General features: G+C 62.5%; 55 protein-coding genes (2 of these 55 cut by a window edge). 10 read left to right on the top strand and 45 right to left on the bottom strand.

The window, feature by feature from the left end; all coding sequences use genetic code 11:
• Positions 1-454: the 5' portion of a GDSL-type esterase/lipase family protein gene (locus AC1Q6C_RS13670; protein ID WP_492666661.1), read on the bottom strand. Its footprint begins 728 nt before the window's first position; 454 of the gene's 1,182 nt are visible here — the first part of the coding sequence; the start codon lies at positions 452-454; its stop codon lies off the left edge, out of view.
• A gap of 108 nt (positions 455-562) precedes the next feature.
• On the opposite strand from AC1Q6C_RS13670, the gene AC1Q6C_RS13665 reads away from it, so the two are divergent.
• Positions 563-1,138, top strand: coding sequence for a TetR/AcrR family transcriptional regulator (locus tag AC1Q6C_RS13665; protein ID WP_030535586.1), 576 nt, complete (start codon positions 563-565; stop codon positions 1,136-1,138).
• A 174-nt stretch (positions 1,139-1,312) separates the two neighbouring features.
• Here AC1Q6C_RS13665 and AC1Q6C_RS13660 read toward each other — a convergent pair whose 3' ends face one another.
• Both AC1Q6C_RS13660 and AC1Q6C_RS13655 read right to left on the bottom strand, forming a co-directional pair.
• Entirely contained in the window at positions 1,313-2,227 is a 915-nt protein-coding gene (locus AC1Q6C_RS13660) for a tyrosine-protein phosphatase (RefSeq protein WP_492666660.1), read from the bottom strand.
• A gap of 220 nt (positions 2,228-2,447) precedes the next feature.
• On the bottom strand, positions 2,448-3,368 hold the full coding sequence (locus AC1Q6C_RS13655) for an alpha/beta hydrolase (RefSeq protein ID WP_492666659.1): 921 nt from the start codon (positions 3,366-3,368) through the stop codon (positions 2,448-2,450).
• 176 nt (positions 3,369-3,544) lie between these two features.
• Here AC1Q6C_RS13655 and AC1Q6C_RS13650 point away from each other — a divergent pair, with 176 nt between their 5' ends.
• Complete coding sequence (locus AC1Q6C_RS13650) at positions 3,545-5,008, top strand: glycoside hydrolase family 5 protein (protein ID WP_065455650.1); 1,464 nt, start codon at positions 3,545-3,547, stop codon at positions 5,006-5,008.
• Between the two features lie 51 nt (positions 5,009-5,059).
• On the opposite strand, the gene AC1Q6C_RS13645 is transcribed toward AC1Q6C_RS13650, so the two are convergent.
• The 3 genes from AC1Q6C_RS13645 to AC1Q6C_RS13635 form a co-directional block, all read right to left on the bottom strand.
• The gene (locus tag AC1Q6C_RS13645; RefSeq protein WP_042922581.1) at positions 5,060-5,722 is read right to left on the bottom strand and encodes a GAP family protein; all 663 of its coding nucleotides are present in this window, start codon (positions 5,720-5,722) and stop codon (positions 5,060-5,062) included.
• A gap of 313 nt (positions 5,723-6,035) precedes the next feature.
• On the bottom strand, positions 6,036-7,463 hold the full coding sequence (locus AC1Q6C_RS13640) for a hypothetical protein (RefSeq protein WP_492666658.1): 1,428 nt from the start codon (positions 7,461-7,463) through the stop codon (positions 6,036-6,038).
• A 103-nt stretch (positions 7,464-7,566) separates the two neighbouring features.
• A complete protein-coding gene (locus AC1Q6C_RS13635) occupies positions 7,567-9,231 on the bottom strand; it encodes an alpha/beta hydrolase (RefSeq protein ID WP_063316543.1) in 1,665 nt (554 codons plus the stop codon).
• A 153-nt stretch (positions 9,232-9,384) separates the two neighbouring features.
• On the opposite strand from AC1Q6C_RS13635, the gene AC1Q6C_RS13630 reads away from it, so the two are divergent.
• Complete coding sequence (locus tag AC1Q6C_RS13630; RefSeq protein ID WP_492666657.1) at positions 9,385-11,790, top strand: ATP-binding protein; 2,406 nt, start codon at positions 9,385-9,387, stop codon at positions 11,788-11,790.
• Between the two features lie 82 nt (positions 11,791-11,872).
• On the opposite strand, the gene AC1Q6C_RS13625 is transcribed toward AC1Q6C_RS13630, so the two are convergent.
• The 23 genes from AC1Q6C_RS13625 to AC1Q6C_RS13515 form a co-directional block, all read right to left on the bottom strand.
• Entirely contained in the window at positions 11,873-13,690 is a 1,818-nt protein-coding gene (locus AC1Q6C_RS13625; protein ID WP_492666656.1) for an ABC transporter ATP-binding protein/permease, read from the bottom strand.
• 31 nt (positions 13,691-13,721) lie between these two features.
• On the bottom strand, positions 13,722-14,471 hold the full coding sequence (locus tag AC1Q6C_RS13620) for a DUF6390 family protein (RefSeq protein WP_492666655.1): 750 nt from the start codon (positions 14,469-14,471) through the stop codon (positions 13,722-13,724).
• Positions 14,471-15,541: a hydrogenase expression/formation protein HypE gene (gene hypE, locus AC1Q6C_RS13615; RefSeq protein WP_007735089.1), complete on the bottom strand. Its 1,071-nt coding sequence runs from the start codon at positions 15,539-15,541 to the stop codon at positions 14,471-14,473. The genes AC1Q6C_RS13620 and hypE overlap by 1 nt, the downstream gene beginning before the upstream one ends.
• A complete protein-coding gene (gene hypD / locus AC1Q6C_RS13610) occupies positions 15,531-16,643 on the bottom strand; it encodes a hydrogenase formation protein HypD (protein WP_007735088.1) in 1,113 nt (370 codons plus the stop codon). Before hypD ends, hypE begins: the two co-directional genes overlap by 11 nt.
• On the bottom strand, positions 16,640-16,939 hold the full coding sequence (locus tag AC1Q6C_RS13605) for a HypC/HybG/HupF family hydrogenase formation chaperone (RefSeq protein ID WP_003942168.1): 300 nt from the start codon (positions 16,937-16,939) through the stop codon (positions 16,640-16,642). Before AC1Q6C_RS13605 ends, hypD begins: the two co-directional genes overlap by 4 nt.
• A gap of 16 nt (positions 16,940-16,955) precedes the next feature.
• The gene (gene hypF / locus AC1Q6C_RS13600; RefSeq protein WP_050655148.1) at positions 16,956-19,244 is read right to left on the bottom strand and encodes a carbamoyltransferase HypF; all 2,289 of its coding nucleotides are present in this window, start codon (positions 19,242-19,244) and stop codon (positions 16,956-16,958) included.
• A complete protein-coding gene (locus AC1Q6C_RS13595; protein WP_007735086.1) occupies positions 19,241-19,528 on the bottom strand; it encodes a HypC/HybG/HupF family hydrogenase formation chaperone in 288 nt (95 codons plus the stop codon). Before AC1Q6C_RS13595 ends, hypF begins: the two co-directional genes overlap by 4 nt.
• A 3-nt stretch (positions 19,529-19,531) precedes the next feature.
• Positions 19,532-20,026 (bottom strand): hydrogenase maturation protease, encoded by a 495-nt coding sequence (locus tag AC1Q6C_RS13590; protein WP_047271381.1) that lies wholly within the window; start codon positions 20,024-20,026, stop codon positions 19,532-19,534.
• A gap of 6 nt (positions 20,027-20,032) precedes the next feature.
• Complete coding sequence (locus AC1Q6C_RS13585; RefSeq protein WP_003942178.1) at positions 20,033-20,152, bottom strand: DUF6893 family small protein; 120 nt, start codon at positions 20,150-20,152, stop codon at positions 20,033-20,035.
• A 48-nt stretch (positions 20,153-20,200) separates the two neighbouring features.
• Positions 20,201-21,562, bottom strand: a complete 1,362-nt coding sequence (locus AC1Q6C_RS13580; RefSeq protein WP_007735083.1) for a hypothetical protein — start codon at positions 21,560-21,562, stop codon at positions 20,201-20,203.
• Positions 21,559-22,197 (bottom strand): DUF6084 family protein, encoded by a 639-nt coding sequence (locus AC1Q6C_RS13575; RefSeq protein ID WP_007735081.1) that lies wholly within the window; start codon positions 22,195-22,197, stop codon positions 21,559-21,561. The genes AC1Q6C_RS13580 and AC1Q6C_RS13575 overlap by 4 nt, the downstream gene beginning before the upstream one ends.
• Positions 22,194-22,814: a DUF5947 family protein gene (locus AC1Q6C_RS13570; RefSeq protein WP_168798986.1), complete on the bottom strand. Its 621-nt coding sequence runs from the start codon at positions 22,812-22,814 to the stop codon at positions 22,194-22,196. Before AC1Q6C_RS13570 ends, AC1Q6C_RS13575 begins: the two co-directional genes overlap by 4 nt.
• 19 nt (positions 22,815-22,833) lie before the next feature.
• Positions 22,834-23,736: a NifU family protein gene (locus AC1Q6C_RS13565; protein WP_030535602.1), complete on the bottom strand. Its 903-nt coding sequence runs from the start codon at positions 23,734-23,736 to the stop codon at positions 22,834-22,836.
• Positions 23,737-23,739: 3 nt separating this feature from the next.
• Positions 23,740-25,533, bottom strand: a complete 1,794-nt coding sequence (locus tag AC1Q6C_RS13560; protein ID WP_007735075.1) for a nickel-dependent hydrogenase large subunit — start codon at positions 25,531-25,533, stop codon at positions 23,740-23,742.
• Between the two features lie 54 nt (positions 25,534-25,587).
• Positions 25,588-26,703, bottom strand: a complete 1,116-nt coding sequence (locus AC1Q6C_RS13555) for an NADH-quinone oxidoreductase subunit B family protein (protein WP_042922651.1) — start codon at positions 26,701-26,703, stop codon at positions 25,588-25,590.
• A gap of 181 nt (positions 26,704-26,884) precedes the next feature.
• Entirely contained in the window at positions 26,885-27,685 is an 801-nt protein-coding gene (gene hypB, locus AC1Q6C_RS13550; RefSeq protein ID WP_047271374.1) for a hydrogenase nickel incorporation protein HypB, read from the bottom strand.
• A 2-nt stretch (positions 27,686-27,687) separates the two neighbouring features.
• Positions 27,688-28,017 (bottom strand): hydrogenase maturation nickel metallochaperone HypA, encoded by a 330-nt coding sequence (gene hypA / locus AC1Q6C_RS13545; protein WP_073512368.1) that lies wholly within the window; start codon positions 28,015-28,017, stop codon positions 27,688-27,690.
• Between the two features lie 160 nt (positions 28,018-28,177).
• Positions 28,178-29,872, bottom strand: coding sequence for a cutinase family protein (locus AC1Q6C_RS13540; RefSeq protein WP_007735070.1), 1,695 nt, complete (start codon positions 29,870-29,872; stop codon positions 28,178-28,180).
• A gap of 181 nt (positions 29,873-30,053) precedes the next feature.
• On the bottom strand, positions 30,054-31,166 hold the full coding sequence (locus tag AC1Q6C_RS13535; RefSeq protein WP_492666709.1) for an alcohol dehydrogenase catalytic domain-containing protein: 1,113 nt from the start codon (positions 31,164-31,166) through the stop codon (positions 30,054-30,056).
• Positions 31,167-31,194: 28 nt separating this feature from the next.
• On the bottom strand, positions 31,195-32,553 hold the full coding sequence (locus tag AC1Q6C_RS13530) for a M16 family metallopeptidase (protein ID WP_003942169.1): 1,359 nt from the start codon (positions 32,551-32,553) through the stop codon (positions 31,195-31,197).
• 127 nt (positions 32,554-32,680) lie between these two features.
• Positions 32,681-34,951 (bottom strand): polyribonucleotide nucleotidyltransferase, encoded by a 2,271-nt coding sequence (locus tag AC1Q6C_RS13525; RefSeq protein ID WP_003942275.1) that lies wholly within the window; start codon positions 34,949-34,951, stop codon positions 32,681-32,683.
• A 452-nt stretch (positions 34,952-35,403) separates the two neighbouring features.
• Positions 35,404-35,673, bottom strand: a complete 270-nt coding sequence (gene rpsO, locus AC1Q6C_RS13520) for a 30S ribosomal protein S15 (protein ID WP_007735061.1) — start codon at positions 35,671-35,673, stop codon at positions 35,404-35,406.
• A gap of 158 nt (positions 35,674-35,831) precedes the next feature.
• Positions 35,832-36,812 carry a bifunctional riboflavin kinase/FAD synthetase gene (locus AC1Q6C_RS13515; RefSeq protein WP_003942148.1) on the bottom strand — a complete coding sequence of 327 codons (981 nt, stop codon included), beginning with the start codon at positions 36,810-36,812 and terminating at the stop codon, positions 35,832-35,834.
• Positions 36,813-36,929: 117 nt separating this feature from the next.
• Here AC1Q6C_RS13515 and AC1Q6C_RS13510 point away from each other — a divergent pair, with 117 nt between their 5' ends.
• A complete protein-coding gene (locus AC1Q6C_RS13510; protein WP_030535607.1) occupies positions 36,930-37,676 on the top strand; it encodes a metal-dependent transcriptional regulator in 747 nt (248 codons plus the stop codon).
• Positions 37,677-37,685: 9 nt separating this feature from the next.
• Here the strand turns inward: AC1Q6C_RS13510 and AC1Q6C_RS13505 are convergent, their stop codons facing one another.
• The 12 genes from AC1Q6C_RS13505 to rimP all read right to left on the bottom strand — a co-directional run bounded on the left by AC1Q6C_RS13505 (position 37,686) and on the right by rimP (position 49,894).
• On the bottom strand, positions 37,686-38,162 hold the full coding sequence (locus tag AC1Q6C_RS13505) for a GNAT family N-acetyltransferase (protein WP_492666654.1): 477 nt from the start codon (positions 38,160-38,162) through the stop codon (positions 37,686-37,688).
• Complete coding sequence (gene truB / locus AC1Q6C_RS13500; protein WP_020907442.1) at positions 38,159-39,079, bottom strand: tRNA pseudouridine(55) synthase TruB; 921 nt, start codon at positions 39,077-39,079, stop codon at positions 38,159-38,161. Before truB ends, AC1Q6C_RS13505 begins: the two co-directional genes overlap by 4 nt.
• A gap of 24 nt (positions 39,080-39,103) precedes the next feature.
• Entirely contained in the window at positions 39,104-39,763 is a 660-nt protein-coding gene (locus tag AC1Q6C_RS13495) for a 4'-phosphopantetheinyl transferase family protein (RefSeq protein WP_003942126.1), read from the bottom strand.
• A 13-nt stretch (positions 39,764-39,776) separates the two neighbouring features.
• Positions 39,777-40,700, bottom strand: coding sequence for a metallophosphoesterase family protein (locus AC1Q6C_RS13490; protein ID WP_007735051.1), 924 nt, complete (start codon positions 40,698-40,700; stop codon positions 39,777-39,779).
• Positions 40,685-42,088, bottom strand: a complete 1,404-nt coding sequence (locus AC1Q6C_RS13485) for an MATE family efflux transporter (protein WP_492666653.1) — start codon at positions 42,086-42,088, stop codon at positions 40,685-40,687. The genes AC1Q6C_RS13490 and AC1Q6C_RS13485 overlap by 16 nt, the downstream gene beginning before the upstream one ends.
• A gap of 10 nt (positions 42,089-42,098) precedes the next feature.
• The gene (locus AC1Q6C_RS13480) at positions 42,099-43,091 is read right to left on the bottom strand and encodes a DHH family phosphoesterase (protein ID WP_165638321.1); all 993 of its coding nucleotides are present in this window, start codon (positions 43,089-43,091) and stop codon (positions 42,099-42,101) included.
• 12 nt (positions 43,092-43,103) lie between these two features.
• Positions 43,104-43,583, bottom strand: a complete 480-nt coding sequence (gene rbfA, locus AC1Q6C_RS13475; protein ID WP_003942248.1) for a 30S ribosome-binding factor RbfA — start codon at positions 43,581-43,583, stop codon at positions 43,104-43,106.
• 809 nt (positions 43,584-44,392) lie between these two features.
• Positions 44,393-44,683, bottom strand: a complete 291-nt coding sequence (locus AC1Q6C_RS13470) for a DUF503 domain-containing protein (protein WP_042450732.1) — start codon at positions 44,681-44,683, stop codon at positions 44,393-44,395.
• A gap of 113 nt (positions 44,684-44,796) precedes the next feature.
• Complete coding sequence (gene infB / locus AC1Q6C_RS13465; protein WP_030535614.1) at positions 44,797-47,742, bottom strand: translation initiation factor IF-2; 2,946 nt, start codon at positions 47,740-47,742, stop codon at positions 44,797-44,799.
• A gap of 108 nt (positions 47,743-47,850) precedes the next feature.
• On the bottom strand, positions 47,851-48,201 hold the full coding sequence (locus AC1Q6C_RS13460; RefSeq protein ID WP_019748063.1) for a YlxR family protein: 351 nt from the start codon (positions 48,199-48,201) through the stop codon (positions 47,851-47,853).
• A gap of 44 nt (positions 48,202-48,245) precedes the next feature.
• Positions 48,246-49,277: a transcription termination factor NusA gene (gene nusA / locus AC1Q6C_RS13455; protein ID WP_003942738.1), complete on the bottom strand. Its 1,032-nt coding sequence runs from the start codon at positions 49,275-49,277 to the stop codon at positions 48,246-48,248.
• Complete coding sequence (gene rimP, locus AC1Q6C_RS13450; RefSeq protein ID WP_050655155.1) at positions 49,274-49,894, bottom strand: ribosome maturation factor RimP; 621 nt, start codon at positions 49,892-49,894, stop codon at positions 49,274-49,276. The genes nusA and rimP overlap by 4 nt, the downstream gene beginning before the upstream one ends.
• A gap of 271 nt (positions 49,895-50,165) precedes the next feature.
• Between rimP and AC1Q6C_RS13445 the strand changes: the two genes are divergently transcribed.
• Together AC1Q6C_RS13445 and AC1Q6C_RS13440 are read left to right on the top strand one after the other, a co-directional pair.
• Positions 50,166-50,618: a hypothetical protein gene (locus AC1Q6C_RS13445; protein WP_007735037.1), complete on the top strand. Its 453-nt coding sequence runs from the start codon at positions 50,166-50,168 to the stop codon at positions 50,616-50,618.
• Positions 50,618-51,070: a ferritin-like domain-containing protein gene (locus AC1Q6C_RS13440; RefSeq protein ID WP_042450880.1), complete on the top strand. Its 453-nt coding sequence runs from the start codon at positions 50,618-50,620 to the stop codon at positions 51,068-51,070. Before AC1Q6C_RS13445 ends, AC1Q6C_RS13440 begins: the two co-directional genes overlap by 1 nt.
• 51 nt (positions 51,071-51,121) lie before the next feature.
• Here AC1Q6C_RS13440 and AC1Q6C_RS13435 read toward each other — a convergent pair whose 3' ends face one another.
• Positions 51,122-52,546 (bottom strand): MFS transporter, encoded by a 1,425-nt coding sequence (locus AC1Q6C_RS13435; RefSeq protein WP_492666652.1) that lies wholly within the window; start codon positions 52,544-52,546, stop codon positions 51,122-51,124.
• Between the two features lie 83 nt (positions 52,547-52,629).
• On the opposite strand from AC1Q6C_RS13435, the gene AC1Q6C_RS13430 reads away from it, so the two are divergent.
• From AC1Q6C_RS13430 to AC1Q6C_RS13420, 3 genes are all read left to right on the top strand, one after another.
• Entirely contained in the window at positions 52,630-53,265 is a 636-nt protein-coding gene (locus AC1Q6C_RS13430) for a TetR/AcrR family transcriptional regulator (protein WP_003942694.1), read from the top strand.
• Between the two features lie 93 nt (positions 53,266-53,358).
• A complete protein-coding gene (locus tag AC1Q6C_RS13425) occupies positions 53,359-53,856 on the top strand; it encodes a nuclear transport factor 2 family protein (RefSeq protein WP_007735030.1) in 498 nt (165 codons plus the stop codon).
• The gene (locus AC1Q6C_RS13420) at positions 53,853-54,686 is read left to right on the top strand and encodes an SDR family NAD(P)-dependent oxidoreductase (RefSeq protein ID WP_230359779.1); all 834 of its coding nucleotides are present in this window, start codon (positions 53,853-53,855) and stop codon (positions 54,684-54,686) included. Before AC1Q6C_RS13425 ends, AC1Q6C_RS13420 begins: the two co-directional genes overlap by 4 nt.
• Here the strand turns inward: AC1Q6C_RS13420 and AC1Q6C_RS13415 are convergent.
• Both AC1Q6C_RS13415 and AC1Q6C_RS13410 read right to left on the bottom strand, forming a co-directional pair.
• The gene (locus tag AC1Q6C_RS13415; RefSeq protein WP_007735024.1) at positions 54,648-55,604 is read right to left on the bottom strand and encodes a DMT family transporter; all 957 of its coding nucleotides are present in this window, start codon (positions 55,602-55,604) and stop codon (positions 54,648-54,650) included. The genes AC1Q6C_RS13420 and AC1Q6C_RS13415 overlap by 39 nt on opposite strands.
• Before the next feature lie 91 nt (positions 55,605-55,695).
• Complete coding sequence (locus AC1Q6C_RS13410) at positions 55,696-56,988, bottom strand: MFS transporter (RefSeq protein WP_042450882.1); 1,293 nt, start codon at positions 56,986-56,988, stop codon at positions 55,696-55,698.
• A 159-nt stretch (positions 56,989-57,147) separates the two neighbouring features.
• On the opposite strand from AC1Q6C_RS13410, the gene AC1Q6C_RS13405 reads away from it, so the two are divergent.
• Entirely contained in the window at positions 57,148-57,573 is a 426-nt protein-coding gene (locus AC1Q6C_RS13405; protein ID WP_003942732.1) for a pyridoxamine 5'-phosphate oxidase family protein, read from the top strand.
• A gap of 75 nt (positions 57,574-57,648) precedes the next feature.
• On the opposite strand, the gene AC1Q6C_RS13400 is transcribed toward AC1Q6C_RS13405, so the two are convergent.
• A protein-coding gene (locus AC1Q6C_RS13400) for a nuclear transport factor 2 family protein (protein WP_030535621.1) crosses the window boundary here: on the bottom strand, positions 57,649-57,671 show its final stretch. Its footprint extends 757 nt past the window's final position; the window shows 23 of its 780 coding nt (coding positions 758-780); its start codon lies beyond the right edge, outside the window; its stop codon occupies positions 57,649-57,651.

Genomic DNA, 57,671 nt, shown 5'->3' with positions numbered 1-57,671 from the left:
TGGTTTCGTTGTGCGGCAACCAGATCTCGACGGTCTTGGATCGCGCGGGCAAGTCCGCGAAGCGGATGGTGCTGACGGGTCCGGATTGTCTCTGAGCGGTACCGGTCGCCATGTCGATCGTCACCGTGTTGCCACCCTCAGCGATTGCGTGCCCGGTTGGTTCGCCGTCGACGATCAGGTCGTACACCCCTTGCGGCCTCGGCGGAGCACCGATGTAGATCATTTTCGTGGGCAGAGTGTCGAGTTCGATGGCCGTAGCGCTGGTTCGGAACACCAGCCGCACTCCGGACGGTTGTGATTGCGCCATTGCCATCTGCCCGTCAGCGAATTGCGTGCGAGCTCTGGCAGGCAGACGGTGTGTCAGCACACCGCGTTCGGTCCGCTCGAGCTCGAGGGCTCCGCGCACGATGTCGTCGGAAATTGCGGTGGTAATCCAGCTGCTCTGGCTGTTCATCTCATTCACCTGTAGATAAGTTGCGAAGGTTTTAACTACAGCACACAGTAATTTGCCTATACTATTTAGGCAAGCGGTTTCACTTCTCGACGAACAGGACCAACGGACATGCCTCGCGCAGGACTGACACCCGAACGCCTCGCCGTGGCGGGCGCCGAATTGGCCGACGAGGTGGGCTTCGAGCAGGTGACCGTATCGGCGGTCGCCAGAGCGTTCGACGTCAAGGTCGCAAGCCTGTACTCGCACGTGAAAAGTTCGAACGACCTCAAAACCAGAATCGCGCTGCTTGCCTTGGAAGAGATGGCCGACCAGGCTGCCGACGCCGTGGCCGGTCGGTCCGGCCGCGACGCCTTGACCGCCTTCGCGAACGTGTACCGCAACTACGCGAGGTCACACCCTGGTCGGTACGCCGCGTCACAGATGCGCCTCACCCCGGAGGCCGCGGCCGCGAGCGCGGGTTTCAGACACTCGCAGATGATGCGATCGATTCTGCGCGGGTACAACCTCACCGATCTCGATCAGACCCACGCAGTTCGGTTGCTCGGCAGCGTTTTTCATGGGTACGCCAGCCTCGAGCTGGGTGGATCGTTCAGCCACAGTGCACCGGACAGCGCCGAAAGCTGGGCAAGAATCCTCGAGGCTCTCGATTCGATGCTGACCAATTGGCCAGCGTCGAGTCCATGACCAGGCGTGATTCTTGCGCGCCAAGTTCTTGCGCCACTTGGTGATCGCACACGGCCAAGAAACCTCGGGCCCACCCCAGGAGCGGCGCCACACAATCGCGCGCTCCCGCAACCACAGGTCGCACTGGGACAGAAGAAGGTCCGAGTAGGCAAGAAGCCGGGCGTGGAGCTCCGCTTAGAGGAGAAGCTTGGCGCGCAGAGAGTCGACAGTGCCCTGGTCGACGCCGAGGCCCTCCCGTACGTAAGTATCCATACCGCCGTAGAGCCGGTCCACCTGTGCATACGCCGCATCGAGCCACGACAGGTCCACCGCGTCGTCCCGGCCCAGGTACGTGTTCGACGCCATGAAATCGGCACTGATGAACTCCCGCGGGACACCCAGAATGGTCAGCAGGATCGCGGTACCCCAACCGGTGCGGTCCTTCCCTGCACTGCAGTGGTAGACGGTTGCGCCGTCGGAGTTGTTCGCGATCGCAGTCAGCAGGTCGCGGAAGGCGACATCGGAACCACGGTAGTTGACCATGAACGGGTAGCCGATGCTCTGGCCGATGTTCGAGGTTCCCTTGACTGCGCCGTCGATCAACGCGCGACCGAGGGTCAGGGGAACGAACTCGTGGAACGCGATGCCGTGTTCGATACTGACGACGTCGGCGACCTGGTAGGTGACCCCGGCTGGGATCCGATCGGGATCCTCCGCACGTTCGGAGGCGTTGCGCAGGTCGACGTCGAGGGTCAGGTTCGCGGCGGTGAGTTTTGCCAGATCAGTCTCATTGAGCGAGCTGAGCTTGTTGGAACGGAACACCAGGCCTGTCCGGACGGTCCTGCCGTCGATAGTCCGATAGCCGCCGATGTCGCGGAAGTTCCGCGCCTCGTCGAGCCTGATCTCGGCCGCGGACGGCGGTGGGATCTCCGGCAGCGGCGGTTGCTCCCCGGACGATCCGAACTGACTCGAACCCAATTGCAGGTCGCCGCTCGAAGCGGAGGCGAGTGTGGGGCCTGTCAGGGCCGCACCCATGGCGACCAGCGCAGCGAGGGCGATTCCGAAAGGGCGCTCCCCTCGGCGGCGCGTGTAGACAGTTGTCACCTTCATCCTCTCATTCGCTGTGCGGGATACCCCGCGCCCCGCAAACTCCCGTGCGAGATTACAAGGGTGGCGCGCTCCTCGTCCCGACTTTGCTCCAGAAACCGGACATGTGTTCAGGTGCCCGGCCAGCCGTCATCCGGCAGGAAGAAACTCTTGCCCGTCACTGCGTCGCCATCGACCACGCCGGGCCCGTTCGAACGACAGACCGCGGCCGCATCCGCGCTTGTCACGCCAACTCGGCGTCGAGACATTGCCCAAGCCAGGCACCCATATCCGACGCAGCGCGGCGGGCAACAGGCGTTGGATGGTTTGTAAATCCATGCGGGACATCAGGATAGAGACGCAAGTCGACGTCGTTTCCGGCCGCCGACAGTCGCGCCACCATGGCAAGGTTCTCTGCCAGGACCACGTCTTCTGATCCAACGACAACGAGGGTCGGCGGCAGGCCGCTGAGGTCGCCGAATGTCGGAGAAATATCCGGGAGAGTGCGATCATCGACATGGCCGACGTAGGCTTCGATGAAGTATTCGTCGCTGATGGTGCGGCCCGCGGGAGTCTGGGCACTGACGTCGTACGTGCCCGCTTCCAGCACCGCACCCGAAAATGCCTTGGCCAGACCTCGATCACGAAGGCGCAGCAACGTCGTCGTCACCAAGGTTGCTCCCGCCGACATGCCACCGATGGCGAGCCTGGTCGTCCCGAACCGTCCGGCAGCGACATCAAGCAGCCACAAGGCGACTGCCTCACAATCGTCCGGCGCTGCCGGCCAAGGGAATTCCGGTGCAAGCCGGTAATCGACGGTAACCACTACCACCCCGACCTCGTCGGCAAGTCTCATGCTTCGGGCGTCAGCGCTGGCCGCTGAACTCATGTAGAAACCCCCACCCGGAAGATACAGATAGACCCCGTTGACATCGCCGTCTTTCGGAGTGACTACGCGCACCGAAACGGATCGGCCCTCGATGTCGAGTGTGTGTTCAACAGCCCGGCTCGCCGTGGGATCAACCACCCTGGATGCTCGCACCACAAGCAGTTCTTGCAGGGAACTCGGACCGACACCGGCAGGCCGCGACGCATAGAACGCTCGCGTACTCGCCAAATCGTCACGAGGCATTTGTTCGATCAGATCAGTCAATGCAAGCTTCACCAGGGCTCCCTCGGGTCGAGACTTGTCGACAATGATGACACCTCCAGCAGGAGCACGTGTCCGACGTGTTCTCGGCAACGCGGGGCCGTGACAGGTATGAGCAAACCGCGCCGGAAACGGGTCTTCTCACGCTAGCCTCGACTCGGAATTGGACGTTTGTCTAGAAAGGTCGATGGATGCGTGCGCTGTTGCTTGCCACCCTCGCAATCCTGGTCCTCCAGATTGCAACTCCGGCGGCGAACGCTGCACCACCGGATCCGGGCTGGACTCTCCCCCAACTGACCGTCGCAGATCGAACGATCAAGGACGTCGACGGACGAACGGTGTTGCTCCGCGGCGCGAACGCCAACGGTCTCAATGACTACGCAACCAACGGCACCGGTCTACCCACCGTTACGCCGCTGGGAAGAACGGACTTCGCGCAGATGGCAGCGCTGGGCTTCAACGTCGTCCGGCTCAACGTCGCGTGGTCCCTCCTGGAACCGACCCGCGGTGCATTCGACACTGCGTACGTCGACCGCGTTCGAGTAGCGGTCGAGGATGCAAAAGACCACGGCATCTACACCGTTCTCGACATGCATCAGGATGCATGGGGCCCGTACGTCGGCACTCCGAGCGACCAGTCGTGCCCGTCATTCATGCGGCCGGGAGTCGGCTGGGACGGCGCACCCGAGTGGGCAACCCTGACCGGCGGATGGACAACCTGCAACATCGGTGGACTCAGGGAAGCCGCACCCGCGATCGCCCATGCCTTCCAGGCGTTCTACGACGACGAGCAAGGAATCCAGAGTCGCCTCGTCGCGACGTGGGCGCGGTTGGCTGCCGAGTTCAAAGACGAACCAGCTGTAGCCGGATACGACCTGTTGAACGAACCGAACCCCGGCCTGCGCGATCCATTCACGGCAGCTGATCAGATCGGGCAGTTCTACAAGCGGGCCACCGACGCCATCAGACAGGCCGAAGCAGGAGGATTTCCACACCTCGTGTTCTTCGAGCCCAGCGCGATCTGGTCGGCTTTCGGCCTCGACGCGCTGCCTCCACGCCATTACCTGACCGATCCCCTGGTGGTCTTCTCGCCCCATCTCTACAGCGAATCGATAACGGTCAGTAGCGAATTTCCCGGAATCGAAGACGGATTCAAGATCGCCGACCTCGCTGCCGCCTGGTACGACGCACCGTTGTGGACAGGTGAATGGGGTTGGTTCGGCGACGCCGACGAGCAGAGAGCAGACGTCGACCGCTTCGTCGATGCCACCGACAGGTACCGGATGGGCGGCGCGTGGTGGTCGTGGACACAAGCGTGCGGTGACCCCCACCCGGTTCGCGACGGCAATACCCACCAGCCGCAGGGAAATCTGAATCGCATCGACTGCCCGTCCGGTGAATCACTCGGGCTCGTAGAGGGATTCGCCGCGCCACTCTCGCGAGCGTATCCGCGGGCAGCGCCCGGCTCGCTGACGGAGGTATCGCGTGACGGGTTTGACGGGAGCGGCACCGGACGGGTCGAGGCCTGGTACCCCGGCACCGACCGGCCACAGCTCGAGACCACGAATCTCTCCGACGTCCGACTGTCCCCGATCGAGGGCGGATGGCAACTGATCGGTCACGCCGACGGCGACTACGCGGTCAAGCGCGCCTGATCGAACGATCATCCGGGAATCGCGCGTTCACACCACGCGAAAGAGCGGGTATCAGAAGATTCCGCCAATTCCCTTGCCGATCAGAACAACTCCGACGACCAAGATCAACACACTCATCACCGTGGTGTTGTTGTCCTCGAGCCAGACTTTGAGATTGGCCAATGGCTTTCGCAGGCGATCAGCAGCCACCAGGTATCCGATGACCGGGATCGCGACAGTTGAACTGGCGATGACCGTGAATACGAGAATCGAGGTGATCGCTCCGCTGGTCGCCAACGACGCCGAGCCGATCGACACTCCGGCCGCGATGCACATGAGCAGGTTCTTCGGGTTGATCGCGGCGAGCGCGAATCCAAGGCCCAATCCCTTGACCGCGGTCATCTCGTCGACGGCTTGCATCCACTTCGGTGTTTCGTGCTCGCCGCTGCGCCCCCGCCACTGCTTGACCCCGACGGCCAACAGGAGGACACCGAGAGCTAGTTTGATCCACGAAACCGTGGCGGACGGTCCGTCGTCTGACGTGCTGACGGCACTGGACAAGATGACGAAAAGAACTGTAGCGATGAAGATTCCGAGTAACCAGCCCACCGCGAACCCGGCGCTGGTGCTACCCGCTCGCTTGGAGAGCAACATCAAGATAGTGGCGATGACGGCCACCGGCGACACGGCGACACCGACGGCCAATGGGAGAAGTTCTCCGACAACGGAACCCATGTCAAAACTCATTTCTGATTGCGGCAAGCAGGATAGGCAGTAGGCGAGAAAAGCCGCCCCTGTCCGCCACGACGGACAACAGAGCACAGCCGATACCGCTGCGCGACAATGCTGACACTGCGAGCGCCTGCGTAGTTCATGCCTCATTCGAAAGGGATGAGTGCCTGAACCGCAGGCCTCGATTCCCCACCGAAGATCGCGAAAAGACTTGGCCAACGGTGTGTCGGCTGCGCTCGCAGCAGAGCGCAGCCGACATCATCGAGGAGGATCACCAGACACAATCTCGAGTAGTGACCTCACGCGTAGGGACGGGTTACTTCGCGCAGCCACTGCCCTCGAACGCGAGCTTGGACGTATATTGCCCGTCCGGCAAATACTCTCCCATCACTGCCTTCTCGTCACCGGGCGTCTTGGTGTCGTGTGCAGCGTGGCTGAAGTCCTTGGCCGGCAGCATGTTCCGCATGATCAAGAGGGAATCGTCGGGATGCCCTGCGCCGTCACCGGCCGGCGAGAGCGAAAGCCATGACACCCCACATTCCTTCGTAGCGTTTGCGGGTCGGTCTTCAGGGAGCGACGCGACAATCGTGTAGCGACCATCCGCATCAGTGGCCATCTGCTCGTCGAACAGACACGTCGCTACCTTCGTCGTTGCCAGCGATTCATTGCTGCACATCGACCAGAACCGCATGTCGACTGCGCTGTCGAGATTCTTTGCGCCGCCTGTCGTCTTCGGAGTCCTCGGCAACTCTCCCCGAAGTACTAGAACTTCGCCGAACCCACGGTTGACTTCAGCGGTGACGTAGCTGTTGTCGATGTTGGAGTACTGCCCGCCCACCCGCTGGGGTGTGCCATCGCATTTGCCGAGATAGGTACAGCCGAGCGTGAACTCGGCGCTGTAGTACGCCCGCCAGACTGGTGTCTGCTCGGAAGGGAATGTCGCAGGCTTGCCCGGTTGGTCACGCAATGCCTTGTACGTGTCCAGCGGCAGCGAAGCCGGCTTCAAGATTCCGTTGTCCGCACCGACCGCTGAACACAGATCCTGCCCGCGCAACACCTGACCACCGGAAAGGTGCAGCTCTGGCTCCGGCAGTCCAACGCCGCCGGTGAGATCACGCCCGTTGTCCGGCAGGTAGATGCGATAAAGCAGGCTTATCCGGTCCTGACCTGGCACACCGGCATACAAGGTGTTGGGTTTCGGCTCAGCAGGCGAGGCCTCGTTGAGGACGGAAGCCGTGTACGACCTGGCACCTTCGTTCGCTCGATCGGCACCGGGAAGATAGGTATTGCGCGAACCTGCGTCGGGAGCTGTCGAAATGTCATTGAGGACGGCGGTCGGCATCGCGGTTGCCGCGTTGTACGAGTTCAACGACTGATAGCGAGCATGCGCATACTGCCCTCGGATAACCAACTCGGCGTTCTCGGGGATTGTGAACTGCGCAGCCCAGTAAATCGCCGCAGTGTCAGGAAAGGCGTAGTTGAGCTGTGGGTCCGCGCGCTCGGGATTGATCGGCACGGACCAGAAGCAGGTCGACACCGGATGCTCGACGTCCGGTCCGCCGGATCCGAAATCAACAGAACCAGATTCGGATCCGCTAGCCGAACCGGTTCCTGATCCGGATCCGCTCGACGAGCCGAAATCGACAGATCCGACCGCCGGCGCGGCAACCGCGGACCCAGCCCCGGCAAATACAGTGATCGCACTCAGCGCCACCGCAGCTACGAGTGTTCTTGATGAATGCATCGCGCTCCTTGTTAGATAGCTGACAAACAGTGATAGAACGATCTAGAGCGAGTACTCCCGGTCCAACGACGAGAGACCGTCACGAGGTCCGCACTCCGCACTACTACTTGGTGGGTTGAAAGTCGTTCGTCAGAGCGCCGCGAATCGCGTCGGTGTCCGACTGAGACCAGTTGTCGGGGTGCAGGATCCGCGCCCACATGTCCGCCGCCTCGGCACCGTAGTTGTGCCCGTGACCTGGCGGAACGTCCGCCGAGAAGACCATGTCGAGTGTCACCTGCCAGAATGTCACGAACGGTATCCACGTCATTCCCGGATCGACATCACGGCCGAGAGGCTCGGCAAGCCAGTCCGGCTTGTTCAGAAGCAGGTCGAAAGACCACCAGACAATTGGGTCGCTGGCGTGCTGCCAGTACACGACGCGTGAGTCGTTCCACGGCGCATCCAGTTCGAGATCCTCCGGATAGGCAGCGAAACGAATCGACTGCCCGTCGTCGATCACCGGCACGGCTTCCCGTGAGCCGGAGTCACGACTGCTGGTGATCTCCTGCCATTGAGCGGTGAAGTTCGGAGTCCCCGACCACAACGCCCCATCCACCCGCGTCGCCATGTCCTGTGCTCCCGCGAACGCGGCCTGTCCCCCGTACGATCCGAGGCTCTCGCCGAAAACGACAAGCTTGGGGCGCTTGTCGAGCGGCAGATCGATCCACTTCGCATAGACAGAGTTGAACAGCGCCCGGCCTGCGGCCATCGGGGTTTCGCGATCGGCGATGAATGCCAAAGGGCTGGGAAGGAACGAGTACTGCATCGCCGCGATGGCGGTGTCGCCGCCCTGGACGTATTCGAAAGCGGACGCCACGTCGTCGTTCACCCAGCCGCGGCCGGTGGTGGTCACTACTGCCAGGACGGCACGGTCGAAGCCGCCGGTGCGCTCGAGTTCGTTGACGACCCGCTGCGCGACACCGTCGACGGAATCCGACGACTCACGGCCGGCGTACACGCGGATGGGTTGCTTCGCGTCCAGCCCGGTCAGCGCGGAAATCTGCACCGCAGACGGCCCGCTACCCATGAAAGTGCGACCCTCCTTGCCCAGCGAATCCCATGCCTCCGCAGACATGGGTGAACCACTGCGTTCGGCGATCAGAGGCTGGTCGATACCATCGGGCGTGTCGTTGTCCGCGCCGGAGAAACTCCAGTTCGCAAAAGCGATGAGCCCGTTGTAGAGGGCACCGTTGACGACGAAGATCGCCAACGCGAAGACGACGACCAAGCTCGCGACTTTCGCTGCTTCCTTGGGAACAAACCGCAGAGCAACGGCAGCGAGTCCTCTGGTGAGATGCCGCAGACCGCGACCCACCTCCAACAAGATCAACCACACCACTAGCGAAATCAGCAGCACCAGAAGATAGTTCGCCCGGTTCACGCGAGGCGCCTCGACCAGATCACGGACGATCTGCTGCCACCACGAACCCAAGATCAGAAAAAGAGGCACCAATATCACTGCCAGTACGGCGAGTACGGCCCAACCGATCCGCTTGGTCCGGTCCGACCATCTCGGTTCGACTCCGCATTTGCGGATCATCCACGCCACGCTCACACCGATGCCGTACCCGGTGGCGACGGAAATACCGGTTGCCACGCCCTGCAGGTACCACGCGCGCGGTAAGAGGGACGGGCTCATCGAGAGGACGAAAAACACCAGACCGAACGACAACCCGACCGAGTGCAGCGTCTTGCCGTAGCGCCGCACACCTTCCCACACACGTTTCATGCCCGAATCGTAAGTGCGCCAGAAAGATGAAATGCGCCTCTCATCCCTTTCGAATGAGGCGCGAACTACGTCGGTGGAAAGTGTTCGCTATTCCGCGTCATGCACCGAAAAGCTTCGACCCAACGGCAATCACGGGCGAACACCGGTGGTGCGTTGACAGATTTCACACACGCGATTCCGCGTACACTGTGTGGGGTCAATCCACTCAGCACGTACAAATTCGGCGCGATTCTCATGGCGGCAAAACGAGGAAACCTACCGATCGAACTGAGCAGTTTCGTCGGTCGCCGGTCCGAGGCCAAAGAAGTCCGACGCCTGCTGTCGGACTACCGGCTCGTGACCCTTACGGGCCTGGGTGGGGTCGGCAAAACCCGCTTGGCGCTCCGTGCCGCCGATGATTCCTCCCGTGCGTTCCCCGGGGGCGTCTGGTTCGTCGACTTCAGCGAACTGCGGGAGCCGGCACTTCTCGATCAGACGATTCTTGCCGCACTCGGAGTACAAGACCGATCTACGCGGTCACCGCGATCGGTACTGATCGGCCGTCTCGTCGACGAACGTGTCCTGCTTGTTCTGGACAATTGCGAACACCTCATCGGCTGGGTGGCCGACACCGCCGCCGAACTCCTCCGGTACTGTGCCCGATTGGCACTTCTGGCGACCAGCCGAGAACCGCTCGACATTCCCGGCGAGATGGTATTACGGGTGCCGCCTCTGCGATTTCCCAACGAGGCGCCGTCGCCAACCGACACCCGTGATGGTGATGCGATGATGCTGTTCGAGCAGCGGGCACGTTCCTCCGTGACGGACTTCCGCATCACCAGCGAGAACAGCGCGGCTGTGGAGAAGATCGTCCGCCGGTTGGAAGGACTACCGCTGCCGATCGAGTTGGCGGCTGCCCGACTGAGGGCGATGTCGGTCGATCAGATCCTGCAAAAACTCGACGACCGCTTCCAACTGCTGACGCGGGGCAGCCGGAACGCTCCAGCGCGTCAACAGACGCTTGCACAGAGTATCGACTGGAGCTTCGATCTGTGTACGCCGCCGGAGAAGTCGTTGTGGGCGAACTCGAGCGTATTTGCGGGTAGCTTCGATCTCGGGTCCGTCGAAGGAATTCTCGCCGACGAAGCACAGAACGACGACTTGGGCGATCTCGTGATGTCCCTTGTCGACAAGTCGATCCTCATCCGTGAACAAAACGGCTCGTACGTCCGCTACCGCCTACTCGAGACTCTTCGCGACTACGGGCGTGAACTGGTGTCAGTCGACGAGTGGGTCTCGCTGCAGCGCAGGCACAGTGAGTGGTTCAGGCAACTCGTCTTCCGCGCCGGAGTCGACTGGACGGGGCCGCACCAAATCGACTGGATGACGCGGATCGACCGCGACTTACCCAACGTGCGCACCGCGTTGGAATTCGGTCTGACCGAACCCGACTCGGTCGAAGCCACATTGCGTACCGCAAGTGCTCTGCATGATTACTGGCTTGCACGTGGTCGATTCAACGAAGGTCGCTACTGGTTGGGTCGCGCCCTGGCCGAGGTGCCCGAACTGACCGAGGGCACTCTCGGTGACGCGGTAGTCGAGGCCGCCGCGACAGGCGCACTGCTGGCAGCCCTCCAACGAGATATCGCTTCGGCGACAAGCATTGCCGAAGAGGCTCGGCGACAGGCCGAGATGCAGCGGAACGACGACGGACGCATACTGGCGCGGTACACGCTCGGATTCGTCGCGGTCGCCGACGGCGATCTCGTGCGCGGCGCCGAGTACCTGGAGCAGGCTGTCGCAGCATTCCGGGCAAACGACGACATCGCCCGTCTGGTACCCGCGCTCTACTGGTTCGCCTTCGTCGTCGACGCACTCGGCGAAACCGACCGGGCTGCAAGTATTTACGAGGAGGAGTTGGCCCTCACCGAATCGCGCGGCGAAATCTTGTGGCGGTCGATGACGATGTCGGACTACGGATCCGCCCTATGGCGTCATGGCAACCACGCTCGCGGTATCGAGCTACTCGAAGATTCTCTCCGATTGCTGCGAGGGCTGGGTAACCAGTTCGGATGTGCATGGTGCCTCGAGGAAATCGCGTGGACGCTTGTCGACCGGGACGCAAAGCTGGCAGCCACACTGATGGGAGCTGCCGACACGCTGTTCACCGCCACGGGCAGCCCGATGGACACCTTCAGGAGCATGGTCCCGTACCACGAAAACAGCGTGACCGAGGCTCGTAACCGGCTCGGAGACAGGGTGTTTCAAACAGCATTCGATCATGGACGAGCTCTGACTCTCGACGACGCAGCGGCCCGCGCGCTGAGAGGGCAACCGCCCGGTGGATCACCGAAATCGGCGGCCGACGAAGTGCTGACTCCGCGGGAGCAGCAGGTGGCCGAACTCGTCGCACAGGGCCTGACAAACCGAGCAATCGCGGACAAGCTGGTCATTTCTCAGCGCACTGTCGACGGCCACGTCGATCACATACTGAACAAACTGGGGTACGGCTCGCGCACCAGGATTGCGGCCTGGGTGCTCCAGCGCACAAACGACTTCCGCAACCCTTCGACCTCGTGACGGTCGGTGTCTTCGATCGATCGCGGCGCGGCGGGTAACCCGGCCGAATCCTGTCGCAAGAATCCGACCGTCGAAAGTTTTCTCAGCCTTCGTGATCAGCGAGAGTCCAGTGTCCTGCACCGCGCAGTTCGAGTTGTCGATTGTGAAAAACGTCGAGAGTGCTGCGATGCCCGACGCTGACAATGATGCTGTCGGGCAGTTCACGGCGAAGGATGTCGTAGAGCGTGTACTCGAGGCCTTCGTCGATTCCGGATGTCGCCTCGTCGAGAAATGCGGTTCGCGGTCGGATCAGGAGGACTCGGGCGAACGCCAACCGTTGTTGTTCGCCCGGCGACAGAATTCGAGTCCAATCAGCCGGCTCGTCGAGCCGACCGATCAAATGTGCGAGATGCACCTCGGCGAGCGCGTCGTGGAGCCTGCGGTCGTCGAAGTTCGAGCGCCCGGTGTTCGGCTGACCTGAGGGCAACTGGTCCGGATATGCCAAACCCGCGCGCAGAGAACCCGATGGTAGGTATGGCCGTTGTGAGAGGAACAGGACGTCTCCGACCGGGGTGGTCACGGAACCGTTTGTGTACGGCCACAACTGCGCGATGCTGCGGAGCAGCGTGGTTTTGCCGCTACCCGACGGACCCTTCACCAGCAGTGCATCGCCGGGCCCCAGTGACATGTCGAGTTCGGAGATCAACGCCTCACCAACCGGCGTGCGCACGTCGAGTCCCCGAACAACCAAATGACTGCCAGCGGAGAACGCGTCGAGCACGGGAAGTGCGCGGGCACGTCGATCGGCATCGGCGAGCCCGGTCAAACGGATCAGTGTGGCCCGGAAACTTGCAAAATCGGCATAAGACTCTCGAAAGAACGACAACGAATTGTGCACCTGGCCGAATGCTTGAGCAGTTTGCATCACGTCGCCGAAAGTGATCTGCCCGCTGAACAATCGAGATCCCTGGACCAGAAACGGAAACACCACCGCTGTCTGATCCACTGCCAGATTGAAGCCACTGAACTTGAGCGTCCGGAAGACGATCGCCCACATATTGCGGATCACTGCAGCAAAACGTAGTCCGAGCGTGCGTCGTTCGACGTTCTCTCCGCGATAGAAGGCGATGCTTTCGCCGTACTCCCGTAGTCGAACCAACGCGTACCGGAAGCTGGCGCCGAGTTTCTCGTTCAAGAAGTTCAGCATGATCAAAGGCCGGCCGATCCAGAATGCGAGTGCCGTGGTCACCAACACGTAGGTGTAGACGAGAAAGATCATCGCTCGCGGAATCTCGGCACCGAAAACAGTCAAGGGACCGGACAGATCCCACAGGATCTTGGTGAAGCTGACGATCGAGACCATTGCGGCGACGGCGCCCATGGACAACGTGCGGGACGACGTCGCGAATGCGGTGATGTCTGCCTGAATACGTTGGTCCGGATTGTCGACCGGGTTCTCCAGGAAGTTTCCGTGATAGTAGGCGCGGCCGTCGAGCCAATCGTCGGTCAATGTGTCATTGAGCCAACTGCGCCAATTGATATCGAGTGTTTGGCCCACCAGGTAGACGACGAGTGAGCTAGCGACGTGGACTGCGGCCAATATCGCGAACACTCGCAGGTAGTGCCAGAAAGCGGTTTCGTCGAGGTTCTGAATGGCGTCGTAGAAATCCTTGTACCAGTACGAGAACAACACCGTCACGCGGACACCGAATATCGTGAGCAGCAGCAGTAACGCGAGAATCGACAGCGGAATGACGGTGCGCCGGGGATCGAAGTAGGGCCAAGCCATTCGCCGAAACTGGTTGCCCCAGAAGGTATACCGAGCAAGCAGCAGCGCGGTGACGACGAGAACCACTACCGTGATCGCATATGCCTCTGCCAACCACAGTGCGCTGTCCGTTACCGCGCTACCCCAATTCACCGTAGCCTCCGTCCTGGAGGGGAACTGACGATCACATATCGGTCGACAGCATTCGGTTCGCGATCCGCAATCCCGAGTCTTCCGCGGCATCCAATGCACGTGATTGCTCTGCCGTTATCCTGTCGCACACCCAATCCCAGTGCATCGTCACCACAGCGCCGGGGACGGGCATCGCCGCAAGCGCGTTGCCCTCGACCCTCCACCGCACTCTCTGCGTTGCCGGTCGGCCGCGTGCGAGTTGCTCACCGTCGAACTCGAGCGGGGACGAAACCACCAATGCATGCTCCTCGCCGACGTCCTCGACCACTCCCCATCTGATCCGGCAGTTCTGGAGGACGGACAGTGGGACCGCACCGCGCTTCCGAAGAAGCTTGACCCACGGATACACCAGAAATACGTGAAAACTGTGGTGCGCGAGCGCGCGGTCCCGACCCGCGAGGACGGGGAGGAACCCGGTGTTCTCGCGTTCACCGAATGCCCCCCTCAAGTGCTGTAACAACTTCCCCGAATCGAGAGAGTCGAGGAGATCACCTCCCACCCAATAGGCTTCGATCACTCGCGGATCCAGGGGGTCGTCGATGCCCGCTCCTACAGCCAATGCCTCGAGGTACGGCCACGCACCGTCGAATTGACGAGCGTGATCACGGTCGCCGCTGCCCGAGTTGCCGCTGGCCAGACGAAGCAGCACTGAAGGATCGTCGGGTCCGCAGTAACCCAACTCGTTCGGCGGATACGCGTAGCGGGCAAACAATGCCGGCCCGTTCATACCGACGGCAGTCATCAGCAGATCCGAGGAAGTTGTTCACCTGCCGGCAAATCCACTACCCGATTGCCTCCCAATGCCGTACGCGCCACCACCATTGTGCGATGTTCGGCCACGCACTCCCCGATCACGGCGGCTCCCACACTCAGTGGATTGCCGTGCATCGCTTCCAGAACCAGGGCGGCATCTTCGCGTGGAACGAAAGCGATCAACTTGCCCTCGTTTGCGACGTACAACGGATCCAAGCCGAGTAGCCCACAGGCGTCGCGCACGTCAGCGGGAATCGGCAGATCTCGCTCCACCAGCGCAACCCCGATGTTCGACGCCTGAGCGATCTCGTTGAGGGTCGCGGCGACTCCGCCCCGCGTAGGGTCGCGCAGGACGTGGATGTCGACACCGGTGGCAATCATGTCGGCCACCACGCCGTTCAGGGCTGCACAATCACTGCGCACTTCGGTCCCGAATTCGAGACCTTCGCGACAACTCATCACGGCCACGCCGTGAACGCCGATGTCGCCGCTGACGATCACGACGTCACCCACTTGTGCGCGAGTGGGGCTGATGTCCACCCCGTCTGCGACAATCCCGATTCCTGCGGTGTTGATGAAGACTCCGTCGCCGTGACCGGCATCGACGACCTTGGTATCACCTGTCACCAGCCGAACGCCGGCAACGTGCGCGGCCTCACCGAGCGCCTTCGCGATTCCCGCGATGTCGGTCAGCGCCGTCCCTTCTTCCAGGATGAATGCCGTCGACATCACCAATGGCTGCGCTCCCGCCATCGCCAGGTCGTTCACCGTTCCGTTGACAGCGAGATCGCCGATAGTTCCGCCGGGAAACACCATGGGTTTGACGACATACGAGTCGGTCGAGAACGCGAGCCGCACCCCGCCGACGTCGAATACGGCCGAGTCACCGAGTTCTGCATCGGCAGCGCTTCCGAACGAGGGCAGGAACAGGTGCTCGATGAGCTCGGCGGACATCGCTCCTCCACCACCGTGCCCCATGACGATGTTCGGCGAATCACGCAGCGGCAGTGGGCAGACCCACGCCGACAAGTCCACGACAGCGGTCTCCTCAGCCGGCATGACCCGCCTCCTGAAGTTCCAGGCGCCGGTACAGGTAGTACGCGGCGCACGCCCCCTCGGACGACACCATCGTGGCACCGAGTGGATTCCGCGGAGTGCATTCCTTCCCGAAGGCACTGCACTCGTGTGGCTTGATCAAACCTTGCAACACTTCTCCGGAACGGCAGACGCTCGACTCGTCAGTATGGATATCGGTCACCGAAAAACGCTCTTCGGCATCAAAATACGCATACTTCGGTGCCAGCTGCCAACCGCTGTCCGGGATCGATCCGATGCCGCGCCACGTCCGGTCCGACACGGCGAACACATCCTCGAGCATCGCTTTCGCTGCGGTGTTGCCCTGCGCGGTGACGGCACGGGCGTAGGCATTTTCGACCTCGTATCGACCCGATTCCAACTGCAGCACCGTCTTTCGGATGCCCTCCAGCAGATCCAGCGGCTCGAATCCGGTGACGACGATCGGGACCTTGTACTTCTCGGCCAGCGCCGGGTACTCCGACGTTCCCATCACACTGCACACATGCCCGGCCGCCAGAAATGCCTGCACGCGGCACTCTGGCGAATCCATGATCGCGGCCATCGCCGGCGGGACCAGAACGTGCGAGACGAGTAGCGAGAAGTTCTCGATACCCAGGCGATTGGCCTGATAGACGGTCATGGCGTTGGCCGGCGCGGTGGTCTCGAATCCGATCCCGAAGAACACCACTTGCCGGCCCGGATTCTCCTTGGCGATAGTCAGTGCATCCAACGGTGAGTACACCACCCGCACGTCACCGCCGGCGCTCTTGATGCGGAACAGATCCGACGAACTCCCCGGAACTCGCAACATGTCCCCGAAGGAGCAGAAAATGACATCGGGTCGTGCCGCGATTTCGAGAGCTTTGTCGATGATCTCGAGCGGGGTGACACAGACCGGGCATCCGGGTCCGTGGATCATCTCGATCTGTTGGGGAAGTAATTGATCGATGCCGTGTCTGATGATCGAATGTGTCTGACCACCACACACTTCCATGATCGCCCATCGCCGTGTGGCCAGCGCACGGATCTGATCCAGCAGTTTGCCGGCCAGTTCCGGATCGGAGAACTCGTCCAGATATTTCATGATTCCGTCTCCTTCGGTTCGATCCCCGCGGCCCGGGCAGCCCTTTCGAACCCGTCACCGAATTCCTCTTCCAGTACGCCGAGGTGCTCGAATTCCGCCAGCGTGCTGCGAGCGGATTCCTCGTCGAGTCGCTGGATGGCAAATCCGACGTGCACCACGACGTACTCGCCGACTTGGGCGCCCGGAATGTACTCGAGGCACACTTCTTTTCGGACGCCACCGAAGTTCACCACCGACATCGTCGTTCCGTCGCGTTCCTCCAGGGACTCGATACGTCCCGGTACGGCTAGGCACATGACACAACTCCTGACCTCATGACGAACTCCCCACCAGCACTTGGCCGTAGGCGAGACCGCCGTCGTTCGGCGGCAACTCCAGTCCTGTCAACGGCGTGAATCCAGCGTCTGAGAGCAGAGCACACGCCCGAACGAGCAGTAGAGGGTTCTGAAAGACACCTCCGGTGAGTACTACCTCGTCCACTCCCGCCAGTTCCCGGCCACGAATTGCCCACTCGAGCACCAGGTGCGCTACGGATTCGTGGAAACGGGCGCCGATCACTTCAGCGGGCAACTTCTCCCGGAGATCGCGGACAACAGCCCGAATGACCGACCGCGGATCTGCTGTCCACGAATCGTCGTCCGACTGCGTCCAATCGAAGGTGTACCGCGAACCGGCGCTGTCGACTCCCCTCGACACCCCCTCCAACTCGATGGCAGCCTGCGCTTCGTAGTCGACCCTCTGACGGACCCCGGTCAGCGAGGAGACTGCGTCGAACAACCGCCCCATGCTCGAGGTGTCCACGCACCCGAAACCGGTTTCCATCTGGTGAAGCAGGACCGACTGCTCTCGGGGCGGACAGGCTGCCACGGGCGCGAGGTCGGATTCCCAGTCCAACCCGGCATGCCACAGGTGGGCGAGCGCCATTCGGTACGGCCGTTCCACTCCGGCATCGCCCCCGGGCAGCAGTACGTATCCCAGATGCGCGAGACGGCGATAACCCTTGTACGTCGCCAGCAGTAGTTCCCCTCCCCACACTGCGCCGTCCGCCCCGTAGCCGGTGCCGTCGAACGCTATTCCGAGAACTGGTTCGCTCCCGTCCCGGCCGTTCTCCCCCATCACGGAAGCCACATGTGCGTGGTGATGCCCGACGATGCGCACCGGTCGGTCACCACTACGACTGCGAGCCCACGAGGACGAGCGATACCGCGGATGCTCGTCACAGGCGATCTGGTGCGGCACCACCCCCGTGATCGATTCGAAGTGACTCTCCGACGCAGCAAAACTGTCGATGACAGCGAGGTCGCCCATGTCTCCGATGTGCTGACTCGGCCACACATATCCGTCCTCGGCAAGACAGAAGGTGTTCTTCAGGTCGGCCCCGACCGCCAAGGTAGGCGGTACGTCGAACGGCGCGGTGACGGGCAGCGGAGCATATCCGCGCGAGCGACGAAGCAACTGTCTTCCACTGCCGACTATTCGCATCACCGAGTCGTCACACGGCATCAAGATCGGACGGTTGTGGGTCAATACCCCGTCGGCCAGGTCACCCAATCGTTCGAGATCGTTGTCGGAGTACAGAATCGGCTCACCGCCGATGTTCGCCGATGTCATGACCAACACCGCTGGGCCCGCCTCTTCTCCGGCCAAACCCAGAAGAAGATGCTGAATCGGGTTGTAGGCCAGCATGATTCCGATATCCGGAATGCCGGGGGCAATCAAGGGGGAAAGCGCGTATCCAGACGCTTTGGCAACCAGCACAATCGGGCGCTCGCGCGAGGACATGGCATCAGCCTCGGCATCACCGACCACACCCAACTCTCTGGCTTCTGGCACATCGCGCACCATCACCGCCAACGGCTTGCTTGCTCGATGCTTGCGTTCACGCAACTCGTGAACCGCGCGGTCGTCGCGGGCATCACAAGCCAGGTGAAATCCTCCGATTCCCTTGACAGCAAGAATCTTCCCGTCTCGCAGTAGGGATCGGGCTCGTAGCAGTGCACCCTCACCGGTCACGGCGGGCGCGTCCCCTTCCACGAACGATAGCGTTGGACCGCACTGCGGGCAGGCAATCGGTTGCGCATGAAACCGGCGGTCGGCGGGATCCACGTACTCCGCCGCACAGTTCGCGCACAACGGGAATCGCTTCATCGTCGTAGCGGCGCGGTCGTAGGGCAGCGATTCGATGATCGTGAATCGCGGACCGCAGTTGGTGCAGGTGATGAATGGATGACGATATCGCCGATCGCTCGGATCAGTCAGTTCCCGGAGGCAGTCGTCGCAGATCCCGACATCCGCCGGCGCCAAGGTTCGCCCGACCGACCCCGCATCCGTCTCGACTATACGAAACCCCTCACGACCAACCGGCCGCGAGTCCTCGCGCTCTACCGACTCCACCCGTGCCAGCGGTGGGGGGCGGTTTCGCACCCGAGCGACAAATGCATCGATTGTCTCTCCGTCGCCTTCGACGTCGATCACGACACCGAGAGCAGAATTTCCCACCGAACCCGACAGTCCCAGTTCGGTGGCGGTCGCATGGACGAACGGCCGGAAGCCCACCCCCTGGACTACGCCACGAACGATGACACGGCAGGCGATCTTCATGTCCCGACCTCGCCGTTACCAGTATCGGAGTCGACTACCTCACCGTCGTGGCCACCACGGCCCATCAGTTCGAGGCCGGCCCGAGCGTGGCGAGCTCCCTGCTCGTCGACCTTCTCGACTGCAAAGCCCATGTGGATCACCACCCAGTCACCTGCCGTGACGGTGCCTTCGTCGAGCATTCCGATGTTGACCTTGCGTGGTGCCCCCTCCACGTCGACGAGAGCGAGTTGACCTCCGTATCCGTCCAGTAGTTCGCGTACCCGTCCCGGAATCCCCAGACACATGACTCACACCTCCGGCCCCAGTGTGGTGGCATCACAGTCCACGTCGATGGACCGGACGAGTGCCAGCACCGCAGAAGCGGCTTGCCTTACCGAATCACGCATCTCCGCACTCAATCCGATTCCGTCGCCGATCGATTTCGCATGTGCCCCCACCACGAACGTCCGCGGGAGTGTTCCGCCGAGGGCCTGCAGGCTGGCAAACACCGAACTCGGATGCATCGAGTGCGCGTCGAAACCTCCTTGCGGGCCTTCACTTTCGGGGTCCACTTCGATGATCGCGAGCTTGCCTGGGACTCCGGTCGCCGGTAAGGCATCGATCAGGACCAGGGCGTCCCACGACTCCAACAAGTCGTACGCCAGATGCACGCCCCGAATCCCGTAGTCGACCAGGTGAGCTCCCGATGGGAGATTCTCATGCTGCAGCGCCCGAACAACTTCGGGGCCGAATCCGTCGTCTTCGAGAAATATGTTTCCGACACCTGCAATCAGCACGCGCACAGCGCTTTACATCTTTCGCATTCGCAGATAGCGCTGGATGTCCGGCATCGACACCACCAGGACGATCGCGGCTGCGATCGCGGTGGCGCCGAGAAGTGCCGTCGACAGCAATCCCATGCTCCTCATGGCGAGTTCTCCTCTCGATAGCTGTGAAGTTCGATAGCTGTGAGTACGTCACGCGCTGTCGCGCGGCATCGGCTCTATCTCGTCCGGCGCGAAGTACAGGTAGCGGCCGTACCAGTTGTGCAGATCGGCGGCCGGATCGTCCAACAGTGTCACCCCAACATGAATGTCGCCGTCCACGTCTTCATGAATGGTGGCGACGTGGGCGATCCGGCCGTCGAAGAACAGGTCCTGAGCATCAGCGCGGCGTGAGGGGTGGAGCCGAACTGTACTTCCACCAGAGACACGGACGCCGTTGATCAGAACTGCGTCGGTGCGTGGTTGGACACTGGTGTCGGCTTCCGGGGTCCACCAGTCCACACCGTCAGGCACCTCGGGTATCAGATCAGAACCGGCGTGCGGATTTCGCAGCACACCGTGCAGGCCGGCTAGATCGTCGTCCGTCAATCGCTCACATCGGTCGATGATGTCGGCAGCTCTGGAGTCGGTAGCTCGCGCCCGCGCCTTTTCCTCGTCGGTCATGGCAAGGATTCTCAGGGTGAGAATTTCGTCGATCTCGGTCGAGTCGAAGAGAGATCCCTCGCTCTGCGGCGCAATCTCGGGAAAGTCGTACAGGATGATCGGTGACACCAGAACGGTGGGAGATGTGCCAGGGTGAGTGGGGTCCTCGGTCCCCGCAAGCACCGGATAACAGCGATTTTGCCGCAACTGCTCCGAGTGATCTGCTTCTTCGAACAACGACAGGAACCTCGAGCCTGTGCAGTTCACAATGACGTGAGTCCCCAGCATCGATTGCGCGGTGGCCGTGCCCTTGTCCCGTGCGTCGACGCTCGTGGCGTTCATGATCTCCACGGAAATCACCGTGCGTCCGTCCCCGGCGGAGGCGCTCACTGCCAAGAGGCCATTCACCGGAAGCCGTGTCCGAACGATCCGTCCGACCACCCTGCCCCGAGAGTCCGACAAAGTCTCTCCTTCGACAACTCCGGCCGCACAGAAGGTTTCTTCGACGCCGGCCTCGAGTTCGTCCAGACCCCACGGACCCAAAACGATCTCGGACTCGGTGGCTTCGTCCCACGAGATCGACTCCCGCTCGCCGACTACCAACCGATCGACCGGGATCCACGCCCCGCCGGCGCCGAGTCGTTCAACCGTCCGCGACTGGTGGTGCAGAAATCTCACAGTCGCAGAAACTTCGACGCCGTTCCGCTCGAATTCGCCGAGCAGACATTGCGCGGACATCGACGGTTCCTCGCCGACTCCGACCTCGGCGGCGCCGGGCGGTCCGAGAACCCCGAACTGCCAACGGGATTGATTCTTCGCCGAACCGGCCCGGTAGGGATAGAGAAGATATCCCTCGTACAGGACGGCGTCGGCCACGGCCCGAACGTCGTGATCCATCTCCGTTCGAGTCATCGCGGCACCTGGCTCGCCGTCAGCAACTGCCGCACGGCTGAATCGAGGTCCGTGAGGCCGTGCGCTGCCTTGAACCGCACGAGATCGGCAATCGTCTCATGGTCGAGGCGTACCCAACCAGACGCCGGATAATGCGCAGCCATCAGCTGTTTCCACACGTCGACCGGCAATTCGTAGGCAGCAGATCTGTCCCACGGGATCTGCTGCACGGAGAAACCACGCGGTCCGTCGGTGAATACCGTGCCGCTCAGTAGAACCACGATCGGAATCGTTCCGTCTCCGAGTGCGTGCATGTACTTCGACGCCGTCACCGAGAAGTCGTACGTACACGCCATGGGCAAGGCCGCGACCGTTGTTCCGGTGAATCCTTGAACGACCGTGGAACATTCCATCCACAGGAAGGTGCGCAGCGTACTCGACCAACGCTCCCGCGGACCGAAGAGATCGCGCAGACCTTCGCCTTCGGCGTCGGAGTACGGTCGGCGGTGTGGTTCGATTCGTACCTGCGCGCGCAGAGCCACCGCACGGACGGTCGTGCCGGTGGATTCCGACATTCTCAATCTCACCGTCAGATTCGGCGTAACCGCGTACGGTTCCACCTCCATGTTGTCGATCGAGAAGTCGAGAACAGTCATGCCGACCTGCTTCGCGCCTCGACGCGCCCGAAGAACTCGTCCACTGCGCGTGCGGCATCCTGGCCACCGTCGAATCCGCGCCACACGGTGCGCAATCGTCCCACCAGTTCGTAACAGGCGTCGATGGGAACAACGAAGCATCTCGGCGATTGTCCTGACGTGGGCACCGACACGATCAACGCCTCGACGTCGGCCCGCATCTGCGTGAGCCCCGGATTCTCCTCGAGCACAGTCTCGAACGAGTCGATGGGCAACTCGGATTCGGTAGCTCCGGCCGGTCCCGGATAGAAGACTATGTACTTGTCGAGGAGTGAGTTGCGGAAGAAGAATGCCAGGCCGACGGGGATTTCCAGAGACTCCCACCGGCCAGGGCCGAGGTCGAAGTCCGGAAACTCGAGGTACCGATCGGGAACCGCTTTGTATCGAAGGTCCGCGTCGACCGGTGCAAAGAGTAGATAGCACGGTCGGCACACGCACATCAGGCTCCGGACCTGTACGTCCACGACGTGCTGGTGTTCGTCGCCTATGCCCGCCGCACACATCTCACACCTCGGTCCGGTCGGAACGACACGCGACGAGGCGATTCGTGTGAGCACCTCTCCCACAGTGACTTTCATGACGGGGCTGCGTTCACGGCTAGGTCACCGGTATCACAGACTCGTCAGCAAGCGCGACCGAGAGCACTCCGTCGCGAATCAGCACCGGCACAGGCGCCAGGTGCTCGGAGCCGGTGCCCACCCGCGCTCCCGCCCCGTACACACTGAAGTGGGCAGAGCACGTCGGACAGGTGAGGACAGCGGCGTCTCGGGCAGGACGGCCCATCATGCGTTCGAGCACAGCCCCCGCCATCGAGTGCTCACACACCGGGCAATGGTCGCGATACGCGTACAGATCGTCACCGGAGCGGCAGACCAACAGATCGGTGCCCGACACGCGGAAGCCCGCGACCTCTCCCACCTCGACTTCGGCGAATTCGGGGACCTCCACCCAGTGCGTACCTCCCCCGTCGGCGTGAACGTGCGAGAACAGGGACTCGACCGAAATCACACCCGACTTCAGCTCGTGCGAATCCGGTGTTTCGACGTCGATTCCGGTGGTCTCGGGTGCCGCCGCCTGCACCGCGTCCTGGACCGCGGTTTCGAGGGTCACCGAGGACGAAGGGCAACTGTTACAGCTTCCGAGAAGCCGTAGTCGCACCACGCCGTCCGCCACCTCGATCAGTTCGACGTCGCCTCCGTGCGAACCGAGGTACGGACGCACGCTGTCGAGCGCAGTGCGGACGCGGGTCTCCACGTCGTGCGGGTGAAGTCCGTGCACCAGTAGCAGGCTGGACACCAGATCGTCGCGAACCATCGCATCCATCGTGGCCGGATCTGCCAGAGCGACGGTGCGTTCGAGTGCTGCGCCGTACAACTGCACGACCTCACGCACCAGTTGCTCGGCGCGATCTCTCGCCACCGGGCCTGCGCCGGCGTTGGCCTGCAACAACGTCTCGATGCGCTCACCTGCTCCGCGCCAGTAGTCGGCCGATTGCTCCATCGATCACTCCCCGGTCACGGACTGCGTCGGAGAGTGCAACTTCTCCAGGGTCTTGCCACCGCCGAGATACATGTGAACACCACACGGCAGGCAGGGATCGAAACTACGCACGGTCCGCATGATGTCGATGCCCTTGAAGTGGTCTCGATCGTTCTCCTCGAAGATCGGCTGACCCTGCACGGCATCCTCGTACGGACCGGGGGTTCCGTAGCTGTCGCGCGGGCTCGCATTCCACGGTGTCGGTGGGTACGGGTGATAGTTCGCGATTTTTCCGTCACGAATCACCATGTGGTGTGAGAGAACTCCGCGGACGGCTTCGGTGAATCCGCAACCGATACCCTCGTCCGGGACCTCGAACGACTCCCACGTCTTGGTCCGGCCGGCCCGGATCTCGACAAGCGCCTTCTCGGCGAAATGAAGGGCAGCCGCGGCTGCGTATGCCTGGAAATACGTTCGCGCGCGGTTTCTTTCGAGGGTATTGCTGCCATGTTCGGGAATCTTCCACTCGAGCGAGACAGGACCCTTCAGTGCTGTTTTCGGAAGATTGATCTTCACACTGTGTCCGGTCGACTCCAGGTATCCGATGTCGACCAGGCCGGCCAGAGCGGTGCTCCACAGACGAGCCAATGCTCCCCCGCCCGTGTCCAGAGCAAGGTTGTCTTTTCCGTCGAACCATCGCGGTGACATGACCCAGCTGTACTTGTCCTCGAGGTTCCGCTTCTGCGGGTGGGGGTTGGTGTGCTGATTCCACGGGTGCCTGCGATCGACCGGGTTACCCAGCGGATCGGTTTTGACGAACATCTCCTGATCACTCCAGTCCTCGTAATACGAGGAGCCCAGCATGATTCGGATACCGAGGTTGATGTCCACCAGATCCGTGGTGACCAACTTTCCGTCGACAACCACACCGGGAGTGACAAACATCTTCCGGCCCCAGTCGGTCATGTCCTTGTAGGAGAAATTGCAGTACTCGGGGTCTTGGAACGATCCCCAACAACCCAGCAGGGTCCGCCGCAGGCCAACCTTTTCGTAACCAGGCATCGCCTGGTAGAAGAAGTCGAACAGGTCGTCGTGCATCGGCACGACCTTCTTCATGAATTCGACGTACCGCATCAGCCGCGACATGTAGTCCGTCATCAGTTCGATCGTCGCGACGGTGCCGACGCCGCCGGGATAGAGCGTCGACGGGTGAACGTGCCTGCCCTCCATCAAGCAGAACATTTCGCGAGTCGAACGCGAGACTTGCAACGCTTCGCGATAGAACTCACCCGTGAACGGATTGAGAGTCCGCATGATGTCCGCGATCGTGCGATACCCGTGCTGCTCCTCGTGCGGGCAGCGCGTGTTCTCTGCCTGCGCCAGCACACCGGGATTCGTCTCGGAGACCATCTTCTCGCAGTAGTCGACGGCGACAAGATTCTCTTGAAAGATGTTGTGGTCGAACATGTACTCGGCGGCCTCGCCGAGATTGACGATCCACTCGCCCAGATGCGGCGGCTTGACGCCGTACGCCATGTTCTGTGCGTAGCACGAGCATGTGGCGTGATTGTCACCGCAGATGCCGCAGATACGACTGGTGATGAAATGCGCGTCGCGCGGGTCCTTCCCCTTCATGAACAGGGAATACCCGCGAAAGATCGACGACGTGCTGTGGCACTCCACCACTTCGCGATTGGCGAAGTCGATCTTGGTGTAGATGCCCAGACTGCCGACGATTCGGGTGATGGGGTCCCACGCCATCTCGACAAGACCGTCGCGGTCCGCAGTCGAGGTGGGTTCGGGAACGATGGCCGTCATTGCAGTGCCTCCCAGAGACGTTGCTCACGAACTGATTTGAATGTATCCGGTCGGTCACCACGTACGCGTCGCACCGGTGAGTAATTTCGACCCGCGCTCGCGCCAGTGCGGTTCCTTGTCCAACGTGTTTCCGGTGATCCGGCGGAGACTGTGGATCACGGACCCGTACATTCCCACCGCATTGGTGGAGAGTTTGCCGCCAGGTGGTTCATCCATGAACGGCATGAACTTGTCGGGGAATCCCGGCATCGTGCACCCGATGCAGATCCCGCCGACATTAGGACACCCGCCGACTCCGTTGATCCAACCACGTTTGGGGACATTGCATTTCACGACCGGTCCCCAACATCCGAGTTTGACGATGCACTTCGGTGACCCGTACTCCGTCGCGAACTCACCCTGCTCGTAGTACCCACCACGGTCACAGCCCTCGTGTACGGTGGCACCGAAAAGCCACTGCGGGCGCAGGGATTCGTCCAAGGGAATCATCGGCGCCTGATCAGTGGCCATGTACAGAAGGTAGGTCAGGGTCTCGGAGAGGTTGTCCGGCTGAATGGGACACCCGGGAACGCAGACGATCGGGATGCCCGCCTTCGATTTCCAGGTCCACCCGAGATAGTCCGGCACGCCCATCGCACCGGTCGGATTGCCGGCCATCGCATGTATGCCGCCGTAGGTCGCGCACGTACCGACCGCAACTACCGCAGTGGCTTTCGGTGCCAGCTTGTCGAGCCATTCGCTCGTGGTGACCGGTTGGCCGGTTTCGCGATTGTTCCCGAAGCCGCACCAATACCCCTCGTCGTGAAGTTTCTCGTTCGGTATCGATCCTTCGACGACAAGAACAAAGGGTTCCAGTTCTCCGCGGTCGGCTTTCCAAAACCACTCCAGGAAATCGTCAGCGCCACCCTGCGGTCCGCATTCGAAGTCGATGAGCGGCCAATGAACCGCTACCTGCGGCAGGCCGGGCAAGGCGCCGAGCGCGATCTCCTCGATACTGGGTTGCGTGGCTGCAGTGAGCGCCACCGAATCTCCGTCGCAACTGAGACCGGCATTGATCCACAGCACGTGGATCAGAGTTTCTTCCGCTTTGGCCGCTGCGCTTGCGGGGGTAGCTGCGCTTTCGGAGGCAGGTTCCGCCGTGGTGCCAGCAGTCGATTTTTGTGTGTCCATGTCAGCCGCTTTCACGGGTGCACTTGCGCCTTGACTCTCAGCGCCGCGACTGGCCTGACACGCTATGGCCTCAAGACTCTGTGGCCTCGAATTGCCGCGGCACCGAAACGCTGACGCCACCGGAGTCGAACCTCGGCCCACTTGCGTGGCACCCACTCATTTCATTAACTACCCGAGCAGATCAGTTGTCAACGGCCACCGGAGAAATCGCCGAACGACTACCGATCCACTCGTACCACTCGTCCATGCCCTCACCTGTCGTGGCAGACAAAACAACAACGCGCACAGCAGGATTGAGTATTCTCGCCTGCTCGACGCAGGCATCGACGTCGAACTCGACGTATGGGAGCAAGTCGATCTTGTTGATCACCACGAGGTCCGCGACAGCGAAGATGTGTGGGTACTTTTTCGGCTTGTCTGCCCCCTCCGGCGTCGAAATTAGGACAACCTTGCCTTCCTCGCCGAGGTCGAAGAGCGCGGGGCACACCAGGTTTCCGACGTTTTCGATCAGAAGCAGCGATTCTTCAGCGGGATCCAAGGCGCGCAGTGCGCGGTCGATCATCGCGGCATCGAGGTGACATCCGGCCCCGGTATTCACCTGCACCACCGACGCGCCGGTCTCTCGGATCCGCTCGGCGTCGAGCCGGGTTTCCTGGTCACCTTCGATCACGGCTATCGGTCGCTGACATCCGAGCTCCCGGATAGTTCGCGCCAGCAATGTCGTCTTCCCCGCGCCGGGGGAACTCATGATGTTGAGCGCCGTGATTCGGCGGCTCCGCATCCACTGACGATTGTGAACCGCAATGCCGTCGTTCTTGGCGAGCACCTGTTGCTCGAGAATCACGGTGTGGTCGGGGTGGCCGTGCTCATGGTCATGCTCGTGACCGTGCCCGTGACCGTCGTGTTCCTGCTCGTGTTCTCCATCTGCGACTACCGACACCCGAGGTCCTGTGGTGTCCCCGCACCCACACGTCGCGCACATGCTCAGCTCACTTCCATCGACAGGATCCGTAACTCTCGGCCGGCAAGCACCTCGACATCAGCACTGCCGCATTCACACAGCAAGAACATGTCGGGCGGCGAGAACATCACGCCGCAGCTTTTGCATCGCGCGCTGGTTGCAATCTCATCGATGTGCAAGCTGGCACCTTCGGCGTGAGTACCCGCGGTGACGACGTCGAAGCAGAACAGCAGAGAGTGTGGAACCACCGCGCAGAGTTGCCCTACTTCAAGCCGCACGCTCGATACTCGTCGCTCGCCGGCACGCTCACACACGGCTTCGACCACACTCTGCGCAATGGACAGCTCGTGCACGGTGAAACCCACGATTCGTGATCCGGAAACCTCCCTTCCACGATAAGCACCAACGGTCGTTGTGCGTAACCCGTACACGAAAACAGGCTGCGATCCGCAACTAATTGCGGATCGCAGCCTGTGACAGCGTTATTCGTGTGACGAACGCCGGCGAGAAGGATTACGGGTTCGGAACCGGCACCTTCGTCGTCGTGGTCGTCGACGTCACTGTCGTAGTCGGGGGCGCCGTCGTTGCATCCGTTCCCGCTACCGGTGTGGTCGGAACTGTCGACGTCGGCGTCACTGCCGCCGAACCCGTCGGAGTGGCAACCGCTCCCGATGTGACCGACGCCGATCCCGCCGCAGGCACCTGGGACGTGGTTGCGGGCGCTCCAGCAGATCCCGTGGAGCCAGTGGTCCCGGCCGGTGCCTGACCGGTTCCGGTGCCTTCAGCCACCGCGGCGTCGCCCTCAGCATTGCCGTCAGCCATGTAGGCATCGACAGCAGCACTGATCTGTTCCGGGGTCGGCTTCGCAGTTGTGTCGACGGGCTTTCCTTCCTTCGCCTGCTGGGCGAGGTAGGTGAGCCAGGCCGCTGCGTACTCAGCTGAAGTCAACGGCTTGCCGTTGGCCGCATCCGCATCTCGCCAGTAATCGAAGTGGTGTCCCACGTCTGGAGCGAGTGTCTGCTGGTAGGGGTCGCTCAAGATCACGGGAATCGTGTTCTGGTTGGTAGCAATCAGACCGACAATCTCCTTGAAAAGCTTCTGCGGCAGATATGCCAGCGGAGACACCTTGTCGGTGGACACCGTCTCGCCCTCGGCTACCGGCGCCGGCGCGGGTGTTTTTCCGGGCTTGTACTCCGGATCCGAGACCTTGAGCATCACCTGAAGGAATGTCTCGTCACTCTGCATCCAGTTGGGATTGGACGAAATGTCTGCGAACGCCTCGAAGACGATCTGGCCGAACACCACCGCGACGTCCTGACCGGTGGCCGGGTTCAGACCCTGCGCTTCGAGTTGGTCGATGTTCAACTGCCGACCGACATTTGCCGCCAAGATCAACAGAGAGATGTTGCTGGGAGCCGAGCAGGTGAAGTCACCGTCCGAGCAGAAGGACGCGACCTTGCCGTTCAGCTTGCCGAAACCTCCGGCAGTGCCGGGGAGTACACCTTCGCCAGGTGTCGCGGAGGTGCCGTTCTGGTACTTCGTATTGAAGTTATCCGGGTTCGTGAACGGATTCGTGGCACCGAGGAACGTGCCGTCGCCCGCTTCACGGCCTGCATCCGCCAGCATGACCACACCGACAACCTTGTCCGGGTCGACCCCGAACTCGTTGTTCTCCTGCGTACCGATGTCCATCGCGACGCGACGCACCACATCGGCGCCTTCGCTGTACCCGACGATCGAGAACTGAGTCTTCGGACATTCCTTGGCGATGGCACTCATCACGGACTGCGTATTTGCAGCGCCGGCAGCGACGGCATCCTCGTAGGACGCCATGTTGGCCGGGTACGCGATATACACAGCCGCGTACGAGCCGGGCTTGTTCGCGTTGACGGAGCCTGCCGGGTTGATCACCTGGTCGACGCGTTCACTCTTGTAGTCACCGGACAGGGCGGCCGGCAGCGGCTTCCCGTCGGCTCCCAGCAACATCTTCACCGTCGAAGCGTCCGGTGTGTCGTGTCGACCGGCAACCGCGATGCTGACCATGTCGTGACACTCGGTGACCGACGACGTCAATTGTGTCTCGATCGTGCGTGACTCCGGAGAGTCCACAGCGACCGCAACCGCGACCAGTGCGGCCACGCCGAGCGCTGCGGGCGCTACTGCACCCGCCAGTATTCGATGTCGCGAAAAGAACCCACGAACCGGCATATCTTCTCCCCAATCAACTTTTGGAAAACGTACGACCGACCCCCGGGGCGTCACGCAACGTCATTCGAGTAGTCGTCCAGTACGAGAGGAGCGTTACAACGGGTAACGATTTTCCGTGGCGACTCGGGAGGGAATCGGGAGCGCAAACGCCTCATTTCCGCTGCATAACACCGACGTGCACCTACTCCGCGTCGAAGATAATGACCTGTCGGATTGCTTTTCCGTCGGCGAGTTCGTCCATACCCGAATTGATGTCGGCCAATTCGATTCGCGAGGAAATGAGCTTCTCGACCGGCAGCTTCCCGTCGCGCCACAACTGCGCGTAGATCGGGATGTCGCGGGACGGGACCGCAGATCCCAGGTAGCTGCCGATAATGGTCCGCGCTTCGGCGACCAGTCCGAGAGGTGAGATCGACGAGCGCGCGTCAGGCGCCGGCAACCCGACCGTGACGGTCGTGCCACCCGCTGCCGTCGCAGCCACCGCTGTCTCGAAGGCCCGAGCATTTCCCGCGGCCTCGACGACGATGTCTGCGCGAACGCCACTCTCGGACAGGCCGGACGGTGTGAAGACCTCGGTCGCGCCCAGTTCCAGCGCCTGAGCCAGCTTGGATTCCAGTGCGTCGACACCGATGACGTTCTCGACCCCGAGTGCCCTCGCCGTCAGGATTGTGGCCATCCCGACGCCACCCAAGCCGACCACCATCACGGTGTCTGCCGGGCGAGGCTTCGCCGCGTTGAGGAGCGCTCCCCCACCGGTCAACACCGCGCAACCGAGTACGGCTGCAATTTCGGCCGGGATGTCGTCGTCGACGGGCACAACCGACTTGGCGTTGACCACAGCATGCGTCGCGAAACCCGAAACACCGAGATGATGTTTGACGTTCTCGCCGGAGCGCCGCAGTCGATGCGCGCCACCGAGCAAACTGCCGTCGTTGTTGGCGGCGCTACCCACCGTGCAAGGCATCCGGCCGTCAGTGGCGCATCCCGCGCATTCACCACACCGCGGAAGAAAAGTCATCACGACGCGGGTGCCCACCGACAACGAATCAACTCCGTCGCCGAGTTCGATGATTCGACCTGCCGCCTCATGGCCCAACAACATCGGCACGGGTCGTACCCGATTCCCGTCGACCACGGAGAGGTCGGAGTGACAAAGCCCGGCAGCTTCGATCTTGACCAGGATCTCACCCGGGCCCGGGGATTCGAGGTCGAGTTCCGAAATCGAAATCGGAGTCGACTCTGCGAAGGGACGCTTCCGGCCGATCTCTTCGAGCACTGCACCACGGATCTTCAACTGCACACCCCGATTTCGATAGTTCGAACTACTTGCCCACGATCCCGCGTACCGACGCGGGGAGGTCACGAACCCGCTTGTACGGACCCACGACGGCGGCTGCAAACGGCCTCGTCAAGAGCACCTGCGCCACCTCGAGCACCTCTTCGGAGGTGACTGCGTCGATGGTTGCGAGCGTCTGCGCAACACTGCGATGGTTGCCGTAGTTCAGTTCACTGCGACCGATACGGTTCATGCGTGAGCCTGAATCTTCCAGTGCCAGAACCAATCCGCCGCGCAGCGATCCCTTGGCGCGGGCGATCTCGGCATCGGTGATTCCGTCCGTCGCCACGTTCGCGAGTACCTCGCGGATCACCGTGGCAACCTCCCCGAGGTTCTCCGGCTGGCAACCTGCATACACGGAGAACGCTCCGGTGTCCGCGAAGGTGTCGACGCCCGAATAGACGGAGTACGCAAGCCCGCGCTTCTCCCGAATCTCTTGGAACAGACGAGAACTCAGCCCACCGCCCACTGCGGCGTTGAGCACCGACAGCGCCCAGCGATGGCCCTCGTGCCGGCCGAACGCGCGTACCCCGAGCGCAAGGTGGACCTGCTCGCTGTCGCGGTGGGTCAAGCTCAGTTCAGGCATCGTGCGCAACCGCAGAGTGCCTTCGCGCCGCGGCGCCGGCTTGACCCCGCGCTCGAGATGTCCGGCAAATGCACGGCGAGCGAGCGTCACTACCTGCTTGTGGTCGACGTTTCCCGCTACGGCCAGCACCATCCGCTGCGGTGTGTAACGCCGAACATGGAAGGAATGCAACTGATTGCGCGACATCGACTCGATCGATTCGACGCTACCGATGATCGGACGGCCGACAGGATGATCGCCGAACAACGCGGTCAGGAACGCGTCGCCGAGCAAGTCTTCCGGATCGTCGTCACGCATCGCGATCTCTTCGAGCACTACTTGCCGCTCGACATCGACGTCCGCGGTTCTGCAACGCCCTCGCAGCACGACGTCGGCGACAAGGTCAACCGCCATCGGAAGGTCGTCGTCGATCACGTGCGCGTAGAAACAGGTGTGTTCCTTCGACGTGAATGCATTGAGTTCGCCGCCCACACCATCCATGACCTGCGCGATGTCCAACGCCGTCCGTGACGGCGTCGACTTGAACAGCAGGTGCTCGAGAAAATGCGCGGCACCGGCCACACTCGGCTGCTCGTCGCGCGAGCCGACTCCGACCCACACACCGACGGAGGCGGAACGCACACCGGGAATGAACTCGGTGACGACGCGCAGGCCGCCGGGAAGGACCGTGCGCTGTACTCCGGATTCGGGAGTCGCATCGATCGGCGATTTCAGCACAGCGCTGCGGCTGCGCGTGGTGTTGGGAGTGGTCTTTGCCATGAAAAGGTTCAGCAGTCCTCGGTGCAAGTGGTCAATCCAGTATCTACAGGCTCTGTGTCTACAGACAGTACAGATGCGGCCCCGCACGGAAATCCGCGCGGGGCCGCATCAGAGTACGAAGTGAGATCTACTCGGAAGCAGCCTCGTCGGCGGCCGGAGCGGCAGCCTCGTCGTTGCCCTCTTCGACCGGGATCAGCGAGATCTTGCCGCGAGCATCGATGTCGGCGATCTCGACGCGGATCTTGGATCCGACGTTGACCACGTCTTCGACCTTGGCAATGCGCTTACCGCTGCCCAGCTTCGAGATGTGCACCAGTCCGTCGCGTCCCGGCAGGAGCGAAACGAAGGCACCGAAGGCGGTGGTCTTGACGACCGTGCCCAGGAACCGCTCGCCGACCTTGGGGAGCTGCGGGTTGGCAATGGCGTTGATCATGTCGATCGCGGCCTGTGCAGACGGTCCATCGGTGGCGCCGACGAACACGGTGCCGTCGTCTTCGATGGAGATGTTGGCACCGGTCTGCTCGGTGATGGAGTTGATCATCTTGCCCTTGGGGCCGATGACCTCACCGATCTTGTCGACGGGGACCTTGATGGCCGTCACGCGGGGAGCGAACGGGCTCATCTCGTCCGGGGTGTCGATGGCTTCCGCCATGACCTCGAGGATCGTGGTCCGTGCGTCCTTGGCCTGCGAGAGTGCACCGGCGAGGACCTGCGACGGGATGCCGTCGAGCTTCGTGTCCAGCTGCAGGGCCGTGACGAAGTCCTTGGTACCTGCGACCTTGAAGTCCATGTCGCCGAAGGCGTCTTCGGCGCCGAGGATGTCGGTCAGCGCGACGTAACGGGTTTCGCCGTCGACCTGGTCGGAAACCAGACCCATGGCGATACCGGCAACCGGAGCGCGAAGCGGCACACCGGCGTTGAGCAGTGCGAGCGTGGACGCGCACACCGAGCCCATCGAGGTGGAACCGTTGGAGCTCAGAGCCTCGGAGACCTGGCGAATCGCGTAAGGGAACTCTTCGACGCTGGGCAGAACCGGCATGAGGGCGCGCTCGGCGAGTGCACCGTGACCGATTTCGCGACGCTTCGGCGAACCGACGCGGCCCGTCTCACCGGTGGAGTACGGCGGGAAGTTGTAATGATGCATGTAGCGCTTGGTGGTCTCGGGACCGAGCGAGTCGACCTGCTGAGCCATCTTCACCATGTCGAGAGTGGTGACACCCAGGATCTGGGTCTCGCCGCGCTCGAACAGTGCGGAGCCGTGTGCGCGCGGGATGATCGCGACCTCGGCGGACAGCGAACGGATGTCCGTGACGCCGCGGCCGTCGATGCGGAACTGATCGCGCAGGATGCGCTGGCGAACCAGCTTCTTGGTGAGCGAGCGGAACGCTGCTCCCAGTTCCTTCTCGCGGCCTTCGAAGTTGGGTGCAACCTGCTCGAGAACCTCGACCTTGACCTCGTCGGTCTTGTCGTCGCGTTCCTGCTTGCCGGCGATTGTCAGTGCGGCATTGAGCTTTTCGGACGCAGCAGCCTCGACGGCAGCAAAAACGTCGTCCTGGTACGCCGGGAAGACCGGGTAGTCACCCGTGGGCTTTGCAGCCTTGGATGCAAGTGCTGCCTGTGCAGCGCACAGGCGTGCGATGAACGGCTTGGCGGCCTCGAGGCCCTCGGCGACAATGGCCTCGGTCGGTGCCTGAGCGCCGTCGGCGATCTTCGCGATGACGTTGTCGGTGGCCTCGGCCTCGACCATCATGATCGCGACGTCGGCGTTGTCACCGCTACCGGAAACGACGCGGCCGGCGACGACCATGTCGAAGACGGCGTTCTCGAGCTGATCGACCGTCGGGAATGCAACCCACTGGCCGGTCTTGTTCTCGTCCGAGACGATGAGTGCAACGCGCACGCCACCGACGGGTCCGGAGAACGGCAGGCCGGCGATCTGCGTCGACGCGGAAGCGGCGTTGATGGCCACGACGTCGTACAGATCCTGGGGGTTGAGGCTCATGACCGTGACGACGACCTGGATCTCGTTACGGAGACCGTCGACGAAGGACGGGCGCAGCGGCCGGTCGATGAGGCGGCAGGTCAGGATCGCGTCGGTGGAGGGGCGTCCCTCACGACGGAAGAACGAACCGGGGATGCGGCCCGCTGCGTACATACGCTCTTCGACGTCCACCGTCAGGGGGAAGAAGTCGAAGTGCTCCTTGGGGTGCTTGCTGGCGCTCGTGGCGGACAGCAGCATGGTCTCGTCGTCCAGGTAAGCAACGACGGCGCCGGCGGCCTGCTGAGCAAGGCGTCCGGTCTCGAAACGGATGGTGCGGGTACCGAAGGACCCGTTGTCGATCACGGCGGTGGATTCGAACACGCCTTCGTCGACCTCTACTACGGAATTCTCTGTCATTCTTTTCTCTTCACTTCCCTCTCGTCTTCGCCGTACCCGCGCGGGCGTTTCCACCCTCCTGGTGGAAACTGCGCACCGAGGGACGTCCCCCTCTTGAATTGCAGACGCTCCTTGCGATGCGAGCGATTTCTGCTTCGGGACGTCACGACGTTCGGGCGGCCGTCGATCGAAGTCCGCCGGAGCTTTCGGGCACTTGCCCGGTCCGGAGAACCACTACCGACAACCGACACCACGTTCTCTGGTGCATACGGTGTGCTGGCTGCGCACTGCACAACTGCGCATAAACAACTGCGCCTGGACAACTGTGCATAGCGCCGACAGCGGAAACTGCCTTGCGGCAGCTAACGCCGAAAGCCAGCGAAGCCCAGTATATGCGTGGCTTCGCCGGCTGACGGAGTGTTCGGCAAACCGAAGCATGCCGTGTTGCTTTCGATCAGCGTCGTGAGAAAAATCTAGCGACGCAGGCCGAGACGCTCGATGAGCGTGCGGTAGCGAGCGACGTCGGTCTTTGCCACGTACTTCAGCAGACGACGACGGCGACCGACCATCAAGAGCAGTCCACGACGCGAGTGGTGGTCATGCTTGTGGGTCTTGAGGTGCTCGGTGAGATCGGTGATGCGCTTGGTGAGCATTGCCACCTGAGCTTCAGGCGATCCCGTGTCGGTCTCGTGCAAGCCGTACTCGCCGAGAACGGCCTTCTTTTCTTCCGTGGTCAATGCCACTTGATTCACTCCTGTGATGACGTTTGCGTGAAAGGAACTAGATCGGGCGCGGCCACCGCAAACCGCAGCACGCACCGAGAGAAGATCCTACCAGCAACAATGAGGCGCTCTCGCCCACCTGGAGCGAATGTGGCGGCCGCCACTGACACAGGAGGAACTCAACCGACGCTGCGTTCTGCATCCTCACTCAGAATCCGGCGTGCGCGTTCGACATCTCGGTTCATTGCCGTGATGAGCGACTCGATCGAGTCGAACTTCTCCATACCGCGAATCCGCGAAACCAGGTCGACCGCGACGTGTTGTCCGTACAGGTCTGCTTCGGTGTCGAGAACGTATGCCTCGACGGTTCGGGTCCGGCCGGAGAAGGTCGGATTGGTACCCACAGACACCGCGGCTTGGTATCGGCGACCGGGAACGACGGTTCCGAGTTCCTCGCCGGCACCGAGCACCGTGAACCACGCCGCGTACACGCCGTCGGCCGGAATCGCCGAAAACATCGGCGGTGCAACGTTGGCCGTCGGGAACCCCAACTCGCGTCCACGCTTGTCACCGTGGACGACCACACCTTCGACACGATGTGGACGGCCCAGAGCTTCGGTAGCCGCTTCCATGTCGCCTGCGTCGACGCACGAGCGGATGTAGGTCGACGAGAACGTCACCGCATGCTCGGCGAGCAGCTGGACGCCGTCGACGGCAAAGCCGAAGCGAGCGCCCATTTCACGAAGAAGATCGACATTGCCGAGCGCCTTCTTGCCGAAGGTGAAGTTGTCCCCCACCACGACCTCGGCGACATGTAGACGTTCGACGAGAATCTCGTGGACGTAGCGCTCCGGCGTCAGCTTCATGAAATCAGCGGTGAACGGCATCACGCAGAACACGTCGATGCCCAGATCCTGAGCCAATTCCGCACGCCGTTGCAGCGTCGTCAACTGGGCTGGATGACTACCCGGCCGCACAACCTCCATGGGATGCGGGTCGAACGTCATCAACACGCTCGGAACACCACGTTTGCGGGCAGCGGTAACCGCTCTCGCTATCAATTGGGCATGCCCACGATGCACACCGTCGAACACACCGATAGTGAGCACACAACGACCCCAATCGGCCGGAACTTCGTCGAGACCACGCCATCTCAGCACGATTGGCAGCCTACGGGTCCACCGGCGGCGGGTCACGTTCGGACCCGCCCAGCGAATCACCGCTGTGCTGCCGCTCACGTACGGAAGTTCCGGATTTCGTAGCCTAAGCTAAGCGTTGTGGCAGCTCACAAGACCGGAACCTCGGAAGCATCATCGACGTCGGATGGCGACAGCACTTCGGCGCACGACGCGGCAATCGACACGCTCGCACTCTCGTCGGTGGCCCAGGACTACCTCAAGGTCATCTGGACTATCCAGGAGTGGTCCCACGAGCGGGTTTCCACCAAGCTCCTGTCCGAGAAAATGAGCGTCTCGGCCTCGACGGTGTCCGAGGCGATCCGCAAACTCTCGGACCAGGGCCTGGTCGATCACGCCCGCTACGGATCCATCGCCCTGACCGACAGCGGCCGCGCCGCCGCCGTCTCCATGGTCCGGCGCCACCGGTTGATCGAGACCTATCTGGTTCAGGAACTCGGATACGGCTGGGACGAAGTCCACGACGAGGCCGAAGTCCTCGAACACGCCGTTTCCGATCTGATGATCTCGCGGATGGACGCCAAACTGGGCTTCCCCGAACGTGACCCGCACGGTGATCCCATTCCCGCCACCGACGGTTCGGTGCCGACTCCCCCGGCCCGCCAGCTCAGCGACTTCGCCAACGGTGAGCGGGGCCGCGTTGCCCGGATCTCCGATTCCGATCCCGAAATGCTCCGGTACTTCGATTCCGTCGGCGTCAGTCTCGATGTCGAGATCACCGTCGAGGAGCGCCGCGATTTCGCCGGGACAGTGTCCGTTCGACTCGGCGACAGCCCCAACACCATCGACTTGGGAAGTCCAGTCGCTCAAGCAATTTGGCTCGTCTAGCCGAGGTAGTCAAAGCGGCAGTCGGTATCGGCGTTCCACGGGCCGGACGCCGTCGGTCCGGGTCCAGTCGGCGAGCCTCTCGTCGACGTACACCCACCCTCGACGCTCGTACAGTGCGATCGCCGGCAGAGCGTCGTCGACGACGTCGAGCACCAGTTCCAACCGACTCTCGGCTGCGAAATCCGTCACGGCATCGAGTAGCGCATCGCTGAGGCCGTTTCCACGTGAGCCAGGATGAACGAACAGTCGCGACACGGCTATCGATCCCGCGGTTGTGGGCGCACCTGCGACCTCGCTGTCGACGGCCACATGACCGACAACACGACCGTCACTCTCACCGACCCACGCCTTCACCACCGTGGGCGAACTGAGCCAGCGGCGCGGGTGTTCCGGCCACGTGTTCGGATATCCGTCGCACTCGTGGACCTGTACCAGCGCATCGACGCAACCGTCGAGGTCGCCGTCGACACGCTCGCGGACGATCACCCGCGAAGCGTCGCCGGTCGCACGACCATCACCGAACTGGCGCGTCGACCCTTCTCCTGCAGAAGCGCAATCGTGTGACCGGTGGGATCGATCGCCGCACAGATCCCCTTCATCCCGATCGGCTCGAGCCAGCGCCCCTGGCTGATCGCCTCGGCTTCCTCCGCCGTGATCTGCCGATGCGGAAAAGCCGTCTGCGCGGCCTGATCGATGTCGAGGCTCACACCCGGCTGATCCGCGAGATCTTCGAGCGTGCGCGCATGTTCGAGAGTGAACGGCCCGACGCGGGTGCGGCGCAGTGCCGTCAAATGACCGCCGACGCCCAATTCACGACCGAGGTCGCGGGCAAGCGAGCGGATGTACGTACCGGACGAGCACTCCACGTCGACGTCCAGATCGACGAAGCCACCCGGGACATCTCGCCGAGCCAGAACCTCGAAAGTCGACACCGTTACCGGACGCGGCGCCAGCTCGACGGTTTCTCCCGCACGCACCAGAGCATGTGCGCGCTGACCGTCGACCTTGATAGCGCTCACGCTTGCCGGGATCTGCTTGATGTCCCCGGTCAGCGTGGCCACGATCGCCGCGATCTCCGCGTCCGTCACCTGCGAAGCGTCTGCGGAGGTCAGGACCTCCCCCTCGGCATCGTCCGTGTCCGTCGCTGCCCCGAGGCGAATGGTCGCCGAGTACGCCTTGGTTGTCAGCGCCAGGAGTCCGAGCAACTTGGTCGCACGCTCGACGCCGAGAACGAGAACACCGGTCGCCATGGGATCCAGCGTCCCGGCGTGTCCCACCTTCCGGGTGTTCAACAACTTGCGGCACCGAGCGACCACGTCGTGGCTGGTGATACCCGCCTCTTTGTCGACAATCAGAATTCCGGCGCCGACAAGACCGGAGGAAGGCTTTTCACGAGCTGACACGTGTGCCGATTCTGCCAGTCGCGCTCACTGCACCGAAATTGCCGTCAGGATGAGTCCGTCCGACACCAACCACCTGCCGTCGAAAGAGGTGAGCGGCGGACCGGACGTCGCCTCACCGGGGACCAGCAGACGCGAGTTGAAAGTGCCGGACGTTTCCGACTCCGCCTCGAACGTGATGTGGGCGTCCTCGAAACCCAACCAGCGCCCGGTGAGCGGAAACCACGCCTTGTACGTGGCTTCCTTCGCGCAGAAGAGCACTCGATCCCAGTGCACCGGACCGCCGGTTTCCTGAGTGTCCAACCACGTTCGTTCCGCCTCGATGCTGACCGCGGGCAATACCCCGTCCGGCAGCGGGCCGTGCGGTTCGGCGTCGATACCGAGTGAGCGGACCTGCATGGAGTACGCCAGGACAGCGCCGCGGTAGCCGTCGCAATGGGCGAGGCTCCCGACCACTCCCTGCGGCCAGAGCGGCGCACCACGCTCGCCGCGCATGACAGCGGCAGACGGAACACCGAGCTTGCCCATCGCCTGACGCGCAAGGTGCCGGGTGGTCACGAACTCGCGACGACGTTTCTCGACCGCGCGGCCGATCAACGCCTCCTCACTGGGGTGCGGAACCAGACCGGGCGGATCCACGAAGGCCTCGGCCGTCGCAACTCCACCGGGAAGAATCTGTTCGATCACGTAGCGATACCTCTCAGCGTGCGGCGCGCATGCGCTCGACTTCGGCTTCCTGCTCCGGCGTGACCTTGAAGTGGCCACCCCACTTGTTGAGCGTTCCCGGCGGGTACTCCGGAACGGGAAGAATCTGACGCAACAACTTCTCCGGCAGTCCACGCCGACGCCACTCGCGCGGGTATCCGAGTGAGACTTCCTCGAAGCGGACGCCGTCGTAGTACGTGGTTCGAGGGATGTGCAGGTGCCCGTACACCGAGCACACCGCGTTGTACTTCACGTGCCAGTCGGCGGTAGCGGTGGTTCCGCACCACAGTGCGAACTCCGGATACATGAGTACGTCCGTCGGCTGCCGGACCATCGGGAAATGGTTCACGAGAACGGTTCTTGTTCCTTCGGGAAGCGCATCCAACCGCGCCTGGGTGTACTCGATCCTCGCCCGGCACCATGCGTCGCGCGTCGCATACGGCTGCGGTGAGAGTAGGAACTCGTCGGTGGCGACGACGTTCTTGTCACGCGCGATCTCGAGCCCGTGTTCCTTGTCTCGCGCACCTTCCGGCAGGAAGGAGTAGTCGTAGAGAAGAAACATCGGGACGACCGTGACCGGTCCCTCGTCTCCCTCCCACACCGGGAACGGGTCCTCGGGTGTGATGACGTCGAGTTCGCGGCACATGTTGACCAGATACTCGTAGCGCGGCGCTCCGTGAATCTGAACCGGATCCTTGGCGGTCGTCCACAGTTCGTGGTTGCCCGGAATCCAGATGACCTTTGCGAATCGGCTGCGAAGGAGCTTCAACGCCCACCGAATGTCGTCAGTTTTCTCGGAAACATCTCCGGCGAGAATGAGCCAGTCGTCAGGCGAATCCGGAAACAGTTCCTCCGTCATCGGCTTGTTGCCGTTGTGACCGACATGAATGTCGCTCACCGCCATCAGCTTTGCTGCCACGATCCCTCTGCTTCCTCAGTTGAACTTCCGCGCTTCGCCGTCGCCGGACCTGTCACTGCCCACTTGCCGGAAAACGCTCGCCACGACACCGCGACCATCCGAAGTACTACGAACACGGTAAGCCCTGCCCAAATTCCGGCGAGCCCCCAGTCGTAGGCGAGAGAGAGCCAGATCGCGGGCAGAAACCCGAGAACTGCGCACAGCATGGTCGCGTTGCGCAGAAACACCACGTCCCCGGCGCCGAGTAGAACACCGTCGAGTGCGAAGACGATTCCCGCCACCGGCATGATCGCGACGAAGAACCACCATGCGATCGACATCTGACCGAGCACCTCGGCGTCGGACGTGAAGAGTCCGGGAATCACGGGGTGGCCGGCGGCGAAGAAGATCGCGAGCACCACGGCAAATACCGTCGACCATGCGGTGATCCGCCAGGTCATCCTTTTCGCCGCGGCTGCGAATCCACCGCCGAGCGCCGCTCCGATCAGCGTCTGAGCTGCGATCGCCAAGGAATCGAGAAGGAGCGAAACCAGGTTCCACAGTTGGAGGACGACTTGGTGTGCACCGACTACAGCCGCACCGAACCTCGACGCCACTGCAGCCGCGGAAACGAAACACGCTTGGAATGCGAGGCTGCGCAGAATCAGGTCACGGCCCATCAGCATCTGCGCCCGCATGGTCGCAAAATGTGGTCGAGCCGAAACCGGTTCACGAAAGAGCGCCCAGGCGAACAGCACACCCGAAACACTCTGGCCCACCAGATTCGCAACAGCTGATCCTTCGAGTTCCAGACGCGGAGCACCGAGCAAGCCATGCACCAGAATCGGACACAACACCGCCGAAATACCCAGGCCGACAAGGACGAACCGCAGCGGTCGCACCGTGTTCTGAACCCCGCGCATCCAGCCGTTGCCGGCCAGGGCCACCAGGATGAGTGGAACACCCAACACCGCTATCCGGAGCCAACTTTCCGCAGCCGCGGCGATGTCGGGAGTCCCGGCCACCGCCGAAGTCAGCGGGCCGGCGATCACCTGCACGATCACGACCAAGGCCAAGCCGATCGCGGCCGCCAGCCAGGTCGCCTGAACACCCTCACCCACCGCGTCGCGCTCGCGGCCCGCCCCGTGAAGCCGTGCGGCCCGCGCCGTGGTGCCGTACGACAAGAAGGTCAGCTGCGTACTCACCAACGACAGGATCAGACCACCGACTGCCAACCCGGCCAGCGGGAGTGCCCCGAGTCGGCCGACCACGGCGATGTCGAACAACAGATAGAGGGGTTCGGCTGCCAGCACCCCGAGTGCCGGAAACGCCAGGGAAAAGATTCGTCGCCCAGTGACGTCGAAATCAGCTGCCGAAGATCCCGCCGAGGTGGCGTCAGATTCGCTCAATGCCGCGGATTCAGCCGAGTGCCGCGACGAGCGCGGCAACAATCTCGTCGCTGGAACTGGTCGACGTGTATCCGGCCGACAGCCGATGTCCGCCGCCACCAAGACTTTCAGCGACCGCCGACACGTCGATCGCCGACTTTGCACGCAACGAGATCGACCAGCTTCCGGAAACCGACTCCTTGAGTACTGCGGCAACTTCGGCTTCCGATGTGGTTCGCACGATATCGACGACGCTCTCGATCTCCTCGGAGCGAAGATCGCCGATGTCACTGCGTCGGATGACCGCGTACACCAGCCCACGGCCGTCCGCGGCTTCCGGGACCAGCACCGCGGACCCGAGTACCGAAGCCAGCATCGGCAACCACCCGAACGGATGGGTGTCGAGCAGCTTTCGCGCAATCGCGTCGCCGTCGATGCCGGTCGCCAGCAAACGCGCCGCGAGCACGTGCGGAAGCGGACCTCCCCACCGGAAGGAGCCGGTGTCGGTGACCAGTCCGGCATAGAGACAGTGCGCGATATCGCGATCGATCGCGACTCCCCACGCATCGAAGAATCGTGCGATGAGCGCCGTCGTCGAAGCCGCGGCTTCGTCGACGACGTTGATACTTCCGAATTCGGAATTGGAGCGATGGTGATCAAGGACGATCGTGCGATTCGCGCCGGCGAGTCGACTCGACAACTCACCGAGACGGCCCTCGCTGCCGACATCCACCGTCACCAGTACATCGACACTTTCCCGAACATCAGTGGGCGCCACGAGCAAGTGGAGACCGGGGAAATCGCGCATCGACTCGGGCAGCGCCGACGGCCGACTGAACGCGACCTGCACCGAAACTCCCCGACGCTCGAGAACGAGACCGAGCGCAAGTCCGCTGCCGATCGTGTCCGCATCCGGCTGCACATGGCAGAGAATTGTCACCGTGTGTGCCGATTCGAGAACCTCGGCCACCTGAGCGAACTTCGCCTCGCAGGGGTCGACGTCCGAAAGTGCGGTGATCGTCATTCTCGGTGCGCGTCAGTCGGCTTCACGAACATCTGGCGACGCCTCGTCTTCGTCCGAAGCCACTCGCGGCTCCTTGTACGGATCTGCATCTCCGGCCGGCTGTGCATTCTCACGCGCCTTGGCGACCTCGTCGTCGGCGGCCTTGGCACGGGCCAGCAGTTCTTCCATATGACGCGCGGTGTCGGGAACGGTATCGGCGACAAACGTCAGAGTCGGCGTGAAGCGAACTCCGGTTCCGGCACCGACCTTCGAGCGCAGAACACCCTTGGCCTTCTCGAGACCTGCGGCGGCGGCTTCCACATCGGGTGCGGAATCAACCTTCTCGCCCATGACTGTGTAGTACACCGTCGCGTCGTGCAGATCGTTGGTGACCTTGGTGTCCGTGATGGTCACGAATGCGAGTCGCGGATCCTTGATCTCGTGATCGATCGCCGTCGCGACGATGGTTCCGATACGCTTTGCCAACTTGCGTGCCCGGGCTGGATCTACCATGACTGTCAGTCTCCTCTACCTGGCCACTCGAATCGAGGTGACTCGATCGATCAAAGTTCTGGTTAACAAGAATTATTACCGACAACAGTCTCGTCCATCGGCTACCCGGCAACCAAATCACCATCCACCCGCGCCTGCCGAACCCACAGCACAGACCGATCGCCCTTTTGTTGGTAACGTCCGGTCGATGACGCGATCAAGAATCACCGCATCGATAATTTCCGGAGGACTCGTTGCGACTGCACTACTTTGCTCGCCGGCAATCGCGTCGGCCGACCACAGCGAGTTCACACCGCTTCCATTGACATATTCGTTGGGAAGGAACAACACCCTTCCTTGTAGCGGACAACTCACGGGCTACGTCCAAACGCCGCACGACCGTCCAGGCATTGCAGTCGTTTCAGTCTCCTGGACTTCCTTTTTCGACAGCCCGTGTTCGATCACCGCCTACGTCAATTATTCGAACCGCGACACTCGCACCGGTGGAACGAGAGCAATCGACTTGACGCACATCTCTGACGGATCCGGTTCGCTGGGGGTGAATCGAGCCGCCAGATATCCATTGAGGTCGGGGCGGGCAACGCGGGCCTCAATCTGACCAGCGAATCGCTCACATCAACCTTGATCGATCCGGGCGCGTCTACCGTGCGGTTCGTAGTTGCATGAAGTAGTGCGCCGCCTACGGGGAAGTCCTCGCCAAGGGCGCCACGCGAATCACGCGCTTCCTCACCGGAGCCGAATCCCTTGCCGACGAACTCGATTCGTTACGGCGTCTGGAAGAGTGGCTAAGCGACACAGATCGGTGACGCTCAGTCTTCCGGGCCGAAAATTCGCCTTCGCACAGCCAGCAACTGAATCTCCGGACGGTCGGCGACCGCCCGCTCACAATGATCGAGAACGTCGTGCAGGTGATCGACGGACGAACTGACCACACCGACGCCCACGAGCGCACGACGCAGGCGTCCCTGCTCCCCCGCCTCCGCTGCACTCACACCGAATCGACGGAGTTCCGTCAGGATCGGCGACAGCATCGAACGCTTTTCCTTGAGTGAGTGGACATCGCCGAAAAGGATGTCGAACTCCAGTGCCCCTACAAACATTTTCCCCCTATACAGAGCCGAATGGACTCTCTCGGACTTGTATGTTCAAGTCCGAGAGAGTCCATGTCAGCTAGTACTCACGTGCGTCCGCCCCAACGCCCGTGTCGACATAATCAGTCGCGCGGCTTCTCGCGAAGCTCGTAGCACTCGAGAACGTCACCGATCTTGATATCGGAATAGGTGACGGTCAAACCACATTCGTAGCCTTCGCGAACCTCGGTAGCGTCTTCCTTCTCCCGCTTGAGCGAGGAGATGGTGACCGTCTCGGCGATGACCTTGCTGTCGCGGATGAGACGTGCCTTGGCGTTGCGACGGATGCTGCCTGAGGTGACCAAGCAACCGGCAATGTTGCCGATCTTGGACGAACGGAACATGGCGCGGATCTCTGCCTTGCCCAGCTCGACCTCTTCGTACACCGGCTTGAGCAGACCCTTGAGTGCCTTCTCGACCTCGTCGATGGCCTGGTAGATCACCGAGTAGTAGCGAATGTCGACGCCCTCGCGGTTCGCCAGCTCCGTTGCCTTGCCTTCGGCGCGGACGTTGAAGCCGATGATGATCGCGTTGGACGCAGCAGCCAGGTTGACGTTGGTCTCCGTGATGCCACCGACACCGCGGTCGATGACGCGCAACTGCACCTCGTCGTCGATCGGAATTCCGAGGAGAGCCTCTTCGAGGGCCTCCACGGTTCCCGAGTTGTCACCCTTGAGGATCAAGTTCAGCTGTGAATGTTCCTTCAGAGCTGCATCGAGATCGTCGAGGCTGATGCGCTTACGACTCTTCGCTGCAAGCGCGTTGCGCTTACGTGCGTTGCGACGGTCCGCGATCTGACGAGCGATACGGTCCTCGTCGACCACGAGCAGGTTGTCGCCTGCACCGGGGACCGACGTGAAGCCGATGACCTGGACCGGACGTGAAGGCAGTGCCTCGTGGACGTCCTGACCGTGCTCGTCCACCATGCGGCGGACGCGGCCGTAAGCATCGCCGGCAACGATCGAGTCGCCGACCCGCAGCGTTCCGCGCTGAATGAGCACGGTAGCGACGGGGCCGCGGCCACGGTCGAGGTGCGCCTCGATGGCAACACCCTGAGCGTCCATGTCCGGGTTGGCGCGCAGATCCAGGGAAGCGTCGGCCGTCAACAGCACTGCTTCGAGCAGTGCGTCGATGTTGAGACCCTGCTTCGCCGAGATGTCGACGAACATGGTGTCTCCGCCGTACTCCTCGGCCACCAGTCCGTACTCGGTGAGCTGCTGCCGGATCTTGTCCGGGTTCGCGCCTTCCTTGTCGATCTTGTTCACCGCGACCACGATCGGCACGTCGGCCGCCTGGGCGTGGTTGATCGCTTCCACCGTCTGCGGCATGACGCCGTCGTCGGCTGCGACAACAAGGATCGCGAGGTCGGTGGCCTTGGCACCACGAGCACGCATGGCCGTGAAGGCCTCGTGACCCGGGGTGTCGATGAACGTCACGAGACGCTCGTTGCCCTCGAGCTCGGTCAGCACCTGGTAGGCACCGATGTGCTGCGTGATGCCGCCGGCTTCGCCCTCACGGACATTCGCCTTACGGATCACGTCGAGCAGACGGGTCTTACCGTGGTCGACGTGGCCCATGACGGTGACCACAGGCGGACGGGACTCGAGGTCCTCTTCTCCGCCGGCGTCCTCGCCGTAGGTGAGGTCGAAGCTGTCGAGCAGCTCGCGATCCTCGTCCTCCGGGCTGACGACCTGCACGACGTAGTTCATTTCGCCGCCGAGCAGCTCCAGCGTCTCGTCGTTGACCGACTGAGTTGCCGTGACCATCTCACCGAGGTTGAACAACGCCTGCACGAGTGCTGCGGGGTTCGCGTCGATCTTGTCCGCGAAGTCCGACAGAGATGCGCCGCGAGCGAGACGGATGGTCTCGCCGTTGCCGCGTGGCAGCCTGACGCCGCCGACTGCGGGAGCCTGCATGCTTTCGTACTCGGCGCGCTTCGCCCGCTTCGACTTACGTCCACGGCGAACTGCTCCGCCGGGACGACCGAATGCACCTGCCGCTGCGCCGCGCTGACCGGGACGGCCACCGCCGCCGGGACGACCGCGGAATCCACCGGCCGGAGCTGCTCCACCGGGAGCACCTGCACCGGCACCGGCACCGGGAGCGCCGCCACCGCGGTATCCACCGCCGCCGCCACCCGGACGACCACCGGGAGCGCCACCGGGACGACCCGGACGTCCGCCGCCACCGGGCGCGGGACGAGCGGAACGAGCAGGCATTGCACCCGGGTTCGGGCGAGGAGGCATGGAGCCGGGGCTGGGACGGGGTCCGCCCTGACCTGCAGGCGGACGGGGTCCACCCTGACCGGGAGCCGGACGGGGACCGCCCTGACCCGGAGCCGGACGAGGTCCACCCTGACCCGGAGCCGGACGGGGACCGCCCTGACCCGGAGCCGGACGAGAACCGCCCTGACCTGCGCCCGGACGCGGTGCGCCGGGAGCCGGACGAGGTGCCGGACGCTCGGCGGGTGCCGAGGAGTACGGGTTGTTACCGACGCGAGGTGCCTTCGGTCCCGGACGCGGTCCGCCGGGCTTTGCGCCGGTGGACGGTGCGGCCGGAGCCGCGGGGGCTGCCGGTGCCGACGCTGCGGGAGCAGCCGGAGCCGGACGTGCCGGCTGTGCTGGTTTCGGAGCGTTGAACGTCGGGGTGGGGACCGGCGCTGACGGTGCTGCCGGAGCAGCGGCTGCGGGAGCCGCGGGGGCTGCCGGGGCCGGAGCTGCGGGAGCAGCCGGTGCGGGTGCGGCCGGCTTGGGGCCGGGACGCGGTGCGCCAGGCTTTGCAGCCGACGGCGACGGTGCGCCGGGCTTTGCCGCGGGGCGAGCCGCCGGAGCGGCTGCGCCGGTCTCGGACTTGGTTTCTGCTCCGCCTGCCGACGGGAATGACTCCCGCAGACGACGGGCGACGGGCGCCTCCACTGTGGATGACGCAGACTTCACGAACTCGCCTTGCTCCTTGAGCGTTGCGAGTAGTTCCTTGCTGGTGACACCGAGTTCTTTAGCCAACTCGTGCACGCGGGCCTTGCCTGCCACTGCTCTCCTCACTGATGAGGTCGAGCAGGAGGCATCCCACAGATGTGGGTCCCGCACGACCTCGGGTTATCGCCGATGGACGTTCATCGTTGGTGCTTCACGGTGTGCTCATGAGTGCTTGTGCCTGTTCTTCTCGAGAGGTACTGCTTTTGTGTGAACTGCGTCGACCAGCTGGTCGACAGCGGACGTGTCCAGATTTCCGGACACTCGCAGTGCTCTGCTGAATGCTCGGCGCCGCTCTGCCAGGCTCAGACAACTCGGATCCAGGTGCAGCCATGCACCTCGACCGGGGAGTCTTCGCGATACGTCGGGGACGAGCGGGGAACCCTCCGGCCCCTGCTCACCAACCACGACCCTCAACAGATCGACAGCCGACCCTTGTTCCCTGCATCCCACACACGTTCTGACCGGCGAACCGGGTTTCACGCGCGCAGAATCCGAGGACTCACGTCGAACCATTGTCCACTCTACCGCCGAACCGTCTCGATCACTGCATTCCACCGTTATCCGTTGGACGTGGCGGGCCGGTCGGACGCGTCGCCAACGGGTGCCGCATCGCTACGAATGTCGATACGCCAACCCGTCAACCGCGCAGCCAGGCGGGCATTTTGACCCTCTTTTCCGATGGCCAACGAAAGCTGGAAATCGGGCACGATGACACGGGCCGCACGAGCCTCGGGATCGACGACAGTGACGGAGACCACTTTCGACGGGGAAAGTGCGTTGCCCACAAACGTCGCGGGATCTTCGTCGAAGTCGATGATGTCGATCTTCTCCCCCGCGAGTTCGCTCATGACGTTGCGGACGCGCTGACCCATCGGGCCGATGCATGCACCCTTTGCGTTGAGCCCCTGCACACGTGAGGCGACGGCGATCTTGGAACGATGTCCCGCTTCGCGCGCGACGTTGATGATCTCGACGCTGCCGTCCGCGATCTCTGGAACCTCGAGTGCGAACAACTTGCGAACCAGGTTCGGGTGGGTCCGCGAGAGGGTGATCTGTGGGCCGCGGGCTCCGCGAGCAACTCCGACGACGTAGCACTTGATGCGCTCACCGTGCTCGTAGTTCTCGCCGGGAACCTGTTCTGCAGGCGGCAACAATCCCTCGGCGCCATTGGATTCGCTGCCGATTCGGACGACGACCATTCCGCGGGAATTCGCACGCGTGTCACGCTGAATGACACCACCGACGATTTCACCCTCATGGGTGGAGAACTCACCGAAACTGCGCTCGTGCTCGGCGTCGCGCAGACGCTGCAGGATGACCTGGCGTGCGGTGGTCGCCGCGATGCGTCCGAATCCCTCGGGAGTGTCGTCCCACTCCTCACCGATCATGTTGCCGTCGGCATCGGTGTCGTGCGCCATCACTCGCACCGAACCGGTCTTGATGTTGACATCGATCCGAGCGTTCTGCTTGTGCCCCTCGGTGTGGCGGTACGCCGTCAGCAGCGCGGTCTGGATCGTGGCGATCACAGTTTCGATCGAGACACCTTTTTCGGCTTCGATCGCTCGCAACGCTGCAATGTCGATATTCACTTGTCGAACCCTTCTTCGTTTTCTACGTCTTCTAATTCTGCTTCGTCGTCTTCGACACTGTCCACGCCCGAGTCCTCGGTGAGGTCAACCGCATCCGAAGGAACTGCGCGCCCCTCCGGGATGCCGCCCGCGAGTTCCAACTCCGCCTCACTGGGCTTCGAGAACTCCACCTGAACTACAGCCTTTTGAACGTCGCCCAGTGCAATCTCGCGCACGGTCAGTCCGCCACGGCCACCGATGACAACTGCCACGGAATCGTCGTTCATCGTTCCGATACGGCCCACCACGGTCTCGCCGGCCAGATCGATTCGCGCTTTACGTCCGCGAGCCCGACGCCAGTGACGATCGAGCGTCAGTGGGCGGTCAATTCCCGGGGAGGTCACCTCGAGGGTGTACGGCGTTTCACCGATTTCCTCGAGGGTGTCGAAAAGTTCCGAAACGAGTCTGCTGATCTCCGCGGCGGCATCGAGCTCGATCCCGGCATCGCTGTCGACCATGATGCGCACCGCGCTGTGCTTGCCCGCACTGGTCACGACAACGTCGTCGACGTCGTAACCCTGGGCGTGCACGAGTTCGGAGATCAGCTCGATCACCCTCTCCCTGGATGGCACCGGCATCTCGCGAACTCCTCATTTCAGTTGTCGTCGATTGTCCGACTTGTGTCGACTGTCGACGTGGGCGGCTGCGAGCATGAAAAGACACCAGGTGCCACATGCTGCAAGCATCCAAGAGTACCGCTCATTGCGCGTCTCCGTGACCAGAGTGCCCGACGCACGTCACACTTGAACACGTGCCGCGGATTCGAACGATCGGCCGACCACCTGGCACGATGGACTGGTGCTGACGCCCATGACTACTACCCCACTCTCCCGGCGGAGTGCGCTCAAGATGACGGGAACCGCAGCAGCGTTGGGCGCTGCGGCCTTCTCGTTGTCCGCCTGCACCGACAACGGCACAGCGGAGGCGGCTGCAGAAGTCGACCAGCTGACGGCCCAAGCCGATCGAGCCCGCTCCGACGCGGCAGCCGCAACCGCCGCCATCGCTCTCGCGCCGGACAAGTCGGCATCACTGACCACGATCAGCGCCGAACGCACAGCGCATGCACTCGAACTCGACGCCGAGATTGCGCGAGCAGCGGGCAGCGGCGCCTCTGCGACCACAGCGCCCCCGTCGACCTCGGTCGCAAACGCTCCTACGGGCGTCGAAACCTTGAGTACCTCGCTGGCCGATTCGGCGCGCAGTGCCGCGGATCTCGCTCGGACGATGTCCGGCTATCGCGCGGGCCTGCTCGGTTCGATCAGCGCGTCGTGCTCGACTCAGGTTGCGGTGTTGCTTCCGTGATGACTTCGCACACCCGTCGATCCGAGAGTTCTGCCTTGCTGACCGCAATCGAATCAGAGAATGCCGCGATCTTCGCTTACGGAGTGGTTGCCGCGTTTTCGAATCCTGCCCGTGTCAACGAGGTTGCCACGCACACAGCAGCGCACCGCGCACGACGTGATGCGCTGGTTGCCCTGTCGACCGACGCGGGCGTGACCCCGCCGACAGCCGCGGCAGCGTACGAGATCCCGTTTCCGGTGACGGACGCCGTTACCGCGGCACAACTGGCAGCACAGATCGAATCCGACACCGCCGTGACCTACCGGGCATTCGTCGAACAGGTCGATACCGACCAACTCCGCACGTTCGGAATCGACGGCCTGACCGATGCGGCTATCCGCGGCGCCGGATGGCGGTCCGCGCTGGGAACCGCTCCGGCCACCTCAGCGTTCCCGGGGGACCCGGCTTCGTAACTGCTGTGCGCCTTTCTTAACCCCCGGCGGTTAATAAAGGCGCACAGCGGCTCAGGCCTTGCGATGCGAGGGCACGAACCACGCCGCGACCACGGCCACCAACACGAAGCAACCGCCGACGCGCAGTGCAGGTGTCAGCGCATCTCCGTACCCGAGTGGCGTGAGGGCACCGCCGGCGGCAAGGAAGACCGCAGTGAGAACCGCGATTCCCAGTGCAACACCGATCTCACGAAGCGTCGAGTTGGTCGAACTGGCCGTTCCGTGATCAGGCTCGTCCATGTCGACGAGTACCGCCGTCGAGCTCGGCGCGAAGGTCAAGCCCATGCCGATTCCCGCCATCAGTAGAGCCGGAACCAGCGACCCGTACGTCACGTCGGGACCGATCAACGCTGCCAACCAGAACAATGCTCCGGCCTGGAGCAACAGACCGGTCAGCAGAAGCGAACGGAGCCCGACCTTCGGCGCCAGAAAACCGGCGAGAGGCGCGAAGATCATCGGCGCTGCCGTCCACGGAAGCGTCCGCAAGCCTGCTTGGAACGGGCTGTAGCCCATCACGATCTGGAGGTACTGCGAGAGCAGGAACACCGCCCCGAAAATTCCGATCGAGAAGGTCAAGCCGATGACGTTCGCCATCGAGAAGCTGCGTGAGCGGAACAGACGTAGGGGCATGACCGGATGCGAGGTCTTCATCTCGCGAAAAACGAACAGTGCCAACGCGACTGCGGAACCGACCAACGACGCAACTACTCCAAGCGACCCCCAGCCCTCGTCGTTGCCGTGAACGATCCCCCACACCGCCAGGAACACACCGAGTCCGGCGAGTGCGACACCGGGAAGGTCGAGAGGCTGTGTGCGACCGGTCGATTCACGCAACGCATACAACGCGAGAGGAACAGCGACGATCGCAACCGGCACGTTGATCCAGAAGATCCCCTGCCACGAGAACCCGTCGACTACCGCTCCACCGACCACGGGACCCATCGCGATCCCCAGGCCGGAGACGCCACCCCACACGCCGATTGCCATGGCACGCTTGGCTTCCGGTACCGCTCCCACGAGGAGAGTGAGTGAGAGGGGCATGATCGCGGCAGCGCCGGCGCCCTGAAAAGCTCGGGCCGCGATCAGCAGGCTTGGTGTCGTCGACAACGCCGAAGCAATCGACGCCGCCGTGAACAGCCCGATCCCGAATACGAACATCTTGCGGCGCCCCCACCGATCGCCGAGCGTCGTCGCCGAAAGCATCAGCGTCGCAAAGCAGAGCGTGTACGCATTCATGAACCACTGAAGTTGCCCGACGGACGCATTCAGCTCCTTCTCGATCACCGGCAGCGCGCTCGTCATCACGAGGTTGTCGAGGGTGGCCATGAACATGGGCAGAGAGGCAGCAACCATCGCTATCGCGATCGGAACCTTACGTCCTCCACTGCTTTCCGACCCGGATGCGGCGTCCGATCCGGACTTCGTCAAAACGGTCATCGTGATTCCTCGAGTGAAGGTGCCTTAAGGCATCGAATGATTACTTAGGTCGAAACTAAGCTATCCGGTGATAACGTGTCAACATGTCGATCGGTGCAGCTGAACCACGTACCCGCAGGATGAGCGCACCGGAACGTCGCGCGTTGGTCCTTGCCGCGGCAACGCGAGCATTCGCAAAGGGTGGATACTCAGGGACCAGTACGGACGCCGTCGCCAAGGAAGCCGGTGTCTCGCAGCCCTACGTCGTGCGCATGTTCGGAACCAAGGCAGATTTGTTCCACGCAGTGTTCACGCGCGCGCTCGACGAAATCGTCCGCACCTTCAACGACAAATTGGATACGGTCACGATCGATCCGAGCAATCCGCAGTTCTGGGCCGAACTCGGATCCGCCTACGGCGAGCTGGTTCTCGACCGAGATCTACTGCTTGTCATGTTGCACGGCTTCGCCACCAGCACCGATGATGTCGCCGCCGTCTCCCGGAACGCCATGTCCGGCATCTACACCTTGCTGCGCGAGCGCACCGGTTGCACACCCGAGCAAGCGCGTTTGTTCATCGCGAACGGGATGCTGATCAACAATCTGCTCGCAATGATGGCGCCCGAACACGCCGAAGAAGATCCAGCCCTCGGCGAGCTCTGGGGCAGCGTCTTCAGCGACTCGACTGCGATCACGCTCACCGGCGACGAATCCTCGAGCGAAACCGACACCGATTCCTGACCGGTCACTGGGAAAAACTACACACATGTGACTGAGGACACCCTACAGTCGATCCGACATGTCTCCGGGAAACCCAGACGAAAAGGACCGACGTTGGATCTCGCACAACGCCTCGACGCGCTCGAACAGATCGAGGAAATCAAGAAGCTCAAGCACGGCTACTGGCGAGCATGTGATGCCAAGGATCCAGTTGGGTTCCGCAACAGCTTCATCCGTTCCGGAGCGTCGATCGACTACGGCCGCCTCGGCGCCTTCGACGACGCGGGGCCGATGGCGGACATCTTCGAGAAGATCGCTCTTCGCAAGGTCGACGGCCGGTACGCGGTCCTCGACATGCATCACGGATTGCATCCCGACATCACACTGACCTCGGAGACGTCGGCGGTGGGGCGATGGGCTCTGCAGTTCCGCCAGATCGACACCGTCGGGCGCACCGAGAAGTTGATGACCGGCGAATACGACGACAAGTACGTGATCGAGGACGGTATGTGGAAAATGAGTCAATGCCATTTCACGGAGACGTGGTCGATCACCACTCCCCTGTCCCCGGACGCTGACATCGCCGAGGGTTCGTTGGGTGGGCCGCGATGACGACGAACGGAAAAGTTGCGCTCGTAACCGGTGCCAGCCGGAGCGTCGGCAAGGGCATTGCCCTCGCGCTGGGAAGCGACGGATGGACGGTGTACGTGACGGCCCGAGGAACCGTCGGCGACGACGGCCCACTCGATCGCACCGCAGCCGAGATCACCGAGCGCAGTGGTCACGGCATTGCCGTGCAGTGCGATCACGCCGACGATCAACAGATCGTCGACCTGTTTGCACGCATCGCCGAGGAACAGTCAGGCCGCCTCGATCTTCTGGTCAACAACGTCTGGGCAAACCCGGCGGGTTATGCAGGCTTCGCCGATCCGTTCTGGAAGAGGCCGATCGACGATTGGGATTCGCTGATCGGAATCGGACTGCGCGCCCACTACGTTGCTTCGGTGGAAGCGGCGAAGTTGATGGTTCCCCGGGGCAGTGGAGTGATCGGCAACATCTCGTCGTTCGGCACCCGCGGGTACCTGCACTCTGTGCTGTACGGGATGTCGAAGGCAGGTTTGGACAAGATGGCCGCGGACATGGCTGTCGAATTGAAGGGGACCGGCGTCACCGCACTTTCCTTCTGGCTCGGGTTGATCCGCAACGAGCGGATGGAGGCGAGTGGGATCGAGAGCTTCGAAGGCTTCTCACTGGCCGAGGCCGAAACCCCGGAATTCGTCGGCCAAGTCATCACTGCATTGGCCAACGATCCAGAAGTGAACGCGCGCAGCGGTCACACACTGATCACCGCCGAGACGGCCGTCGAGTACGGAATCACCGACGCCAACGGGAAACAACCGGCGTCACACCGCAGTGCCTTCGGTGGCGGCCCGCTTTTCTGATTCATCAGTAGCAGTGGTCGCGTCGCGTGCCGGCACAGCACGCGGCGCTGCCACTCGCGCCTTCAGGGCAAGCCAGGCACACCCGATGACGACGACACCGCCGGCCACGATCGAGGGTGACAACGTCTCACCGAGTATCAGCGCCGACCAGGCAATGCTGAGCACCGGTTGAACCAACTGTGTTTGGCTCACAGTGGAAATGGGACCGATCGCCAGACCCCGGTACCAAGGAAAGAACCCGAGAAACATACTCACGCATCCCAGGTAGGCAAACGAAAGCCACGAATTCACATCGGCAGAGACCGGAGCCTGGGCCATGGACGCCACCGTCAACGCAATCGTGACCGGCAGTCCGAGAATCAACGCCCAGGCAATCGTCTGCCACGACCCGATCTCGCGGGCCAGCAACGCACCTTCCGAATATGCCAGCGCTGCACACACCACCGCGGCGAACAGAAGAAGATCAGCGAGATGAAACGAGCCGAGTCCGCCGTTTGCAATCGCCACGAACCCTACGACCGATACCGCGCCGGCGGCGCTTGCCCACCAGAATCCCTTACTGGGACGCTCTTTTCCTCGGACGACCGCAAATACCGCGGTCGCAGCGGGAAGTAGCCCGATCACGACTGCCGCGTGACTCGCCGGCGATGTCTGCAACGCAAACGTGGTGAACAGTGAAAACCCCAGTACCGCACCAACAGTCACGAGTGCGATGCGCAACCACTGCCGAAGCGTCGGAAGCGTCGCGCGAGTAACCGACAGCATCACAATCGCAAGGGCCCCGGCAACGACGGCGCGGCCCGCACCGACGAACAGGGGGTCGAGATCCGCGACGGCGACCCTCGTGAGCGGAACGGTGAACGAGAACGCCAGCACACCGAGCAAGCCCCACCACAAACCGGATCGAGACGATGGCATCGGTAGCGGTTCCTGCGGCGCGACGATAGCGCTACTCTTCATACTCATGTTTTACGATAGCAGTAGCACGCCAACCAGCGAAACTGGTATTTCAGGTGCGCACCCGTGTGCAGGAGATAGAAATTGCTCCGAGCAGTCCGACGAGCGCGAAAGCGTAGAAGCCCCACGGCACGGCGTAACCCGCACCCAGGAGGACTCCGCCCAGGATCGGGCCACAGATCGCACCGACCCGGCCGACACCTGCCGACCATCCGAGCGCGGTCGCGCGAATCTGAGGTGGGTGATTGGCGCTCGTGAAGGCGTAGACCAGTACCTGCGCGCTGAATACGAAGCATCCGGCGAGGAAGACCATCACGTAGATTCCGAACGACACCTTCACACTCAGAAGCGCCAGGAACAGTGCAGCTCCGGCGAACCACACGATGGCTGCAGTCCGCGGGCCGATCTTGTTCGCGACGCCCCCGGCGATCAACAGCCCGACGACGGCGCCGGCATTGAGGATCAGAAGGAACGTCAACGACGCCCCGAGGTTGTAACCGGCCTCACGCATGATCGTCGGAAGCCATGTGTTCAATCCGTAGACGAGCAGCAAGCCCATGAAACTGGTGATCCAGATGGCGATGCTGTTGCGCAAGAACTTCGAAGAGAACAGTGCGCGAACGGGATTGGCGGCTTCGGCGCGCTCAACTTCGGACGTGGGCGCAATCTCGAGTTCGACTCCGTAACGGGCAGCGATTTCCTCGGCTTCGGCACGCTTTCCGTGAGCGAGAAGGTACGACGGGGATTCCGGCAGATACCGCAACATGAGTGGAATCAGGGCGACGGCAGGAAGTGCGCCCACAACGAACATCGCTCGCCAACCGAAAGGTTCGATCACGACGAGCGCCAGCGCTGCGGTGGCAACGGCGCCGACGTGGTAGCCGGTCATCAGCATGGTCGACGCAGATCCACCGCCTTGTTTCTTCGAGAATTCGTTGACCAGAGCCAATGCCGTCGGTAGGGCGCCACCCAGCCCCACACCGGCAAGGAAGCGCAGCAGCCCGAAGATGAACGGATTGGGCGCAATTGCGCACAACAGAGTCAGAATCGAGAATGCGGCAACGGCGTACAGCAGCGCGCGGCGTCGACCGATGACGTCAGTGAGAGTGCCGATGACGAGGGCGCCGATGGTCATGCCGATGAGCCCGAAGGTCGAGATCATCGTAATCGTGCCGGTACTCAAACCCCACGCGTCGTAGTCGAGAAGCGAAGGAATGACCGCGCCGAGTACGACCAGGTCGAATCCGTCCAGAAGCACAGCGATCCAACACAACGGTGCTACCCACATTGCGGCACGCGCCCCAGGCGAACCGGTGATTGAACTCGACTGCGTATGTGCGGTCATCGGATCCTCGACATTCACTGCTTGTGGGCGTTCGCGACCGGTTGGGATCCAGTAGTTCGGATCGAAACGTGTTCGCATTGCGAACGCCTGTTCATAATGAGCACATCGATTGTGTACGGAGTCACAACGCCATGTCAAACGTCGCGGTAATCTCGAGGAATGGCACTCTCCGAAAATGAGCGTGAACAGTTCCTGGCCGAACCCCACATCGGGGCGCTGTCCGTGGCGGACGGCACCGAGCGCGGTCCGTTGACCGTCCCGATCTGGTACCTGTACTCACCCGGTGGCAAACCATGGATCCTCACGGGCAAGGATTCGCGAAAGGCACGACTCATCGAGTCGGCCGGGCATTTCTCGTTGATGGCCGAAAGGCTCGATCCGACAATCCGTTACGTCAGCGTCAGCGGATCCGTCGACAAGATCGTTCCGGGCACCGACGAGATGCTGGTCGAAGTCTCGCGGCGTTACCTGGCTCCGGACAAGGTCGACGGGTATCTCGAATTCGCGCGATCGCAGTTGGGCGAACAGGTAGCGATCTACATGAATCCGCAGCACTGGCTGTCTGCGGATCTCGGGGCGATCTGACAATTCTCAGAAAAGCGAAGGCTCGGGGGGGCGGAGTGGGGCGCCGAGAACGACCCGCATGTGGAGGGCTCTATGTCAGCTCTCGGTGAAGAAACGCA

Source organism: Rhodococcus sp. MT28 (assembly GCF_058792695.1).
Note: the sequence above shows the minus strand (reverse complement) of the source record. Positions and strands in the feature narration are given on the sequence as shown.

What these genes read in the sequence shown, in the direction of transcription:
- AC1Q6C_RS13665 (WP_030535586.1), top strand. Translation starts at nt 563, where the DNA reads ATGCCTCGCGCAGGACTGACACCCGAACGCCTCGCCGTGGCGGGCGCC.
- AC1Q6C_RS13540 (WP_007735070.1), bottom strand. Translation starts at nt 29,872, where the DNA reads ATGCCGGTTCGTGGGTTCTTTTCGCGACATCGAATACTGGCGGGTGCA.
- rimP (WP_050655155.1), bottom strand. Translation starts at nt 49,894, where the DNA reads ATGCCGGTGCCATCCAGGGAGAGGGTGATCGAGCTGATCTCCGAACTC.
- hypD (WP_007735088.1), bottom strand. Translation starts at nt 16,643, where the DNA reads ATGAAATATCTGGACGAGTTCTCCGATCCGGAACTGGCCGGCAAACTG.
- AC1Q6C_RS13650 (WP_065455650.1), top strand. Translation starts at nt 3,545, where the DNA reads ATGCGTGCGCTGTTGCTTGCCACCCTCGCAATCCTGGTCCTCCAGATT.
- AC1Q6C_RS13580 (WP_007735083.1), bottom strand. Translation starts at nt 21,562, where the DNA reads ATGACTCGAACGGAGATGGATCACGACGTTCGGGCCGTGGCCGACGCC.
- AC1Q6C_RS13410 (WP_042450882.1), bottom strand. Translation starts at nt 56,988, where the DNA reads ATGACCGCACATACGCAGTCGAGTTCAATCACCGGTTCGCCTGGGGCG.
- AC1Q6C_RS13620 (WP_492666655.1), bottom strand. Translation starts at nt 14,471, where the DNA reads ATGACTGCCGTCGGTATGAACGGGCCGGCATTGTTTGCCCGCTACGCG.
- AC1Q6C_RS13420 (WP_230359779.1), top strand. Translation starts at nt 53,853, where the DNA reads ATGACGACGAACGGAAAAGTTGCGCTCGTAACCGGTGCCAGCCGGAGC.
- AC1Q6C_RS13415 (WP_007735024.1), bottom strand. Translation starts at nt 55,604, where the DNA reads ATGCCATCGTCTCGATCCGGTTTGTGGTGGGGCTTGCTCGGTGTGCTG.
- AC1Q6C_RS13575 (WP_007735081.1), bottom strand. Translation starts at nt 22,197, where the DNA reads ATGACTGTTCTCGACTTCTCGATCGACAACATGGAGGTGGAACCGTAC.
- AC1Q6C_RS13480 (WP_165638321.1), bottom strand. Translation starts at nt 43,091, where the DNA reads ATGACGATCACCGCACTTTCGGACGTCGACCCCTGCGAGGCGAAGTTC.
- AC1Q6C_RS13635 (WP_063316543.1), bottom strand. Translation starts at nt 9,231, where the DNA reads ATGAAACGTGTGTGGGAAGGTGTGCGGCGCTACGGCAAGACGCTGCAC.
- AC1Q6C_RS13660 (WP_492666660.1), bottom strand. Translation starts at nt 2,227, where the DNA reads ATGAAGGTGACAACTGTCTACACGCGCCGCCGAGGGGAGCGCCCTTTC.
- hypE (WP_007735089.1), bottom strand. Translation starts at nt 15,541, where the DNA reads ATGCCGGCTGAGGAGACCGCTGTCGTGGACTTGTCGGCGTGGGTCTGC.
- AC1Q6C_RS13570 (WP_168798986.1), bottom strand. Translation starts at nt 22,814, where the DNA reads ATGAAAGTCACTGTGGGAGAGGTGCTCACACGAATCGCCTCGTCGCGT.
- AC1Q6C_RS13470 (WP_042450732.1), bottom strand. Translation starts at nt 44,683, where the DNA reads ATGTTTGTAGGGGCACTGGAGTTCGACATCCTTTTCGGCGATGTCCAC.
- AC1Q6C_RS13595 (WP_007735086.1), bottom strand. Translation starts at nt 19,528, where the DNA reads ATGTGTCTGGGGATTCCGGGACGGGTACGCGAACTACTGGACGGATAC.
- AC1Q6C_RS13555 (WP_042922651.1), bottom strand. Translation starts at nt 26,703, where the DNA reads ATGGACACACAAAAATCGACTGCTGGCACCACGGCGGAACCTGCCTCC.
- AC1Q6C_RS13435 (WP_492666652.1), bottom strand. Translation starts at nt 52,546, where the DNA reads ATGACCGTTTTGACGAAGTCCGGATCGGACGCCGCATCCGGGTCGGAA.
- AC1Q6C_RS13525 (WP_003942275.1), bottom strand. Translation starts at nt 34,951, where the DNA reads ATGACAGAGAATTCCGTAGTAGAGGTCGACGAAGGCGTGTTCGAATCC.
- AC1Q6C_RS13440 (WP_042450880.1), top strand. Translation starts at nt 50,618, where the DNA reads ATGACTTCGCACACCCGTCGATCCGAGAGTTCTGCCTTGCTGACCGCA.
- AC1Q6C_RS13565 (WP_030535602.1), bottom strand. Translation starts at nt 23,736, where the DNA reads ATGGAGCAATCGGCCGACTACTGGCGCGGAGCAGGTGAGCGCATCGAG.
- rbfA (WP_003942248.1), bottom strand. Translation starts at nt 43,583, where the DNA reads ATGGTAGATCCAGCCCGGGCACGCAAGTTGGCAAAGCGTATCGGAACC.
- AC1Q6C_RS13640 (WP_492666658.1), bottom strand. Translation starts at nt 7,463, where the DNA reads ATGCATTCATCAAGAACACTCGTAGCTGCGGTGGCGCTGAGTGCGATC.
- AC1Q6C_RS13585 (WP_003942178.1), bottom strand. Translation starts at nt 20,152, where the DNA reads ATGAGGAGCATGGGATTGCTGTCGACGGCACTTCTCGGCGCCACCGCG.
- hypF (WP_050655148.1), bottom strand. Translation starts at nt 19,244, where the DNA reads ATGAAGATCGCCTGCCGTGTCATCGTTCGTGGCGTAGTCCAGGGGGTG.
- AC1Q6C_RS13405 (WP_003942732.1), top strand. Translation starts at nt 57,148, where the DNA reads ATGGCACTCTCCGAAAATGAGCGTGAACAGTTCCTGGCCGAACCCCAC.
- AC1Q6C_RS13460 (WP_019748063.1), bottom strand. Translation starts at nt 48,201, where the DNA reads ATGGTTCGACGTGAGTCCTCGGATTCTGCGCGCGTGAAACCCGGTTCG.
- AC1Q6C_RS13530 (WP_003942169.1), bottom strand. Translation starts at nt 32,553, where the DNA reads ATGGCAAAGACCACTCCCAACACCACGCGCAGCCGCAGCGCTGTGCTG.
- AC1Q6C_RS13445 (WP_007735037.1), top strand. Translation starts at nt 50,166, where the DNA reads ATGACGGGAACCGCAGCAGCGTTGGGCGCTGCGGCCTTCTCGTTGTCC.
- AC1Q6C_RS13560 (WP_007735075.1), bottom strand. Translation starts at nt 25,533, where the DNA reads ATGACGGCCATCGTTCCCGAACCCACCTCGACTGCGGACCGCGACGGT.
- hypB (WP_047271374.1), bottom strand. Translation starts at nt 27,685, where the DNA reads ATGTGCGCGACGTGTGGGTGCGGGGACACCACAGGACCTCGGGTGTCG.
- AC1Q6C_RS13645 (WP_042922581.1), bottom strand. Translation starts at nt 5,722, where the DNA reads ATGGGTTCCGTTGTCGGAGAACTTCTCCCATTGGCCGTCGGTGTCGCC.
- AC1Q6C_RS13430 (WP_003942694.1), top strand. Translation starts at nt 52,630, where the DNA reads ATGTCGATCGGTGCAGCTGAACCACGTACCCGCAGGATGAGCGCACCG.
- AC1Q6C_RS13605 (WP_003942168.1), bottom strand. Translation starts at nt 16,939, where the DNA reads ATGTGCCTAGCCGTACCGGGACGTATCGAGTCCCTGGAGGAACGCGAC.